We start from the raw sequence: 56,149 nt of genomic DNA, 5'->3' as shown, positions 1-56,149 counted from the left end.
GGCGCTACGACTACCTCTGGCAACGTCTCGGCAAGCACCTGTCCTGGGTGGCCGCGCAGCAGATCAGCATCCACTGGATCAGGCACACCACACTGACCTGGGTTGAACGCCATTGCGGCTATGCTGTCGCCCGAGGATTCGCCGGCCACAACAGCGGCCGCACGATCGGCGTCACAGCCACCTACGTCAGAGCGGATCTCCAGGAGATCGCGCAAGCCCTCGCCGAACTCACCGGTGAACCACACCCACTCGCCGCTTCCACCGTGGCCCCGCCACAGCCACCGGCATGAGGACCGGCTGGACCCGGGTCATCCCACCCGCGCCCAGCCGCCACCGCCCACACGAGCGGACAGGCACCGCCTCGCGTTGACTATGCCCGGACTGATGCGAGCGGATGCGGCTCGCCCGTCAACGCCGACAACGCGTCCGCCAGCTCGTTCATGCTCGCCCGCACGTACCCTGCGGTCGCGCCGACGTCACCGCTGGTCGTCTCCGCATGCCCCGCGTAGCCCCGCGCCACCGCATAGCCGAAGTTGCGCTCCACCCAGGTGAGCGTCGTGTGCCGCAGCCAGTGGACGCTGATCTGCTGCGCGGCCACCCACGGCAGCCTGGCCCCGATCCGCACCCACAGATGGTCGTAGCGCCGATAGGTGATCGGCTGCCGATTGCGGTACCGCAACAACTGCCCGCTCTGTGCGGCACCCCGCTCGACGGCGTGCGCCTGCAGATGCCGCATCAGCGTCGGCGAGACCGGCTGCCATCGAAACGTACCGCCCTTCTCCCGCAACAAGATCAGACACTGCTCAGCGTCGAGATCCATCGGCCGCAACGCCAACGCGCCACCCCGCCGGCATGCCGTCTCCACGTGCAATCGGATCAACAGACCGTCCAGCGCCGGATCGTCACCACTGCTCGTCGCCACCTCGTTGATCTCCGCCAGCCGGCTGTCCGGCAACGCGCGCCGTGTCGTGGGCAGCCGTTTAGGCTTCGCGACCTTTAAAGCCGGGTTCTCCAACTCGCTCATGAACCCGTCCGCTGTCGCCCGCCGATACAGGCACCGCAACGCGGCAATCGTGTGCTCCTCCGCGCTACGCCCGCCCCGGCCGTTACGTCGTTGCACCCGGTTCGCCTTGATGTCGGCGATCAGGGTTCGGATGTCTGACGCACTGACCTGATCAATCCGGCGCTCACCCCAACGCTTGACGGCCCGATCCCAGTACGTCCCGTACGCGCGCAACAGTCCTGGTGAGATAGATGCGGCCACCACCGGCACGTAGTCGGCGAAGGTCGGAGCCTCGGGGCGCACCGGCGCGCCTGCCACCAGATCGTTGGGGGAGATACCCATCCGCTCCAGCAGCAGCCGGGCCGCCTGCACTCCGGCCTGATCGACGGTCGGCTCAGCCATCGCGGCCACCCCCGAGCGCGTCGGCGTGGACTTGGTCCACCACCGCGTCCAGGACCCCAGGCGGATGTACCACCAGCAGGCCACCTTGAGGATAGGCCGCCAGCAGGACCCGATCACCTGCGGCCAGCGCACACCACCGCCGAGCAGCAACCGGAAGATGCAGCAAACGATGCGTCGTGATCCGGAAAATGCCCCGGCCATCCGCGAACACCGCAATCAGGCCCCGACTCACACGGATGTCGAGCCGCTTACCAGGATCCCAGTCCAGCGCCGCCATGACCGACCGGTCGGCGATCCTGCCGCCTGGGTCGAGTGTGCATATGCCGTACACGGCGGAACCGGAACGTTTTTCGGCCAGGGCCATCAACGGCAGGGGAGGCCGCCCGGACATAGGCGCTGCCGGTGTCCACCGCAGCCGCTCTGACCGATCGGTGAGTATCACCGGCGGCACAACAGTGGGTAGAGAGAGGTCGGTCACGGCAACCACCGCCGACCTCGGATGACCGATTTTGACCATACCGAGGATGACCGATTTGTGTGGTCAAGCGCGCTTGACCACACGTACGTCGTTTGATGCACAAGTGCGACAAATGTGTGTCCGGAGGGGGACTTGAACCCCCACGCCCGATAAAGGGCACTAGCACCTCAAGCTAGCGCGTCTGCCATTCCGCCACCCGGACCTGCACTACAACCCTACCGGCGGAAACACCCGGTTTTCCACCGAGTATCGCCGGCCCGGCGGGCCGCACAGGAGAGAACTGTACACGGCCCGTGCCGGGGGTCGCAGGGAGGGTGGGGGTGGGGACATTCCGGGGCATACAGCCGCCCATTGGGCCTCGACCTGGCGTCTGTGGGTCGTACCGGGCAGCATGGCTGGCGTGTCTCAGCCCTCACCGCTCACTCCCGCTTGGCAGCGTGCGCAGGCCCTCGCCGACTCGGGGGATCTTGCGGGCGCGCGGGCCGTGCTCGAGCGTGCGGTGGAGCTGGGGAAAGTCAACCTCTCTGAGGATGATCCGGACGTTCTTCGCACTGCCTATCTGCTCGGCACAGTTTTGCAGAGGGCGGACGATCCGGTCGCTGCTCGGCGGGTGCTGGAAGAAGCCTATGCGGCGGGGCTCTGGCGGCTCGGGGATTCTGACGCGCTGATGTTGGAGATCTCGCACGACATCGGGGTGGTTGCCGAGGAGCTCGGCAACCGCCATGAGGCGCGCAAGGCTTTCGTCCGGGTGGCTGAGCTCGGGCCCGCCGCGCTGGGCGGTGGGCACTGGGCGGTCGCGCGGGCGCGGGCTTATCTCGGGCAAGATCCACAAGCTGGTGTACGAGGGTCGCAAACCGAGCCTCCGCTGTCGTCCGATCCCAGCGTCGCCCCGTGGCAGCCCCGGTTCACCTCGAGCGGCCCGGAAAACGTCCCACAGTCGGCGCCCAGCGAGGAGCCGACCACCGCATTCCGCCTCAACCCCGACCCGAACCCGAGTCAGGCCGCCCACGGCACGAACGACCCGACCACCACCTTCCCGGTGATCAACCCGACCGTTCCGGCACCCCGCGACCCACGCGAGCTCGGCCCCGGCGAACGCGACCCACGCGACCTCGGCCCCGGCGAACGCGGTGCCGCCGCGAGCCCCGCCGAACGCGGCACCGGCGCGGGCACCGCCGAACGCGGCACCGGCACAGGCCCCGGCGAAGGCGGCGCTATTGGCCGGGAGGTCGGTGAAGCGGGCGAGGGTGACTGGAGAGGCGGCGACGCGGGCCTCGGGCAGAGCGGCAACACAAACTCGGGTGCCTGGGAAAGCGACACCAGCGCAGGCCCCGGTGAAAGCGCCGACTACAGCGAAACGAGAGCGACCAACTGGGAAAGCAGCGGCACCGGCGGCCGGGCAGGCTTGAACAACGGCACGATTCAGCCGCCCGACGCCGAGAACGCGCAGATCTGGGTCGGTCCGCATGACCAGGCGCCGCACGACACTCGTGCGATCCGCCCGGTCGAGGAAACCACAGCGTTGGCGCCGTGGAATGAATCAGCCCCCTACCCGGTGCCGCAGCAACGCTACGAGGTTCAGCCGGCGATCATCTACCCTGACGCGCCGGGGCCGGGGTGGGGACACAACGGACCACCACCCCCGTACACAACGGAGCCGGTCGGCGCTTCACTCTCGTACCAAAAACGGGGTTTGGGGATCTTTGCGGCGATCGCCGCGGTTCTGGCTGCCGTGATCGCCGTGGCCGCGCTGGTTTTTGTTCTTGCCAACCGGTCGGGTGACGGCGGTGACAACGAGGATGTGCCAACTCTCGGCGGCTCGCCACCCACCGGAGTGGTCTTGAAGGACAGCGGCGCGCGCATCGTGGTCAGCTGGCAGGACCCGACTCAGGGCACCGTCTCGTTCCTCGTCGCGATGGGGCATCCGGGGGAGCAGCTCAAGCCGGTCACCACGCTCGGACCTGGGCAGACGTCCTATGAGATCAGTGCGCTCAACCCTACGCTGAACTACTGCTTCGCGGTGGTCGCGGTCTACCGGAACAACAAGTTCGCCACGTCGCAGCAGGCTTGTACCAACCGATGATGATCACGCTCGGCGATCAGAGTTATCCACAACCGTGACTTCCGGGTATCGGCGCGTATCCACCTCCCCCTATAGTGGCCTTCGTCCTTGCGGAGGGGGTCCTTCAAAGGGGGAGGATTGGGTTAGTGACCAGCGCAGATAGCGCCAGCACGGAGGGTGTGCGGGTGACCGCGCAGCGACGTCGGTGGCGCAGTCGCGGCTATCTCGTCACGATGGGGACCGTCCTCAGTCTCGCCGGTGGGCTCGGGTTGACCGTGCTCGGGCTGGGCTCGGCCGATCAGGCCGTGGCCAGCTTCGATGCGGCGTCCTGGGTGTGGTCTCGGTCCAAGGGCGAGGTCGCGCGCATCAACGGGGTGACTGCCAAGGTGGACACTCGCGTCGATGTGCCCAACGCCCGCGGGCACGCGCTCGAGGTGTCGCAGACCGATCGGTTCGTGATTCTGCGGGATGTGAACACGGGCGCGATCGGCTCGATGGATCTGACCACTCTGCAGGAGTTCTGGAACTCTTCGTCCAGCCCTGGCCTGGGCGTGCGGGTCGCGCTCGACGAGGACTCCGCCTTCGTCGTGGACACCGTGCAGGGCCAGGTGCAGCAGCTCGATCCGCGCTCGCTCGGGCCGATCGGGTCGCCGCTGCGCTTCCCGCCGGGCATCACCGGCGGCGTCTTCGACGGCAAGGGCAAGCTGTGGATCGCGGCGCCCAGCGAAGGCACGATCACCGCGATCGCGCCTGCGGCGCTCCCGTCCGACTCGCCCGGGAGTGATTCGGCGGCAGGTCCTTCCATCGTACGGTCGGAAGCCGTTGCCGCCGCGAGCCATGACCTCACGTTGTCCACGCTGGACGACGGGGTCGCCGTGCTCGACCGCACCACCAACGCGCTGTTCACCGTGCGCGACCAGGCCGAGCCGGTGAAGCACACGCTCCCGCTGCCCGGCCCCGGTTCGCTGGCGCCGCGCACCGACGGGCAGTCCGTGCCGGTCACCGTGACCGACTCGCGGCACGTCTATGTGGTCGGTGAGCAGGGCGTCCGCGCCGACTTCACGGTTCCGGGCAGTGGCGATGAGCTGCAGCCGGCGGTGGCTTGGGAGGGCTACTTCTACGTGGCCGACTCCGAGACCGGCCGGGTGCACGTCTTCGACTCCACGGGTAAGGCGCAGAAGGACATCACGTTCCGGAAACCGGGCGGCTCGCTCGAGCTGGACGTGCGCGAGGGCTACCTGTTCATCAACGCACCGGGTTCGTCCACGGCCCGGGTCGTCGACGACAACCACGCGGTGCGCACCGTCGACAAGTACGCCGACGACGTGCTCGGTGGTGACCCGCCGCCGGTCAAGGCGGACGATCCGCCGCCCCCGCCGCCGAAACCGAAGAAGCCGGTGCAGTCCAAGCCGGGGGCGCCGCGCAACGTGCGGGCCGCGGCCGGCAACGCCGAGGCCAGGGTCACCTGGCAGGCGGCCGCCGACAACAACGCACCCATCACGCGCTACGTGGTGGAGGGTGCGGGCAAGGTCTTCCAGGTCGGTGCCGACCAGCGTTCGCTGACCGTCACCGAGCTGACCAACGGGGAGACATACCAGTTCGCGGTGCATGCCGTGAACAAGAAGGGCGACGGCCCGACGCGTACGAGTAACGCCGTCAAGCCGACCGCCGAAGTTCCGGACGCGCCGACCGCGGCCACCGCCGAGGCGAAGCCGGACGGCACCGTGGTGGTCAGCTGGCCGGCGGCCAACGGGCAGGGCCTGGAGATCAAGCGGTACACGGTGACCGCGATCTCCGAGGGCGGCAGCGCGCCGATCGGCGACGCCACCGGGACGTCCCTGACGATTCCGGCGGGCCAGCTGGAGTACGGCAAGCAGTACGCCTTCACCGTCGTGTCGATCAACGAGCGGGGTGCCGGGTCGAAGGCGTCGCCGGTCAGCGGCAGCGTCACGCCCTTCACCACCCCGGCCGAGCCGGACGGCGTCGAGGCGGCCACGGTGGCCGAGACGGCCGGCGCGGTCACGGTCGCCTGGCAGGCGCCGGCCGACAACGGGCGCCCCATCAGCAAGTACGTGGTGACGGCCGGCGGGAAGACGACCGACGTCACCGGCGGCACGGCCGTGACGCTGACCGGGTTCGGGGCCGGCGAGACCGTCTCCGTCGAGGTGCGGGCGGTCAACGAGGCCGGCGAGAGTCAGCCGGGCACCGCCACCGCCAAGACCGTCTCCGCGCCGAAGGTGACGATCACCGGGGTGGACCCGGGGGTCAACACCGCGAAGATCTCGTTCACGGTCGACCAGGGTGGCGGCAAGGCCAGCTGCTCGGTGGCCTCCACCGGTGGTGGCGGCTCGGCGTCCGGCAGTTGCAGCAGCCTGTCGGTCTCGAAGCTGACCGGCGGCACGGCCTACACGTTCACGATCACCGCGAAGAACGCCGCCGGCTCGGCCACCGCGACCAACAAATCCACGACCGACTACCGGTACGGCATCGCCACCTGCAACAACGGCGAGAACGGGGACACCGCTACGTATTGCGACAAGGACGTGACGGGTCGCAACGGCAACGAGATCTTCAGCGTCACCCAGCAGGACAACGACAAGCAGACCGGCTGGGCGAAACCGGGCACCCGCCTGCAGGCGTACTGCAAGAAGTCCGGCGAAGAGGTGTACGCGTACATCTACAACAGCGAGAAGAAGAGCACCTGGTGGGTGCAGGTCAACTACAGCGGCAAGAACTACATCCCGTGGGCGTGGCTCAACCTCGAGGGCGGGGACGAACTGGCCGACCTTCCGGCCTGCTGAGGTAACGAGACTCGTGTACAACGAACCGCTGCCACCGCAGCACATCCAGGGCTTCGCCCAGGTGGCCGAACAACTCGCCGACCGGATCGGGACGGCGGTGCTGGGCAAGCCCGAAGTAGTGCGGCTGGCGCTCACCGCCCTGTTCGCGCAGGGGCACGTCCTCCTCGAGGACGTGCCCGGCGTGGGCAAGACGACGCTGGCCCGCGCCCTCGCCGCCTCCGTCCAGGGGGTGTGGCGGCGCATCCAGTTCACCCCCGACCTGCTGCCCTCCGACGTGTCCGGGGTGACCATCTTCAACCAGGCCAGCCGCGGCTTCGAGTTCCACCCCGGCCCGGTCTTCGCCAACATCGTCATCGCCGACGAGATCAACCGCGCCTCGCCGAAGACCCAGTCGGCGCTGCTCGAGGTCATGGAGGAGCGACGGGTCACCGTGGACGGCGTGCCGCACCCGGTGCCCCAGCCGTTCCTGGTCGTCGCCACCCAGAACCCGGTCGAGATGGACGGCACCTACCGGTTGCCGGAAGCCCAGCTCGACCGTTTCCTGGTGAAACTCTCCGTCGGCTACCCCAGCGAGGAGGTCGAGATCGAGGTGCTGCGTGGCGCGGCACTGCGCTCACCCGACGCCCTCGAACCGATCACCGACACGGCCACCATCGGCGAGATGGTGAAAATGGCCATGCGCGTGCACATCGCCGACCCCCTTTACGCGTACGCCGTCCGGCTCGCCGCCGCGACCCGCAACCACCCACAGGTACGGGTCGGGGTCAGCCCCCGCGGCGTGATCGCGCTGACCCGGGCCGCCTGTGCCTTCGCGCTGATCAACGCGCGGGGCTACGTGCTGCCCGAAGACATGAAAGAGCTGATCGGCCCGGTCTTCGCGCACCGCGTGCTGCTGTCCGCCGACGCGCAACTGCGCGGCGTGACCGCGGCCGAGGTGCTCGACGACGCGATCCGCTCGGTCCCGGTCCCGCTGCCGGACAACCGCGTCACGGCCGGGGCGTGACCGGGGGAGAGGGCGTGGCCGGGGCGTCGCGCGAGGACGGCGACGTTACGTCGCCGCGCACGGCGGGAACTGCACAGACGTATCGCGCGGGGGAAGACGCGGGGGCGGTCGCCCAGACGCCGTCGCCGGCCGGCAGCGCTCCGCCGGCCGGCGACGGTCCCACCGGGCCCGCCCCACATGGCCCTCACGGCGCCAACCCGAGCGGCATCGGCTCTCGCGGCACCGATCCGAGCGGCATCGGCTCTCGCGGCGCCGATCCGAGCGGCGCCGGGCTGCGTGGCGCCGGGCTGCGTGGCGCCGGGCTGCGTGGCGCCGGGCCGCGTGGCGTTCGCCGGCTTGGCGGGTGGGGGCGCGGAAACGGTGGCGTTACCGCTCGCGGGATCGGGCTGGCTCTCGGTGGGGTCGTGCTGCTGGTCGCGGGGTTCCGGCTCGGCTATCCCGACCTCGCGCTGCTCGGGGCGGTCGCGCTGGTCGCGGTCGGGTGTGGGGTGGTTTTCGCGTTCTGGCGGCCGCGGCTCGGGGTCGAGCGGACCGCCGACCCGGACCGGGTCGCGCGGGGCGAACCGGCGCGGATGACGCTCACCGTGCGCAACACCAGCCGGCTGCGGGCGGCCAACCTCGTCGCGAGCGACCGGTGCGGTGGCCAGGCCGTGCCCGTTCCGCTGCTGCGCCTGCGGCCGGGCAAGGACACCACCGCCGACTATCCGGTGCCGACCAGCCGGCGCGGCATCGTGCCGATCGGGCCGTTGCGGGTCACCCGCGGAGATCCGCTCGGGCTGATCACGCTCGCCCGCACCTACGGCGGGGTGGCGTCGGTGTGGGTGCATCCGCGCATCCACCTGCTGCGGGCCGTGCCGGCCGGGATGGCGCGCAGCCTCGACGGGCGGATCGACAAGGTGCCGCACGGGACGATCACGTTCGACTCGCTGCGCGAATACGTGGTGGGGGACGAACTGCGGCGGGTGCACTGGCGCAGCTCGGCCAAGGTGGGCGAGCTGATGGTGCGGGAACAGCTCGATACCTCCGAACCGACCATCGTGGTGCTGCTCGACGACCGGGCCGCCGCCCACCCGCTGGGCCGCGACGGGATCGCCGAGTCGTTCGAGGCGGCCTGCGAGGCGGCGGCGTCGATCGTGGCCGCGGCCGTCCGCGAGGACCTGCCGGTCAGCCTGCACCTGGTCACCGCCGTGCCGACCGGCCCCTACCTGGACGTGCTCACCGAGGCCGTGCTGCGCCCGGGCGACCTGGACGCCACCCTGCGCCGGATGCGGGCCGGCCGTCTCGGCGACACCCTGGTCTTCCTCACCGGACCGGGCGGCCGCGGCGATCTGGGTGCGGTGAGTGCCCTGCGCGGCCCCTACCCGGTGGTGATGGCGGGCCTGTTCGGCGACCGCGACGCGGCCCCGGTCTCGGCCGGCGACGGCCTGATCGTCATCGAGGCCGACAACGGCGAGGAGTTCGCCGCCGCCTGGGACAGCGTGCGCGGATGGTGAAGCGGGCCGTGGTGGCGTGTGCGCTGGCCGGGATGATTGCGCTGGCCGGCGTCGTGCTGGGTGGGATCTTCGCCGACTCGCTGCTGGTGGTGCTGGTAGGTGGGGCGGCGGCCGGGTCGGTCGGGCTCGGGCTGGCGGCCCGGCGACTGCCGAACTGGGTGGTGGCGCCCCTGTCGGCAGGGCTGCTGGCGGCGTACACCCTCTTGGCCTTGTGGATCAGTGCGGGGCGCGCGGAGCTCAGCGCGCCGCTCGCTCAGATCGCGCGGGATTCGCTGGTCAACGGGATTCCGCGGCTGCTCACCGCGATGATTCCGGTGGAGCCGGCGCCGGACACCATCGTGGTGCCGGTCATCGCCGCCTGGCTCGCGGGGCTGGCCGGCAGCGAGATCGCCGTGCGGGCCGGGCGGGTGCTGCTGGGGATTCTGCCGGTGGCGGGGTTCTATGCGGGGGCGCTCTACGTGGTCGGGCCCAACGCCTCGGTGGCGGGGTGGACGACGCTCGCGTTCGCGGGGCTCGCGGTGGTGGCGCTCGCCGTCACCGCGCGGCCGAAGGGTGACGAGCTGGCAGGGGTGCCGGCGGCGACCCGGGTCAAGGTTCGCGGGCGGGCCGTGGCCGGAGCCGTGGCGGGGCTCGCGGCGGTGCTGGTGCTGGCCGTGGCGGTCGGGCCCTGGGTCGGCAGCCGGGTGGCGGCCACGCCGGTCGACCCCCGGCAGTACGTCGAACCGCCGCAGGTGGACACCCTCGACGAAAGCCCGCTCAACCGGATCTCGGGCTGGGCGCTCAGCCCGAAGCAGCGACTCCTTGAGGTAGGCGCGACCAGCGGCGGCGTGGGCGCGACGCCGGGCAGCGGGGTGACGGGTAGCGCCCCGCCCCGGGCCAGGACGGTTCGGCTGCGGCTGGCGGTGCTGCCCGACTACGACGGGATCACCTGGCGGGTCGGGGCCACCTACCGCAACGCGGGGCGGGTGCTGCCGACGCAACCGGCCATCCCGGACGCCACCGTTACCGCGGTGCACCAGGAGATCACGATCGACGAGCTGACCGGGCGGTTGCTGCCGGCGGTGCCGGCGCCCACCCGGATCACCGGGGCCCGGGTCGCGTACGACGCCGGCACCGGCACGCTGATCCGGTCCGAGCCGCTCACCGCGGGAACCAGGTACAGCGTGGACTCGCAGGTGCAGACCCCGGACTACAACCTGCTGCCGGCCGCAGACGTGCCCTCCGGCGACGCGGTCGCCCGCTACCTGGCGGTCGGGGACGGCGTGCCCGAGCAGATCACCCGGCTCGCCGAGGAACTGTCCGACGGCAACGGCGCCGCCTACGACCGGGCCGCGAGCATCGAGGCGTTCATCGCCGAGCACTATCGCAAGGTGGCCGACGCGCCGAGCGGTCACGCGTACCCGAATCTGGCCTTTTTCCTTTTCGGCCCCCGTGACCAGGGCGGCCAGGTCGGGACGTCGGAGCAGTTCGCGGCGTCGTTCGCGCTGCTCGCGCGGCTCACCGGGCTGCCCGCGCGGGTGGTGGTGGGCTTCAACGCGCCGGCCGCGGGTGGCCCGGTCACCGGGGCCGACGCGATCGCCTGGCCGGAGGTGCTGTTCGACGGGCTGGGCTGGGTGCCGTTCGACCCGATGCCCAAAAGCAGGAACCCGCGCCCGGTCGAGGAGGACTTCACCCCGAAGCCCAGCAAGCCGCCGAGCCCGCCGTCCGAGGCGCCGACCGTCAGCCCGTCGGCCGAGGTGTCCGCGCCGCCCGCGGCGCTCGCGGCCGGGCCGGGCGGCGGTCCGGGCGCGCTGGTGGTGGCCGGCGGAACGTCGGGGTCGCTGCTGCTGGTGCTCCTCGCGGCCGCCGCGTCAATCATCACGATGCGGCGCGGCCTGCGCCGCCGCCGGCTCACGGCCGGCCCGCCCGCCGCCCGGATCACCGGCGCCTGGCAGGAGCTGAGCGACGCCTTGCGCCTGGCCGGCCGCCCACTCCCACCGCACCTTTCCGCTTCCGAGGCCGGGGCGTACGCGGCCACACCCGACCCGCCGAAACCACCCCGTCTCCGCCGCGCCGCCCCGGGCACCCCGGACGTGGGAATGGCCGTGCTCACTCCGGACGACCGCCGGAACCGTGCCACCGAAGCGCAGACGCCCGCCGACGTCGCGCCGCCACACGCTGCCGCGACCGGAGCCGCACCGCCGTCGCGCACCGCCGTGGCCGGGGCGGGCACGCCGCGTTCCGCCGGAGTCGGCATCCTGGCGCCGGGCCCCGCCGGCGGCGCCATGTCTGCCGGGCCGTCGCCGCAGGACCGAACGCTGCCGCCGCTCGACGAGCTCGTCGCCGGGATCAACACCGTCGGCTTCGCGCCCGGCGCCGCCGACGCCGGTCAGGCCGACCGGGCCGGCCGGCAGGTGGTCGCCTACGCCGACGCCCTGCGGGCACGCCGTTCCTGGTGGCGCCGGGCGTGGTGGAGCGTCCACCCGGGCCCGTTGCGCTGGCATCGGCAAACCTGACGAAGCGGCCGGCCGCCGTTGGCCCGCCGGTCCTGCGCCGGCCCGCCGGTCCTGCGCCGGTCCGCCGGTCCTGCGCCGGCCTCGACGCGGGGCGGCGGGCGGTGCCGGGCGTCAGCCGGCCGGTGTCTCGGCGGTGGCGACGAGCGTGGCGCGGCCCAGGATGTGGCTTGCCATGGTGAAGCCGAGCAGCGCCGGCGTGGCGTCCGCGGCGACGCCGAGGTCCTCGACGTCGAGGGCGTGCACGGTGATGAAGTACCGGTGCGGGCCGTGGCCGGCGGGCGGGGCGCCGCCGATGTAGCGGGCCGCGCGGGCGTCGCCGGGCAGCTGGACGGCGCCGGCCGGCAGTCCGGTGCCGGTGTCGTCGCCGGCACCCTCCGGCAGGGTGGCGATGTCGGCCGGAATGTTGGCGACCGCCCAGTGCCAGAAGCCGGAGCCGGTCGGGGCGTCGGGGTCGTACACGGTCACCGCGTAGCTCTTCGTTCCGGCCGGTGCGCCGCTCCAGGTGAGCTGCGGTGAGGCGTCCTGGCCGCCGGGCACGCCGAACAGGCCGGACATCTGGGGGGCCGGCAGTGGCTTGCCGTCGACCACGGTGGTGCTGGTCAGCGTGAAGCTCGGCACCTCGGGGAGACGCGCGTACGGGTTGTTGCCGTTCATGGTCACTTCCTTCGTCAGCGATTGCCTGATCGACTATGCCAGCAATAATCGATTATTTGGCGTACTGTGGCGGAGGTGACATCAAGGTCGGAGCACGTCTACTCCTCGCTGCGGGCGGCCGTGCTGCACGGCGAGTTCGCGCCGCGGCAGCCGCTGAAGCCGCAGGAGCTGGCCAATCGGCACGGCGTGAGCCTGGCCGTGGCCCGGGAAGCGCTGCTGCGCCTGGTCGGGGACGGGCTGGCCGAGCGGCTGCCCAACCGCGGCTTCGCCGTGCCCGCGACCGGCGACGACCGGTGGCAGCAGACCGCCGAGGCCCGGGCGGCGATCGAGCCGGTCATGCTGCGCCTGGCAATCGAGCGCGGCGACCTGGAGTGGGAGGCGCGGGTGCGGGCCGCCCACCATCGCCTGGCCGGCACCCCGCCGTTCGAGCGGGAGGGCGACCGCCATTACGGCGACGACTGGGCGGAGGCGCACCGCCGCTTCCATCGCGCCCTGCTCGAGGGCTGCGGCAACGATGTTCTGCTGGCCACGTTCGACCGGTTGTGGACCGGCAGCGAGCTGGCCCGCCGCTGGTCCGCGCTCAGCAACCCGGGCCGGGATGCGGTGGCCGAGCACCGCGCCATCGAGGAGGCCGCCCTCGCCCGTGACGCCGACCGGGCCGCCGATCTGCTGTGCCGGCACGTGAGCCGCACCGCCGCGGATCTCACCCGTTCGTGACTGTCTGAATAGGGACTCGGCCCTCGACCCGCCGTTTGATCACTGAGAGTATCGAAGCTCTCACTCGGGGGCGCGCGTGGTCACGATTCTGCTGGTCCGGCACGCGGACATCGACCTTCCGCCGGCGACGACCGATCCGCCGCTGAACGACGCCGGGCGCCGCCGCGCCGAGGCGCTCGCGCACGTCGTCGGCCCGGCCGGGGTGACCACCGTGTTCACCTCGCCGCTGGCGCGCACCAAGCAGACCGTGCAACCGCTCGGGCTCACCGCGGGGGAGATGCCGGGCCTGGCCGTCGTGGCCGGCCAGGCCCGCGCCGGGGAGTACGGCCCGGTCGTGCTGATCGCCGGCCACAGCAACACTGTCCCCGCGGTGATCGCCGCGCTGGGCGTGCCGCAACCACCGGTCATCCCCGAGACCGAGTTCGACAACCTCTTCGTCGTCACCCTCACCGAGCCGGCCGGCGCGAGTCTGCTGGCGCTCAAATACGGGAGAAACCCATGATCAGTTGCATCACTCCGCCCTTCATCCTGGACCGGCTTCTGGACAGCGACAACGAGGCCATCCGGCAGGCGGCCCTGGCCACCCTGCTCACCACCGCCCGGCTGCGCGGCCAGCGGGAGGTGCGCGGGCTGATCTCCGGTGCCCTGGCCACGGCGGCCGACGGCCGCCGCAGCATCTTCGACTGCGAGAACGGCACGTTCCTGCCGTTCGCCACGTTCGTGCGGGCCGAGGACGACGAGCCGGTCGCCGACCGGTCGGCCAACCAGGCCTTCGACGGTCTCGGCGTGACCCGCTCCTTCTACCGCGACGTCTTCGGCCGCAACTCCATCGACGGTCGCGGCATGCGCCTGCAGGGGTTCGTGCACCGCGGCCGGCGCTACAACAACGCGTTCTGGGATGGCCAGCAGATGGTCTTCGGCGACGGTGACGGCGAGGTCTTCGCCGACTTCACCGGCTCGCTCGACGTGATCGCCCACGAGCTCGGGCATGGCGTCACCGAGCACACCGCGAAGCTGGAGTACCGGTTCCAGCCGGGCGCGCTCAACGAGTCGCTGTCCGACGTGGCCGGTTCGATGGTGAAGCAGTGGCATCTCGGCCAGACCGCCGATCAGGCCGACTGGCTGATCGGGGCGGACATCTTCACGCCGAGCATCGACGCCGACGCGCTGCGGTCGATGAAGGCGCCGGGCAAGGCGTTCAACAACAAGCTGTTCGGCCAGGACCCGCAGCCCGACCACATGGAGCGGTACGTCGAGCTGCCGGACACCGACGAGGGTGACAACGGCGGCGTGCACGTCAACTCGGGCATCCCGAACAAGGCGTTCTACCTGGTGGCTACCATCATCGGCGGCAATTCGTGGGAGGCTCCGGGGGTGATCTGGTACGAGTCGATGCGGGCGTCCGCCGAGACCACCGACTTCCAGGCCTTCGCCGACACGACCTTCAGCAAGGCCGGCGAGCTGTACGGGGCGGGCAGCTCCCAGCAGCAGGCGGTGCAGACGGCGTGGGACGAGGTCGGCATCCGGGTGGGCGTCTCGCCGACCCTCGGGCGCCGCTGATGCGGGTGTCCCTGGCCACCCACGGCGGGCTGGCCGCCCCGATCACGTCGCGGCGGCCACCCCGCATCCTGGACACCGAGCGGATGCCGCCGGCCGCGGCCGGGCAGCTGCGGCGCCTGGTGGCGGCCGTGCTCGCGGAGGGCGGCGGCACGCGCCGGTCCGGGCGGGGCGGGGACGCGATGACCTACACCATCACGGTCGACGACGATGGGCGGTCGGCCACCATCACCGGCTCCGACACGACCATGTCGGCGGCCTTCGGTGCCCTGCTCAGCCTCATCGAGAGACAGACGGGTTAGCCCGAACGGGCAGTCCACTGTGAACAAATGGTTAACAGGCGAGCGGATCTTCATCCGTCGATGGCGGTGCTCCGTAAAGGGGAGGGTGGGTAGGGGCCCACATACACCTTCATCAGGGGGAACAACTACATGCTCAGCACACGCCGCTCCCGTGTCCGCGCTCTCGGCGGGGTCGCCATGGCCGCCGTCGTCGCCGGTATCGGTGCCGTCAGCTTCAACGCGTCGGCCGCCACCACCACCGCCGCGCCGGCGGCACCGGCACCGTTCGGGCCGGAAGCCCGGGCCGTCAAGATCCCGCTCATCGCGGAGGCGATCAAGCCGCCGCCCGGCTCCCGGCCGATCGGTGCCTACCTGGTCGTCAACGGCACCCAGAACTACACCTGCGTCGTCGCCGACGGCGCCACCACCGGCGCGTTCACCGGCAAGTCGGTGCCGGAGGCCCAACTGCTCGGCACCGGCGGCCGCCTCCACCACTTCGCCGGCCCGAGCTGGCAGTCGACGCGGGACCAGTCGCTGGTCACCGCCGGGTCGCCGATCACCTCGGCGCGCGAAGGCACGATCCCGGAGCTGCGGCTGACCGTGCTCACCCACTCCGGCAAGGGCATCCTCGACAAGGCCGACTACATCAACCGCCTCCTCACCTCCGGCGGCGTCGCCCCGACCACGCCGTGCGTCAAGGACGAGGTCAAGAAGGTTCCCTACGGCGCCGTCTACGTCTTCTGGGACGCGCCGGCCGCCTGATCCCGGCTCGCTGCCGTGCGCTCCGGCGCACGGCAGCGCCGCGCTCAGGCGTGGACGGGGATCCGGTCGAGGGTGGCTTCGGCCAGGCCGATCGGTTGCGCGGTCACCCGGCTCCGGCTGTTCTGCGGAAAGCCGTGCCGCCCGCACGGACGTCGAACGTCAGACCCGGGCCCGGATGCGCATCGCGCGGCTAGCCGGTGACCTTCTGCACCAGGCTGATGATCTCCTTGGTTACCGCGGGCGGGTTGCCGGCGCTGGGGCAGGCCGCGTACTTGATCATCTGGTAGTCCACGATCAGCAGGTACGTGAACGTGTCGTTGCAGGTGATCCGGGTCGGCCACGGGCGGGCGCCCTCGGTCTTGAGCTGCGGGTTGTCGGCCAGCTTGGTGAGCTTGGCCAGGTCGGCGGGGCTGAGCTTGCCGGTGCGGTCCGCACCCTTGGTCGAGCCGCGCGACCAGGTGCCGTCCGGCTTGATCGTGGTGGTCTCGGTGATGCCCGCGATGCCGCCCGACTTGACCAGCTGGATGCCCGAGAAATCAGCGGAGCCGCTGCCGGTCGCGGACGGTCCGGTCGTGGTGCTCGGCCGGTCACTCGCGCCCGGCCGGCCGGGTGCCGACGGGGTGGTGGTGGACGGCGCCGACGTCACCGCCGGAGCGGACGGGACGGACGAGGCCGACGAGGTCGCGGGCGTGGCGGTGGGCGGGTCCTCCGTGCAACCCGCCAGCGCCACCATCAGAACAGCCGCACCCGCGCTCAGGCGAACGAACGTATTGATCACCATCACCCCCGTCGACGGCCGAACTTATGCGGCGGGGATCGATGCTGTCAACGCGGCCGATCAGCCGATCGAGCTGTCCGGTGCGCCGTTGAGCTCCTGCAGCTGCTGGTTGACGTGGTTGTTGAGCGCCGTCTGGTAGCTCAGTGCGAGCTGACCGAGCCGGTCGATCTCGTCGAGCATGGCGTCCCGCTTGACCCCGATGCTGCTGAGCGCCTCGGAGTGGTTGCGCCGCGCGTCGCTCTCGATCGTGGCCGCGTTGAGCTGGGCCTCGCTGGTGACCTGCTCGGCCTTGGTGCGGGCGCCGGTGATCAGCTGCTCCGACTCGGCCTGGGCGTCGCGCATGTGGTCGTCGGCCGTGCGCTGGGCCATCATGAGCACGCGCGCGTTGCGGTCGTCGTCGGCCGGCGCGGCCGGGACGATCGCCGAGTTGCGGCTGCGCTCCAGTTCGGCCTGCACGTTGCGGGCGTTCTGCTCGGCCCGGGCGCGTGCCTCCTGCAGCTGGTCCAGCTGCCTGACCAGCTGGTTCAGCTCGGCGTTGAGCTGCATGTTGGACGACGTCGAGGAAGGGCCGGCGCCGCCGCCGTCCCGCTGGAGCTGGTCCTGCAGGACGTTGTTCTCCTCGAGAAGCCGGATGAGCTCCTGCTCCACCTCGTCGAGGAAGGCGTCGACCTCCTCCTCGTCATACCCACGCTTGCCCATGGGCGGCTTCTTGAACGCCATGTTGTGGATGTCTGCTGGCGTGAGCGGCATCATGGTCCTCGGTTCGGCGGTGGCGGAGGGGTGCGGCCAGAAATCCTACGCGACCCCGCTGAGAGGTCCACGTGGGCGTGATCACGTGTCTCGCGAATACGCAGAAATACGCTCGAAAGCGTCAGTCAGTTGGGCCGACCACGCGTGAACCACCCGGGCACGCCGGCGGGAGTCGTCGGTGAGCACGTCGGCCAGGGCCAGGCCGCGGGCGAGGTCGAGGGTGGCCTGGATCAGGGCGCGGATCTCCGGGTCGGCGTCGTCGACCCCGAGCAGGCGGACGGCCCGCTCGTGCACCCCGCGCGCGAAGTGACGTTCCAGCGGCAGCACGGCGGCCCGCAGCTCCGGGTCGGCGGCCGCGGCCGTCCAGACCTGCAGGGCGGCCCGGAACAGCTCGCCGCCGATCGTCTCGACCAGCCCGGCCACGACCGTGTGCACCCGCTCGGGCCCGGTCCCGGTCGGCTCGGGCAGCGCGTCGAGCAGGGCGGCCCGCTCGTCGAACATGAACTCGAGCGCGCCCAGGATCAACGCTTCCCGGGTGCGGTAATGATGCTGCACGGCGCCGCGGCTGATCCCGGCCTCGGCCGCGATGAAACCGACCGTGGACACCTCCCAGCCGTGCGTGGCGAGGCAGCGGATGGTGGTTTCCAGCAGGCGCCGCCGGGTCGCCCGGCTACGCCCCTGCTTGGGCGAGGAGTCACTCCTGGCCGGCGACCCGGCCTGCGCTTCCGCGTTGTCCGGCTCCGCGTTGCCCGGCTCCGCGTTGCCCGGCTGCGCGGTGCGGGGAGCGGCGGGTGTGTCAGTCATCGGCCACCACGGCCAGCGGGGTGCCCTGGGTGACCTGCCGGCCCACCGCGACCGGCAGGTCGGTGACCGTGCCGGCGGCGGGTGCCCGCACGGCGTGCTCCATCTTCATCGCCTCCAACCAGACCAGGGGCTGGCCGGCGGTCACGGTGTCGCCGACCTCGACCGCGACCCGGACCACCGTGCCGGGCATCGGCGCGACCAGGGCGCCGGCCGGCATCCGGTCGGCCGGGTCGGCGAAGCGCGGCAGTTTCCGCAGCTCGATCGACCCGGCCGCGCCGTCGACCACGACCCGGTCGCCGAAGCGCCCGACCGAGAAGGTGCGCCAGACCCCGTCCAGGTCCAGGATGACCTCGTCGGCGGTCGCCTCGACCAGGGCCACGGCCGGCATGCCGTCGACGGTCAGGCCGTCGCGACCGAATCGGTATTTAACCGTTATTTCTCGATCACCGACGGCATAGGTACGGCTCCGGAAGCCGACCGGAATGTTCCGGAAGCCACTCGTCAAACCGGGCAGCAGCGCCCCGCGCTCGGCAACCGCGTCAGCGACGGCCGCGACCAGCGCGCCGACCGCCGCACCGGTCGCGCCGGCGCTGCCGCTTTCCAGCAACTCGGAGATGTCGGAGTAGAAGCTGGTGTCGGCGGTGCCGGCCAGGAACGTGGGGTGCAGCAGGCTGGCGACCAGCAGGTCGCGGTTGGTGGTCACCCCGTGCACGCGGGCGCGCCGCAGGGCGCCGGCCAGCTGCCGCGCCGCCGACTCACGATCCTTCGCGTACGCGATGACCTTGGCGAGCATCGCGTCGTAGTGGATGCCGACCGCACTGCCGTCGGTGACGCCCGAGTCGACCCGGATGCCGCCGCCCACCGGAATGTCGAACCGCCGCTCGGCGTCCGGCACGTCGAAGCGCACCACCGTGCCGGTCTGCGGCCGCCAGTCCGCGGCCGGGTCCTCGGCGTACAGCCGGGCCTCGATCGCATATCCGGTCATGCCCGGTTCCGGTCCGGTCAGCGGCCGGCCGTTCGCCACGTCGATCTGCAGGCCGACCACGTCGACCCCGGTCACGCACTCGGTGACCGGGTGCTCGACCTGCAGGCGGGTGTTCATCTCCAGGAACCAGAACTCGCCGGAGGAGTCGGCCAGGAACTCGACCGTCCCGGCACCCCGGTACCCGACCGCGGCCGCCGCGGCCCGCCCCGCTGCCAGCAGTCGTTTCCGCAGGTCTCCGCCGAGCCGTTCGACCAGCGGTGACGGCGCCTCCTCGATGACCTTCTGGTGGCGGCGCTGCAGCGAGCACTCCCGTTCGCCGAGCGCCCAGATCCGGCCGTGCTGGTCGGCCATCACCTGCACCTCGACGTGATGCCCGGCTTCGAGGTAGCGCTCGCAGAACACGGTCGGATCGCCGAACGCGGCGGCCGCCTCCCGGGCCGCCGACGCGATCGCCTCCGGAAGGTCGGCGAGCGACCGTACGATTCGCATCCCCCGCCCGCCGCCGCCGGCCGACGCCTTGACCAGCACCGGCAGGTCTTTCTCGCCGAGGGTGGCGACGTCGAGCCGGTCGAGCACGGGGACGCCGGCCACGGCCATCCGGCGCTTCGACTCGATTTTGGAGCCCATCACCTCGATCGCCTCGGGGGAGGGGCCGATCCAGATCAGACTCGCATCGCGTACGGCCTGAGCGAAGCCGGCATTCTCGGAGAGGAACCCGTACCCGGGGTGAATGGCGTCCGCGCCGGCCCGGCGGGCCGCGGCGATGATCAGATCGCCGCGCAGATAGGTATCGCCGGGCGCCGAGCCGGGCAGGCGGACGGCGCTGTCCGCCTCGCGGACATGCGGCGAACCGGCGTCGGCGTCGGAGAAGACCGCCACCGTGGCCAGGCCTCGGCGGCGGCAGGTGGCGAAGACCCGGCGGGCGATCTCGCCGCGGTTGGCGACCAGCACACTCGTGATCATGCGGCTCACATCCGGAAGACGCCGAAGGCGTCGGTGCCCTCGACCGGCGCGGAATGGATGGCGGACAGGGCGACACCGAGCACGTCGCGGGTATCGCGGGGGTCGATGATGCCGTCGTCGTAGACCATCCCCGACAGCACCAGCGGCATCGACTCGGCGGTGATCTGCTGTTCGATCATCGTGCGCACCACCTGGGCACCGTCCTCGTCGAAGGGTTTGCCGCGGGCCAGGGCCGAGGCTTTCGAGACCAGGTAGGTGACGTCGGCGAGCTGCTGGGCGCCCATCACGGCGGAGCGGGCGCTGGGCCAGGAGAACACGAACCGGGGTTCGTAGGCCCGCCCGCACATGCCGTAGTGGCCGGCACCGTACGAGTTGCCGATCAGCACCGAGATGTGCGGCACCGTCGAGTTCGACACCGCGTTGATCATCATGGCGCCGTGCTTGATGATGCCGCCCTGTTCGTATTCCCGGCCCACCATGTAGCCGGTCGTGTTGTGCAGGAACAGCAGCGGCGTGTGCGACCGGTTGGCGAGCTGGATGAACTGGGCGGCCTTCTGCGCCTCCGCACTGAACAGCACGCCCTGCGCGTTGGCGAGGATCCCCACCGGATAGCCGTGCAGCCGCGCCCAGCCGGTCACCAACGACGTACCGTAAAGGGGTTTGACCTCGTCGAAGTCACTGTCGTCGACGATCCGGGCGATCACCTCCCGCGGGTCGAACGGCGACCTCAGCCCGGGCGGCACGATCGACAGCAGGTCCTCGGCCGGGAAACGCGGTTTTAGAACCGGCGCCGGCGAAGGACCTTTCTTGCGCCAGTTGAGCCGGGCCACGATCCGCCGCCCGATCCGGATGGCGTCCTGCTCGTCGGCCGCGTAATGGTCGGCCAGCCCCGACACCCGCGCGTGCATCTCGGCCCCGCCGAGCGACTCGTCGTCGGACTCCTCGCCGGTGGCCGCCTTGACCAGCGGCGGCCCCGCCAGGAACACCTTGGACCGCTTCTCGATCATCACGACGTGGTCGCTCATCCCGGGCAGGTAGGCCCCGCCGGCCGTCGAGTTCCCGAAGACCAGCGCGATCGTCGGAATGCCCTTCGCGGACAGCCGGGTGAGGTCCCGGAAGACCGCCCCGCCCGGGATGAACACGTCCTTCTGGGTGGGCAGATCGGCCCCGCCCGACTCGACCAGCGCGATCAGCGGAAGCCGGTTGGCCAGCGCGATCTCGTGCATCCGCAGCGTCTTGCGCAGCGACCACGGATTGCTGGACCCGCCCTTCACCGTCGGATCGTTCGCCACCAGCAGGCACTCGACCCCGCTGACCACCCCGATCCCGGCCACCACACTGCCGCCGACGGCGAACTGCGACCCGTACCCGGCGAGCGCGGCCAACTCGAGGAACGGGGAGTCGAGGTCGAGCAGCAGCTCGATGCGTTCCCGGGCGGTCATCTTGCCGCGCGCCTGATGCCGGGCGACGGCCTGCTCGCCACCGCCCGCGACGGCTTTGGCGGTCTCCGCGGCGATCTCCTCGAGCGCCGCGAGCATGGACTCACGCGCGGCCGCCACGTCCGGTCCGGCCGGGTCGAGCGTGGATCGCAGGACACTCATCGTTCCTCCAAGAGCGATACTGGAATGTCCACCAGCCGCGACCGCAGCCACTCGCCGAGCCCCTTGGCCTGCGGATCGAACCGGGCGTTGTCGGCCACCCCGGCACCGAGGAGCCCCTCGACGACGATGTTGACCGCCAGAAGGTTGGGCAGCCGGGTGATGTGGATCGCCCGCCCCGCGGTCTCCGGCAGCAACGTGCGAACAACGTCTTCATTCAAAAGACCGACGAGCCATGTGTACGCCTCCGGACGGCGCACCCAGACCCCGACATTGGCGTCCCCGCCCTTGTCCCCGGACCGCGCCCCGGCGATGGTGCCGAGCGGCAGCCGCCTCGTGTTCCCCGCGGTTTCGCCGGCGGCGGGCGGGCCGGGCAGCGGTTCGAGCGGCTGCCGCACGCGCGGCGGCTCGATCCGTTCCACCGTGCCGTCGTCGTGCACCACCTCGTGCGGGGCGACGCCCTGCAGGACGTACCCGGCGGTGAAGACACCGTAGGGGTGGGCCCGGCCCGGGGGAGTGGTGGCGAAGAAACCGGGGTAGGACGCCAGTGCCACCTCGACGGCGGCGTTGGCGAAGGCGCGACCGGCCTTCTTCTCGTCCGCGTCCCGGGCGACGACCGTGAGCAGCGCGGATGCCTGCTGCTGGGTCGGGGCGTCCGGCGCGTCGACCCGGGCCAGGGTCCAGGTCAGCTCAGCCGGGTGGACCGGCAGCCCGGCCTCGAACTGGCGGCGGAACAGATCGGCCTTCGCCTCGATGTCCGGGCCGGTCAGCACCACGGTCATCTCGTTGCGGAAACCGCCGATCGAGGTCAGGCACACCTTCAGGTCGGGTGGGGGAGCCTCACCGCGCACACCGGAGATCGACACCCGGTCCGGGCCGTCCTGGCGCAGGGACACCGTGTCGAGGCGGGTGGTGACGTCCGGTCCGGCGTAGCGGGCGTCCTGTACCTCGTACACCAATTGAGCCGTCACCGTGCCGACCGAGACCGTGCCCCCGGTGTCCGGGTGTTTGGTGATGATCGACGAGCCGTCCGCGAAGATCTCGGCGAGCGGGAAACCGGGGTGCAGGAGATCGTCGATCTCCGTGAAGAACGGGTAGTTCCCGCCGGTCGCCTGGGTGCCGCACTCCAGCACGTGCCCGGCCACGGTGGCCCCGGCCAGCCGGTCGAAGTCGGTGCGCTGCCATCCGAAGTGGGCGATGGCCGGACCGATCACCAGCGACGCGTCGGTGACCCGTCCGGTGACCACGATGTCGGCCCCGGCTTCCAGGGCCCGCGCGATCCCGAAGGCACCGAGGTAGGCGTGTGCCCCCAGCGGCCGCCCGCTCCCCGCCCCGGCCGCGCTCGGGTCGGCCGCGCCCGGCGCGCCGAGGCCGAGTTCGGCCGCGCGGGCGGTGAGGTCGTCGCCGCGGACCAGGGCGATCCTGGCCGGTAGGCCCAGGGCGCGGATCGCGGCGACCAGGCCCTCCGGGTTGACGCCGCCGGCGTTGGTGACGATCCGGACCCGGCGGTCCAGGGCCAGGGCCAGGCAGTCGCGGAGCTGGGTGAGGAAGGTGCGGGCGTAACCGGCGGCCGGGTCGGCGGCCCGGTCGCGGGCGAGGATGAGCATGGTCAGCTCGGCCAGGTAGTCGCCGGTCAGCACGTCCAGGTCGCCGCCCTCCAGCATCTCGCGCATCGCCGAGAGGCGATCCCCGTAGAAGCCGGAGCAGTTGCCGATGCGGATCACCCGCCGAGGCTCGCACAGCTCAGAAAAACAAGCAAGCGTGCTTGTTTTCTCGCGGTTCGGCTGGTTACCGTTCGGTGATGCGGCTCAACGAGGACCATGCAGCGTTCCGGGACAGCGTCCGCCGGTTCGTCGACACCGAGGTCAACCCGCACGTCGACGGGTGGGAGGAGGCCGGCCGGGCGCCGCTGCACGACCTGTTCCCCAAGGCCGCGGCGCTGGGCCTGCTCGGGCTGGAATACGACGAGGCCTACGGCGGCGAGGGCGCCGACCACAGCTTCCAGCTGGTCGCCGCCGAGGAGTACGGGCGGATGCACGCCGGCGGCGTCGGCATGGCGATGGGCGTGCAGGCCATGATGGCCACCCCTTCGCTGCACGACTTCGGCACGCCCGAGCTGAAGGAGCAATACCTGCGCCCGGCCATCGCCGGCACCGCGGTCACCGCGATCGCGGTCACCGAGCCGGACACCGGCTCCGACGTTTCCCGGCTGCGCACCCGAGCGGTCCGCGACGGCGACGACTGGGTGATCAGCGGCCGCAAGGTCTACATCACCAACGGCGCCCAGGCCGACTGGCTGTGCCTGCTCGCCCGCACGTCCGACGAGGGCGGCTACCGCGGCATGTCGCAGATCGTCGTGCCCACCGACCGCCCTGGCTTCAGCGTCGTGCGCACCTTCGACAAGCTGGGCAACCGCTGCTCCGACACGGCCGAGCTGGCCCTCGACGAGGTGCGGGTGCCGGTCGCCAACACGATCGGCGAGATCGGCCGGGGCTTCCAGCAGCAGATGCGCCAGTTCGTCACCGAGCGCGTCTTCGCGGCCTACACGACGGCCGGCCAGTGCCAGTACGCCCTGGACCGCACCCGGGCGTTCGTGCACGACCGCTCGGTGTTCGGCCGCCCCCTGGCCGACCGGCAGTACGTGGCGTTCCGCCTGACCGAGCTCCAGGCCGAAGTGGACCTGCTGCGCAGCCACAACCTGCAGACCGCCGAGGCCCTGATGGCCGGCGATGACGTGACCCGGATGGCCACGGTCGCCAAGCTGAAGGCGGGCCGCCTGATCCGCGAGGTCGCCGACTGGTGCCTGCAGTTCCACGGCGGCATGGGCTACCTCGAGGAGACCTGGACGGCCCGCATGCTCCGCGACGTCCGCCTGACATCGATCGGGGCCGGCGCCGACGAGGTGATGCTCCAGGTCCTGGCCCGCCTGGACGGCCTCCCGGCCTGAGCGCGGGGGCCGGGCGCGTCGTTGCTCACAACTCCCGCCGGTCGAGGATGACGACGGCGCCGGCCAGCAGCGCGACCGTGGAGGCCAGCGTCACTCCCACCGCGGGAAGGTAGTCGGTGACATCGACCGCGGCCCCGGTCAGCAACCGAGCCGGCATCGCCGTACCGATGAACGGTGCCTGCCGCGCGACCCCGGCGACCAGAACCACCAGGACGGACAGGCTCGCGGTGACGATCTGTCCGGCGGCGCGCGCTCCGATCAGCGTCACGACCGCACCGACCCAGACCAGGTACAGGCAGCCCAAGGCCGTACCCGCGAGCAGGTCGCCGGGGTCCGGGGCACCGATCAGGACGGTGGTCTCGTACCAGGCCCCGGCCATGCCGAGCAGGTACACCAGCACGGTTGCGGCGGCGGCGACCGCGAACCGGGGAAGCAGCAGCGTCGCCGAGGCGGGCAGCCGGCCGTACCGGGTGCCCCGGGCCAGCGACCAGTGGTAGAGGCCGGCGGCGCGACTGCTGTACGGGCTGAGCGGGCCGGCGATGGCCACGATCAGCACGACCATGCCGAGTTGGCTCACCTGGGCGACGTAGGCGGCGATGCCGTCGGCCGCGGTGGGGCTCGGCAGGCCGGCCGCCAGGGCCCGAGTCTCCGGGGAGTGTTCGAGCAGCCAGGCGAGATTGGCCGCCATGATCGGCAGGCACAACCCCAGCAGGACAAACAAACCGACCAAACCGATCAACCGATGGGTACGAATCCAGCGGACCAGTTCGAGCCGCAGCAGACTGGTCGGGTTCATGCGGCTACCAACTCTCCGGTGAGGGCGCCGGTCAGCGCGAGGAACGCTCGTTCGAGGTCGCCGGTCCGGCCGGGGCCGGCCTGCGGGTCGAAGGCGGTGAGGCCGCTGGTCGGCCCCTGGTACACCAGCCGGCCGTGGTGCATGACGCCGACGGTCCACGCGGCCTGCTGGATCTGGGTCAGGTCATGACTGGAGATCAGTACCGCGGTCCGTTCGGCCACCCGTTTGAGCAGTGCGACGAGCTGCGCCCGGCCGGCCGGGTCAAGTGCCGCCGTCGGCTCGTCCATGATGATCAGCTCGGGATAGCCGATCAGGGCGACGGCCAGCCCGAGCCGCTGGGTCATCCCCCGGGAGAAGCCGCCGACCCGGCGATCGGCCGCGCCGGCCAATCCGACCTCGGCGAGGATCGCGGCGGTCGCCTCGGCCGGCCGGTCCGGCGCGGTCAGCCGGCGGGCCAGGTCGACGACCTCCCGGGCGGTCAGCCACGGCTCGAACTCCGGAACGTCCGGGCAGATCGCGAGCCGCGCCGCCGGGAACGCCCGCTCGACCCGGCCGGCGTCGGGTCGGCGCACCCCGGCGATCAGAGCGAGCAGGGTGGTCTTGCCCGACCCGTTCGGGCCGACGAGACCGTAGATGCCCCGGCGAGGTACCACCAGGCCGACGCCGAGCACCCCGGTGCCGTCCGGGTACCGGCGGACCAGATCGGTGGTACGCAGGACCGGATCGACGACGTCGAAGCTGGTGTCTCCGGCGGTGCCGGGCGCCGACGGCCCCTCGTCGAGGGTGCGGGTCCCCCGGCCCAGAAAGAGGTAGGCCAGCAGCCCCCAAGGGAACGAGGCCAGCGCGACGGCGGTCCACACGGCCCGGGGCAGATATCGTGGCGCCGGTCCCCGCCAGATATCCACCAGGCCGGCCACGATGCAGGCCGCGACGAGCAGCAGGGCCGGCGCGATCACGGCCGCCAACTTGGGAGACAGGTCGTTTTCCAGCATGATCTCGACCGTACGGAGCAAGCGTGCCACCCACGACCGGCTCCACTCCCCGGTCGATGGTGTAGCTGGCTACACCTTGATCGATCGAGGCCTGCTGGCGAACACTCGACCGCAACGGGTGGGAACGGGGGTCGACGAGGTGCTGACGAGCCTGCACCGAGCATGCCTCGGCAGCCGGCAGTTGCTGTCCGGCGGCCCGACCGCGCTGCTCGCACTCGTGGCGTTCGTGCTGACCGCCGCCGCGCTGGCCTCCAGCCCGCCGCTCGGGGCGCTGTTGCTCCCGGTCGCGGCCACCGCGAACCGCAAGGTCGCGACGCGGGAACGGCGCCGGGTCGGCCGCCTGCTCGGTACGCCGGTGGAGTACCGGTACGCGCCCCTGCTCGACGCGGCGACGCCGGCGGGTCACGGGTACGCCCGGCGCTGGTTGACGATCATCGTCCGTACCCTTGCCGCCCGTTCGACCTACCAGGACGCCGCCTGGACCGCCGTACACGGTCTGCTCGGCACGGCCCTCATCGCGCTGGTCCCGGCGCTCTGGGCCGCGGCGATCGCCGCGGTCGCGGCCGTGCCGTTCTGGCTGTTCGTGCCGGGCACCAGCGCAGCCTGGCTACTGCCGACGGCGCTGGCCCCGGTAACCCTGCTCGTCCTGCGGTCGCTGCCGACGTTCGCCCATGCGCAGGCCCGCCTGTCGGCGCGAATGCTGGCCGAGCCGGCCCAGGCGCGCATGTCGGCCCGGCTGGTGGAGCTGGCCGAGACCAGGGCCGGCGCACTCGCCGCGCACAGCGCGGAGCTGCGCCGCATCGAACGTGACCTGCACGACGGCGCGCAGGCGCGGCTGGTCTCGATCGCCCTGCGGCTGGCCCTGGCCGAGCGGCGGATGACCTCGGACCCGGTGCTCGCCGCCGACCTGGTCGGCCAGGCCCGGGAGGGGGCCGAGGCGGCCATGGGCGAGCTGCGCGACCTGATCCGCGGGCTGTACCCGCCGATCCTGGCCGACCGAGGTCTGGTCACCGCGGTCGAGGCCCTCGCCGCGCGCAGTCCCGTGCCGGTAACCGTCACCGTGGACGCGCGGACCGCCGAGCGACCACCGGCGGCGGTGGAGGCCGCCGCGTACTTCGGGGTGTCCGAGGCATTGGCCAACGTCGCCAAGCATTCCGGCGCCGGGCAGGCGACCCTCGGCCTCGTCCTGGACGACGACCGGTTGGTGATCGTGGTGACCGACGACGGCACCGGCGGCGCCGACGAGTCCCGCGGCACCGGTCTGAGCGGCATCCGCCACCGGGTCGCCGCCTTCGACGGAAGCCTGGCCCTGTCCAGCCCGGCGGGCGGCCCGACGGTGCTCACCATCCGGCTGCCCTGCACCGCCGAGGCCGATCCACTGTGAACCGGAGGCGGCCGTGCGGGTCGTGATCGTAGAGGACAACGTGCTTCTCGCCGAGGGACTACGGCTGATGCTCGAGCTGGAGGGGGCGACGGTCGTGGCGGTGCTGCACACCGCCGAGGAATTTCTGACCACCATCGGCGAGCACGCTCCGGACGTCACCATCACCGACGTACGGCTGCCGCCCGCCTTCAGCGACGAGGGCGTCCGGGCCGCCGCCGAGGCCCGTCGACGCTGGCCCGGCCTGCCGGTGCTGGTGCTGTCCCAGTACGTCGAGCACGTCTACTCCGCCGAACTGCTGTCCCAGGGTGCCGGCGGGGTCGGCTACCTGCTCAAGGACCGGGTGTCCCGAGTGGACGAATTCCTCGACGCCCTGCGCCGGGTGGCGTCCGGCGGCACCGCGATCGACCCGGAGGTGATCGCCGAGCTGTTCCGCCGTCAGCGGCAGAACAGTCCGCTGGAGCGGCTGACCGCCCGGGAGCGGGAGGTGTTGTCGCTGATGGCGCAGGGGCACTCGAACACCACGATCGCCGGACTGCTGACCCTGACCGAGCGGTCGGTGAGCAAGCACATCGGCAACATCTTCACCAAGTTCGACCTGCCCCCGGACGACAGCGCACACCGCCGGGTACGCGCCGTCCTGACGTTCCTGAACTCGTGACCCACCGGCCGGCATCGAACAGCATGCCCGGATCAGCCCGTCGGACCGTCGGCAGCCAGGGCGCGCGATCGAGCCTCGGTACCCAGGAACTCGCCTATCCGGATCACCAGGCGGCTCACCTCGTAGGCCACCATGCCCATGTCGATGTCGCGCTGGCAGAGCACAGCCAGCCGCGCGTTCTGCCCGGCGGACACCAGGAACAGGGTGTTCCCGTCGTATTCGATGACGACCTGCTGCACGGCCCCGGACCCGAAGCGGCGGCCGGCCCCGGCGGCAAGGCTGTACATCGAGGAGGCACCGGCCGAAAGGATCTCCGCCAGGTCCTGCGACATGAACGACGACTTCTGGATGATCAGCCCGTCGGTGGAGAACAGGACGGTCGACACCACATGAGGCACCTCAACGAGATCGTCCAGCATCCAGGGCAGGTTGGTCGGGGGCATCGGGGTGGTCATGGGCTCCTCCTCCAGCGGGACGTCCCCATTCCACCCGAGGATTGCGCCCGAATCATCCCCCAATTCTCCTTTGAGGGGGATTCCCCTAACGCCCTAACACGCAGCCCCAAACCGCCCGTCCGGCAATGGGGACGCGCCCCGATTCCCCCGAGGCCGCTGATCGCCACCAGCGCCTACGCGGGCCAGACCATCGACGACTGGTTCATCGCGTACCACCGCTTCGCCGTCCCGGGCGGCGGCACCCACCGGGAGACCGCGATCGACGGCCTGCGGTTCACCGCGGCCGGCCTGATCGTTCCGGTCCGGCCGAGGCTCTGAGGCCGGGTGCTGGCCGGGGCGGCGGCGGCCGCGTTCGTCCTGGCGGTGCTGTCGGCGGTGGCCGGCTTCGGTGGTGGCGTGCTGCTGCTGCCGGTGTTCATCGCGCTGTTCGGGCTGCGGGTGGCGGTGCCGGTGCTCGCGCTGACCCAGGTGTCGAGCAACGCGTTCCGGGTGTGGCTCAACCGGCGTGATCTGCGCTGGCGCCTGGTCGGCTGGTTCGCGGCCGGCGCCGTGCCGTTCGCCGTCGCCGGTGGACTGTTGCTGGCGCACGCTCCGCTCGGCGAGCTCCAGCGCCTGCTGGGGGTGTTCCTGATCGGTGTGGTCATCTGGCGGCGGCGCAATCCGCAACCCCGCAAGCCGGCCGACCGAAGTTTCGCGGTGGTGGGAGCCGCCTCCGGCCTGGCGTCCGCGTTGCTGGGCTCGGCCGGGCCGCTGACCGCGCCCTTCTTTCTCGCGTACGGGCTGACCCGCGCGGCCTACATCGGCACGGAGGCGGCCGGCGCCCTCACCATGCACCTGTCGAAGATCGCCGCCTACGGTGCCGGTGACCTGATCACCCGGCCGGTCCTGCTCTACGGCGCGACGCTGACCCCGGCCACGCTGGCCGGGGTCTGGGTCGGTAAGAAGATCGTCGGGCGGATCAGTGACCGGGTGTTCGTGATCCTGGTGGAGATCGGCCTGATCGCCGCAGGAGTGCTGTTGCTCGCCGGCTGAACGAGCCTCAGCGGCCGAGCCCGGTGAGCCGGCTGAGTGCGGCGAAGCCGTCGTCGGTGCCGGGCCAATGCTTGCGGACGGCTTCGAGGCCGGCGCGGCGGACGGTCGATCGGAGTACGGCGGTGACGATGATCGCGTCGTCGGCGTACCCGAGAACCGGGATGAAGTCGGGGATCAGGTCGATGGGAAAGGCCAGATAGGCAAGCAGCAGGCCGAGCCGGATCCGGACACCGCGCGGCAGTTCCGGGTCGCGGGCGAGGCGATGCAGCAGCCGGATCAGGTCGGGCAGCAGCCGCAGCGCTTCTTTCAGCTGGGCGGGGCCGGGCCGGGCGGCCAGCAATGCGATCAGCAGCGCCGTCCAGATCAGCAGGATCGCGACGCCGGCGCCGATCAGGGTCTGCCACCACCACGCCATGTCTCAGCCTCCCAAATAGGCCGAGGTGCACCGGGGCAATCCCGGTGCACCTCGGCGAACGGCGATGTCAGGACCCGAAGTTGTAGTTTCCGGTGCCGGGGACCTTCGACGGGAGGCTTCGGCGGGACTGCTCGCCGCGGACGGCCACCTTGATCATGTCGTAGATCGTGCCCAGCGCGACCACCACGATCACCGAGACCGTGAACCAGTGCTTCACGTCGCCGCCGCCCAGGTCGGCGAAGTTGTGGAACTCGGGGTTGAAGAAGCGATCGGTGGCCAGCAGCCAGATCAGCGGCACCGCGAAGAGCAGCTGCTGCACGGCGTTGACCACGGTGACCGTGCGGTCGTAGGAACGGCGGCGGAAGAGCCAGATCTGGTAGCCGGCCCCGATGACCAGGGCGACGATCATGTACGGCCACCAGAACGACCAGTTCGCCGGGTTGAGCACGGGCACCTCGTTGAGGCCGAAGTGCTGCCAGATCAGGGCCGCGGTCAGCAGGATCGGCCAGACGACGCCGGCCGCCACCTCGGTCTTCGGGACGCTGCTCGGTTCGTACCTCGGCAGGTCCTTCAGGGTCCAGTTGAGTTTCAGGCCGGTGCGGCCGGGGCCGGCGCCGGTGCGTTCGAGCACCACGAACACGGCGGTCGTCCAGAACGCCATCTGGATGCCCACGTTCAGGATGGCGGTCACCGCACCGCCGATCACCTTGCCGATATCCGGGTCTTCGATCAGCTGGACGACCACGCCGATGATCACCACGATCGGCAGCACGGCGGCCAGCATCAGGGTCAGCAGGCGCCGCCACGCCGGGTAGAACTCCGGTCCGATCAGGACGTTGGTTCGCCCCGAGTACTGGTCGGCGAGCCTCTCCGGGTCGCCCAGCTCGGTCAGCGTGCCCTCGACCGCGGTCTCCCGCTCCTCGCCGGCCTCGACCCGGGCGTCGACCGCGTCCTCGATGCTGGCGCGCAGCTCCCGGTCGATGTCGCCGCGCTGCTGCTCCGGGATGTGGCGCAGGGCGGTGTAGACGTAGCGGTCGATCAGGCTGGTCATTCTTCGCTCCCCGATTTGACTGAAAGGTCGCCGATGGCGGTGTCGATGCGGGACCACTCGTCGCGCAGGGTGCCGGCGAGTGCGTCGCCCTGTTCGGTGGTCCGGTAGAACTTGCGCGGGCGGGCCTCGTCGGTGTTCCACTCGCTGGTCAGCAGCCCCTGCGCCTCGAGCCGGCGCAGCAGCGGATAGAGCGTGTTGGCCTCGACCTCGAAGCCGGCCTGGCTCAGCGTCTCGAGCAGCGAATAGCCGTAGCCCGGGGTGCGCAGAGTGATGAGGCTGGCGACGACGACGGTGCCGCGCCGCAGCTCCTGCAGGTGCCCCGATAGCGTCGCGTCCATTGTCATGCTCAACACCATAGTGTGTGTCACACACTATGGCAACAGGAAACACCAATGTGCCGTCGATGTTCGTCGCTAAAGTCCGGCCGCGATGCGCTTGTCGTACCGCTTGACCTGCTTGAATCCCTCGCCGGAGAGCGTCTCCAGGCGGCTGCGCCAGAACGCCCAGCGCGGGACGCCGAACCCGACGCCGGCCTGCATGGCCAGTTCGCCGAGGCGGGCCGCGTAGGTGCGGCCGTGGATCGTGGCGCCGGCCAGCTGCTCGCCGGCGTGCCGGAACCACTCGATCGCGGCGTCCAGGTTCTCGGCCGGGCCGTCGAAGGTCTCCAGCCCGGCGCTGATCGTCCACCGGCCCAGGAGCCGGGCGTCATGCGTTCTCGCGGCGGTCAACCGGGCGGCGAACGAGTTCAGCGCGGTCCACTCGGTGGTGCTGCGGCCGCATCGGTCACCGTCCGCCCGGCCGCGCAGAGGATCGCCTCGGGGTCGTCCGCGTCGACCAGGGGAGCGACGAAGGCATCGACGTCGGCGGCGGCCACGGCGGTCGCCTCCTCGTACGTCATCTGATCCTCGCCCTTACCTTCCGCTTACCTGCCGGGCCTAGCTTCGCAAGCATGACCGACCGCCGCGTGATCTCCCATGTGCTGCGCCGGCTGACTCCCGGGCCCACCGCGACCGAGATCGACGCCGGGGTGTCGGCGGGGCTGGAAGCCACCGTCGACCGCGTGCTCGCCCCGGTGCCGCCGCCCGCGCTGCCCGCCCTAGGCGCGGACCCGCTGACCTCGGCCCGCACCAAGGAGGAGAGGCAGGAGGCCCGCCGTCAGGTGGCCGAGCAGGTCGCGGACGCCACCTGGTGGTGGATCGGCCGGTTGGCCGGCACCGGCTCCTCGGCGGCCGAGAAGCTGACGTTCTTCTGGCACGGGCACTGGGCGACCAGCGTGCAGAAGGTCCGGTCGGCCGGGCTGATGCTCTCCCAGCAGCAGATCTTCCGCCGCTACGGGACCGGGGCCACCGGGCCGCTGGTGCGGGCCATGCTGCGCGACCCGGCGCTGATCATCTGGCTGGACGGGCAGCGCAACACCCGCAAGGCGCCGAACGAGAACCTGGCCCGCGAGGTCATGGAGCTGTTCACGCTCGGGGTCGGGCACTACACCGAGGACGACGTCAAGGCGGCCGCCAAGGTGCTGACCGGGTGGCAGGTCGACCGGGCCGCCGGAACCGCCCGGCTGGTCGCCGCCCGGCACGACCCCGCCGCCGTCACGCTGCTCGGGACAACCGGGGTGTTCGGGGTGGACGAGTTCGCCGACATGCTGGTGCGGCATCCGGCCCACGTGCCGTTCCTGGCGTCGCGCGTCCGGGCGCGTTACGGCTCGGCGCCGGACCTGGAGACCGCCGGTAACAACGTCACCGCCATGCTGCGGGCGCTGGCCCTGGACGCCAGTTTTCCCGCCGACGCCGGGAATCTGGGGAAACAGCCGATCGAATGGGTCGTCGGGGCCGTGCGGCAGCTCGACGTTCCGCTCGACAAGGCGCGCAAGCCGGCGCTGGCCGCGCTGCGGGCGCTCGGGCAGGTGCCGTTCCGGCCGCCGTCCGTCGGCGGCTGGCCCGCCGGCGAGGCCTGGCTCACGACCGCGGCCGCCCAGGCCCGGCTGCGGTCCGGGCAGGCGCTGGCCGCGCTCGCGCCGGCCGCCGTGCAGTCGCTTTCCGAGACGAAAGGGGAGCGGCTCGACGCCCTGGCCCGGCTCCTCGCCGTCGACGCGTGGACCGACCGCACCGCCGCGGTGCTGAAACCGGTCGCCGCGAAACCGCAGCAGCTGCTCGCCCTCGCCCTCGCCACCCCCGAATACACCGTCCACTGAACGGAGGCATCGTCATGGACGTCATCACCCGGCGCCGGTTCCTGGCCGCCAGCGGGGTCGCCGTCGCCGGCGGGGTCGCGGCCTACTCGCTGCGCGACATCCTCGCCACCGCCGGCGATCGCGATCCGGCCGCGCGCACCCTGGTCCTGGTCACCCTCTACGGCGGCAACGACGGAATCAACACCGTCATCCCGTACGCCGATCCGGCCTACGCCGCCGCCCGCCCCGCCCTCGCCTACGACGCCGGTCAGGTCCTCCGCCTCGACGACGCCTTCGGCCTCAACCCGGCCATGACCGGCCTGCACCAGCTCTACCAGGACGGAAAGCTGGCCGTGGTGCGCGGCGTCGGCTACCCGAAGCCGGACCGCAGCCACTTCCGGTCGATGGACATCTGGCAGACCGGGCGGCCCGACCGCCCCGAGAACACCGGCTGGCTCGGCCGCTGGCTGGACGCGGCCGGCGGTGACCCGCGCCTCGCGGTCTCGTTCGAGCCGGTGCTGCCGCCGCTGCTGGCCGGGGCGAGATCGGCCGGTGCCACCGTGCCGGGCGGGTCGGTGCGGCTGCCGAAGAACGTCACGACCGCGCAGCTCACCGCGCTCGGGGCGGCGGCGCCCGGGGAAACCGCCACCCGGGCCCGGGCCGCCGCCTGCTTCGGTGACCTGACCCGCATCCAGGACCTCATGTACGACGTGACGGAACAGGACGACGACCAGGACACCGCCACCGGAACCGGCGGCGCCAGCCAATCCCTCGACAGTCAGCTCGCGCTGGTCGCCAAGTGCGTCGAGGCGGGTGCCGCCACCCGGGTCTACTCGGTGTCGCTGGGCGGGTTCGACCTGCACGCCGATGAGAAGCAGGCGCAGGAGTCGCAGCTGGCCAAGCTGGACAAGCCGCTCGCCGCGTTCGCCGGCCGGATGGCCGCCCATGAGGTGGTCGTCGCCGTCTATTCCGAGTTCGGGCGCCGGGTGCGGGCCAACGCCTCGGACGGCACCGACCACGGCACCGCGTCGAACGTGCTGCTGCTCGGCGCGGGCATCAAGGGCGGACTGTACGGCGAGCCGCCCAGCCTCACCGACCTCGACCAGGGCGACCTCAAATACACGACCGACTTCCGGGACGTGTACGCGACGCTGCTCGCCGACGTTCTCGGCAGCGACCCCGCCCGGACGCTGGACGGCTGGACCGGCCGGTCCGAGGAGGTGTGGGCCTAGGTCACCACCACAGGCGCAGGGCCAGCCGTTGCGACGGCACGGCGGGGTCGTCGGCGTCGACCACCGCGATCAGACCCAGCCCGTCCGTCGCCGTCTCGCTGATCGCGAGCCCTTCCACCTTGTACGGGCCGGGCAGCGCACACATCGCCACGACGCCGTCGTCGTCCAGCAGCGCCAGCGCCGCACCGGCCACCGGCCCGTCGTCGACCGCGTTCGGCGTGTCCTCGGCGGCGGCGCTGACCAGCACCCGGCCGTCGGGCAGCGGCACGGCGTCGGTGACGCCGAGGGCGACGCCGCCGATCCGGCCCAGGTCGTACCGGCGCACCTCACCGACCTCGACGACGCCGGCCCGGCCGGTCCGCACCGCGGCGATCAGCGCCGCCGCGTCGACGTCCACGCCGGCCGTGGGCGCGCCGGCCGCCGGGTTGCCGCGCTGGAACCAGCGCAACCGGTCACCGAGCAGGAAGGCGCCCTCCAGGTTCAGCGCCTCGACGGCGATCCCGAGCGCGGCGGCGACGTCGTGATAGACCGGCGTCAGATCGGCCACGGTGAAACCGGTCGCGGACACCAGCGACGCGCGCATGCGGGCCGCGGTGGAGCCGGAGCCGAGCAGCAGCACACCCTCCGGCACGGCGCAGGCCGCCTCGAAGTCGGGCTTCAGATGCTTGGTCCCGGCGGCCTCGCTGAACACCTCGAGCCCGTCCACCGGGTCGGCGACCCGCACGGCCGTCACTCCGGCGCCGCGCCACCACGCCGCCTGCGTCGCGTCGTCCTGCGCGATCAGCCAGCCGTCGCCGAATGCGGCGATCGCCGAGGCGGCCCGCACCGGCGAACCGTCGTCGAAGACCAGCGACGCCACCTCGGTCACCGCAACCCGCATGCCTGCATCCAACCAGGCCGGCCCGGTGCCGGTGGGTCAGGGCGCGGCTTTGGCGCCGCCGCCGTCGTTGATCAGCAACTCCGGGTGCCGGCCCAGGTAGGCGGGGAGCTTGTCGGCGGCGGTCGCCGCGAACAGCTCCTTCGTCGCGTCGTTGATGCCCTCGGCCTGGCCGCCGTTGACCGACGCGAAGGTGCCGCCGTTCGTCTTGATCGGGATCAGGTCGGCGGCGGCCAGGCTCTTGAGGCCGAAGAGGAAGTCGGTGACCTTCACGCCGTGGGTGTCCATCTTCAGCGACGAACCGGCCGCGGCCAGCACGTCGGCCACCTTGGCCGGGTTGGTGAGGATGCCGCCGCTGGTCGCCTTCTTCGCCATCGCCCGCAGGAGCTGCTGCTGGTGCCGCTGACGGTCGTAGTCGCCGTTGGTCGAGTGGCGGATGCGGGAGAACTCGAGCGCCTCCCACGGGGCCATGGTGCGGCAGCCCTTCTTGAACCACAGGGCGTTCTTCGGCGCGTTCTCCGGGTTGGCGCCCACCGCGTACTTCACCTTGCCGTCGACCACGATGTAGTGGCTCGACCAGGCGTCCTTGTCGACGCACATGTAGACGCCGCCCAGGGCCTCGAGGATGCCCTTGAAGCCGTCGAAGTCGATGACCACGACGCCGTCGAAGCTGATGCCGGTCAGCTCCTTGACGGCCTTGGTCGCCAGCTTCGCGCCACCGGTCCAGCCGCGGCCGTTCATCGACCCGTACGCGTAGGCGGAGTTGATCTTCTCGGTCGCCCCGCCGAAGTTCATCGACTTGTCGGCCGGGATGTGCGCCATCGTGTCCCGGGGGATCGAGATCATGTACGCCTGGTCGTGCGTGGCGTTGATGTGCAGGATCAGCATCGTGTCGGAGCGGGACTGCTCGCCCTTCTCCTCCCAGCCCTGCCGGGTGTCGAGGCCGAGCATCAGCAGGTTCATCGCGCCGTCGGGCAGCTTGCCGGACTCCACGCTGCCGGTGGAGTCGTCCAGAACGCTGGAGGTGGTCTGGATGTTATTGGTCAGCTGGCCCAGGAAGTACCGCGAGGCGACCAGGCCGCTGACGCTGAGCACGGCCAGGACGACACCGAAGGTCAGCAGGGCCTTGGCCCACGCCGGTGCCTTGGACTTCGTGGCCTTCTTCGGCTTCGCGGCGGTCTGTCCCGGCATCCGTCGACTCCTCCTGACACGCGCGTGTTCCAAGCCTCGAATCGCGAGACCGCCCGCGCCGGGCCCAACACCGCACGAATTAGATATATCTTCGCGTTCCGCTAGTCAATCGGCCGCAAGGGTTTATAACTGGCAGTAATTTAACGGCGACTTCATGTCCATCATTGACTCCGTTCTATTGGGCGGGCCAAGATTTCCGAGCCATTACCGCAATGCGGAAAACGCGACGAAGGGCCCCCATCCCCCATGCGCCGTGACCATCCCCGCCGGATCGGCATCGCCGCCGGCATCGCCGCACTCCTGATTGTGATCCCCGCCACCCCCGCCTTCGCCGACCCGCCGCACGGCCTGCCGCAGAACGCCAACGGCTACGAACAGTCCTTCTCGCCGGCCTACGACTACGACACCGACGGCTGCTACGCGGTGCCGGCGATCGGGCCGGACGGCACGCTCAACGGCGGCCTCAAGACCACCGGTGCCGTCAACGGCAGCTGCCGCGACCAGTCCGATCTGGACAATTCCCAGACGTACTCCCGCTCGAAGTGCAACAACGGCTGGTGCGCCATCGTCTACGCCAGTTATTTCGAAAAGGATCAAGCGGTGGCCGGCAGCGGTCTCGGCGGCCACCGGCACGACTGGGAACACGTCATCTCGTGGGTCGAACAGTCTGCCAACCAGGTGCAATATGTGACCACCACGCAACACTCCAGCCAGGTCACCTACGCCCGTTCCGCGGTGCGATTCGAGGGCACCCACCCGAAGGTCGTCTTCCACAAGGACGGCGCGTCGACGCACTTCTTCCGGCTCGCCAACAGCAACGACGAGCCGCCGGAGAACCACTACCACGACTGGCGCTACCCGCCGCTGGTCGGCTGGGACGGTTACCCGACGATCGCGCTGCGCGACAGGCTCATGACGGCCGACTTCGGCTCGGCCACCCAGAAGATCAGCGACGGCCGTTTCGAGTCGTTGCTCAACGCCGGCAAGCCGGCCGGAATCCCCTTCGACCCGTACGCGTAGTCAGCGGCCGCACCGCTCCGGGGGCGACCCGCCCTCGGAGCTGTACGGTGGCCGCGATGAGAGGTCTAACGGTGGTGCCCGACCAGTCCGCGACGGGCCTGCTTCGAGCGGTACATCGCGTCGTCGGCCTCGCGTAGCATCCGTTCGGTCTCGGCCGGGGTGCCGGTCGAGGTGCCCACGCTCGCACCGACCGTGACCTCGGCGCCGGTCACCGCGATCGGGTCCGCCACGACTCGGCTGATCATCTCGGCGAGCGCCGCCGCCCGCGCGGGTGCGGCGTCCGGCAGCACCACGGCGAACTCGTCGCCGCCCAGCCGGGCGACGGTCCCGGAGTCGCCGACCAGCGCGGTGAGCCGGTCGGCGACGGTGATCAGCACCTGGTCGCCGGCGTGGTGGCCGTGCACGTCGTTGACCTGCTTGAACCCGTCCAGGTCGATGACCAGGAAGCTGATCGGCAGGTCGGCGTCGGCGGTCAGCACCCGCTGCTGGAGCAGGAAGCGGTTGGCGAGGCCGGTGAGCACGTCGTGGGTGGCCTGGTGGCGCAGTTCGTCCTGCAGCCGGCGGGCGTCGGTGACGTCCCGGCCGTTCCAGACCAGGCCCCGGATGTTCGGGTTGGCCAGCAGGTCGGTGCCGATCAGGTGGGTCCAGTGGTAGGTGCCGTCGGTGTGCAGCATCCGCAACTCGGCGCTGGCGGTGCCCGACGCCGTGGTCATCTCGGCCAGCAGCCGCGCCGCCACGGCCACGTCCTCCGGGTGCAGGCGCCCGCCCAGGTCGAGCCCGGTCTCGTCGCCCTCCTTCAGGCCGAGCAGCCGCACCGCGGACGGGCTCGCGTACAGCACCCGCTGGTTGCCGTCGGTGACGATGGTGGTATCGGAGGCGTGCTGGGCCAGCGCGTTCGACCACTCGTCGCGGCGGCTGATCTCGGCGAGCAGGCGTTCGTTGTCGTGGAAGGCGGCCTGCTGCCGGACCAGCACCAGGCCGGTGCTGAGCAGCACGCCGACGGCGACGCCCCAGATCTTCAGATCGGCGTGCACGGCGGGCAGGGCGAGGACGAGCAGCAGCTGGGTGCCGGCCACCGCCGCGTACGGCAGGCGGCTGAACCGTTTCTGCCGGGCCGCGACCGGCACCTCGATGTTGCGCCGGTTGAAGATCTCCTGCAGGCGCAGGCTGATCGGGATGAGCAGGCACGGCAGCAGCTGGGCCAGGTACATGATCCGCGGGTCGGAGCGGTCCATCAGCAGCGCCGCGAGCGGGGCCGCGACCGCGGTGCCGGTCACGCCGAGCGCGCCGATCGCCCCGGGCAGCTGCTGGAACGGGGCGTTGCGGCTGAACAGCAGCTTGATCAGGGCGAACGTGACGAGCAGCATCACCGCCGAGGTCGCGGCGGCGGCCAGCCGGTCATCGGTGCGGCCGTCGGTGAGCTGGCCGGCCAGCAGGAAGTACCAGAGGAAGACCGCGACCGCGGTGAGCACGGTCGCCGCGTCCAGCCACAGGCGCAGGCGCAGCCGGCCGACCCCGCCGATCGGGTGCGCCAGCATGGTGATCACCACGATCACCATGCCGCCCACCACGAACGCGGTCTGCACGGTGCTGACCTCGCCGGCCGGATGGCCGTGCAGCACCAGGGCGGTCTGGTAGGAGTCGGCGATCGCGCTGCTGCCCATCGCGGCGGCCACCGCCGTCCAGAACCGGCGGGCGTAGCGGTCGACCCCGGGCAGCCGGACCAGCCGCCCGGCGAGGTAGACGTTCAGCAGGTCGAAGGCGGCCTGCAGCACCCACAACGCCTGGTCGATGCCGGGCGCGAACAGGAACCACGGCACGAGCAGGACACCGAGGGCGATCAATGCGCACAGAACAGGGTCGAGTCGCGTCCGCACGCCCCGATCCACCCGCATCCGACCAGTACAGGCGACCCGGGTTGCAGGACGGGTGCAAACCCAGTCCCGTCTCGGAGCGGCGGGGACGCTCAGGCGCTGTCCGCCCCGCGGGCCGGAACGTCAGTAGGGTCGGGTCATGGACGGTGCCCGCCCTTCTGGCAGCCGGTGCCCGACTGGGGGCCGGTGGTCCGCCGGCTGCCGGACGTGACGGTCGCGTCGACCCTGACCCTGCACGTGGGGGAGCGGGAGGTCGAGCTCATGCACCCGGGCCCCGCGCACACCACCGGCGACCTGATCGCCTGGCTGCCCGCGGAACGGGTCCTCTTCTCCGGCGACCTGGTCTTCGCGGGCCTCACCCCGCTGGTGTTCATGGGTTCGGTGACCGGCGCGCTGCGGGCGATCGACTGGCTGGCCGGCCTGGAACCGGCCGTGGTCGTTCCCGGCCACGGCCCGGTGCTGACCGGCGACGACATCGGCCGCGTGTTCGACGAGCACCGTCGCTACTACCGGCTGGTCCAGCGGATCGCGGACGAGGGCCGCGGCCTTTCGCCGCTGGACGCGGCCCGGCAGGCGGAGCTGGGAGAGTTCGCCGGCTGGGCGGACGCCGAACGCCTGGTGCTCAACCTGCACCGGGCGTACGCCGACCGGGCGGGCACCGACATCGACCTGATCGCCGCCTTCACCGACGCCACCACCTGGCTGGGTGGCCCGATGTCCACCTCGGTATGAGTCCTACCCGCCGGCCCGGCGCTGTTCGTGGGCGGCGGCCAGGATGAGGTACGCCGCGGCCGTCCAGGTGTAGGCGCGGTCGCGGAGGCCGGCGCCGGACTCGGCGTCGAAGTTCTCCGCGAAGCCGGACCGTTCGCACAGGGCCCGGAACCGGGCGCTGACGTCGTCGGCCATCGCGGCGTGGCCGGCCCGGCGCAGGCCGTCCTCGATCAGCACGGTGCTGGGCGCCCAGATCGGCCCCCGCCAGTAGCCGTCGGCGAGGTAGTGCGGCGAGCCGACCGGCTCGGTGGCCAGCCCGTGCGCGGTCAGGTGGGCCTTCAGGGCGGCGGCGAGCCGGTCGCTGATCTCGGCGGGCAGGCCGGCGCCGAGGGCGATCGGCATCAGGTCGAGCAGGCTGGTGCCGGCCCGGCCGACGCCGGTGGCGGCGGTGCGGGCGACGAAGCGGTTGCCGTCCCACAGTTGGTCGACCAGGGCGTCCAGGACCGTGCCGGCGGTGCCGGTCCACCGGGTGGCCGCGGCCGGATCGCCGAGCTCCTCGGCCAGGCCGGCGAGTTCCCGCAGCTGCATGACCAGGAAGACGGCGAGGTCGGCGGTCTCCAGGGTCCGGTCGCCGTCGAAGGTGGTGGAGTTGTCCCAGCCACTGTCGTTGCCGTGCTGGTAGTGCGGCAGGGCGTGGCCGGGCACCCGGCGCCGGTCGAGCCAGAACTCCGTCCAGCCGGACAACCGCCGGTAGGCCTCGGCGAGCTGGTCGCGGTCCAGCGGCCGGGCGAGCCGCTCGCGCAGGCGGGCGAAGGCCCAGCCGTGGATCGGCGGCTTGACGAAGTTGTAGAGCACCTCGGAGTGGGTGACCGAGTCGGGCAGGGCACCGGCCGGGTCCTGGTGGTCGAACGGCAGCAGGAACTGGTGCCAGGCCAGGCCGGGATCGCCTCCGGCCAGGGCGATCGCGTTGAAGCAGTGGTCCCAGCTCCACACCTTGTCCATCCAGTGCTTCGACATCAGCACCGCCGGCCGGGTGACGAAGCCGCCGGGCGCCACGGTCGCCGACCACAGCACGTAGCAGGCGAGCTCGGTGGCCGGGGTGTCCGGCGTACGCCACGGTGCCACCGCTTCGGTGAAATCCCGGAAGGCCGCCGCGGCGGCGCCGGCGACCTCATCGAACGAGGCGCTTGCGGTGTACGGCGGACGGGCCGTCTCGTACTCCTCGATGGCGATCTCCCAGCCGGCGCCGGCCGGCAGGTCCAGATGCCGGTCGCCGGTGCCGAGCAGTTCGAGGCCCGCCGCCCCGGCGAGGTCGCCGCCCAGCACGGTGACCCGGTAGCGGCGCCCGGTCTCGTAGGAGCTGAACACGTGGGCACCGTCGACCGGGTCGCGGTAGAGGTAGGTGCCGCTGAACGGGGTGAGCGTCGCCGCGGCCGCCGCGATCCGCAGGCCCGGTCCGGCGCCGCGGACCCGGAGCGTGCCGGCGTCCTGGTAGACGGCCTCGATCTCGCCGGAGTCGTGCCGCCAGCGCAGCCGGGCGGGGGTGGCGGCGATCGTCGTCCCGGGCGCGGCCGCGAAGCGCAGGACCGGGTGCATCCCGGTCTGGTGGGAGACCAGGTGCAGGTCGTCGGCGTAGGTCTTCTCCGCGATGACCGGAGAGACGCCGAACCAGGACCCGTGGTAGCTGAACGGGATGTCCTGGAGGGAGAAGGTCGCCATGGCTGGCCTTTCGGTCGTGGACGGCGCCGGCCCCTCGATTCGATCACGGCCGGCCCCGCAGCGGCCCTCCTGGCGCGACGAACATGGGCCGTCGCCTTGCCGGGCCGCTGTGGTGCTGGACCGCTGTCCTGCCGGGTCTTGCCAGGGTCAGGCGAGCGCGGGGGAGGCGGGCTGGGTCGTGGCCTCGGGCTGCTCGACGGCCTGGGCGGCGCGGCGGCGGGACGGGCGCATCGCGCTCGCCGCGCACAGCAGCAGGCCGAGGGCCAGCCAGCTCAGCAGGACGGTCAGCGGGCGGGTGGCGCCGGCGCCGTCGAAGAACGCCGCCGAGCGGAGCAGGTTGAACGCCGCGCCCGGTGGCAGCAGCTGGCCCAGCTCGCCGGACCAGCCCGGCAGCATCTCGGGGGCGCTCGTGGCGCCGCTCAGCGGGTTGCCGAGCAGGAAGATCACGGCGGCGCCCAGGCCGAAGCCGGCGAAGCCCAGCAGGGACTCCAGGCCCAGCAGGGTCAGTGAGGTGGCGGCCAGGGACAGGGCCATCACGCCGGCGTTCAACGCGTAGGTGCCGTCGATCGAGCCCAGCCCGAACTGCAGGATCGCGGCCATCGCCGAACCGCCGATGACGGCGTAGGCCACCGCGCCGGTCACCCGGCGGAGGGTGCCGCGGATGCGCAGGGTCAGGAACACCGCCGCGATCATGCCGCCGATGACCAGGGGGAGGGCTCCGGCGGCCAGGCCGGCGCCGCGCGGGTCGTCGGCGGGGAGCGGGGCCAGGTCGCGGACCACCACGGCGGCCTCGGTGCCGGGCGACGCCTGGGACAGCGCGGTGGCGATGCCCTGCAGGGTCTGCGCGACCACCGGGCTTCCGGCGGAGGCGATCAGCACCTGGGGTTTGCCGGTGGAGAGGTCGATCGCGCCGTATACCTCGCGGTTGTTGATCGCCGCTTCGGCGGCGGCGGTGTCGGCGACCGGGGTGATGTCGAAGCCGCCGGGGAGGCGCTGCTCGAGGGCGGCGGTGACCTGGGCGGTGGCGGCGGCGGGGCCGGCCACGGCGATCGGGACGTCGTGCACCGCGGAGCGCGCGGCGGGCCAGGCGAACGCCGTGACCAGGACGCTGATGACGATGGACAGGAGGGCGACGACTCCCGCGACGTGGGTCCACGGCGAGGGCGACGCCTTGGCGGCGGTGGCCGATGACATGACGGCTCCTCAAAGAGAACGATCGTTCGTTTTAGAACGATAGGCGCGGCGGCGGGACGCTGTCAAGAACGAACGTTCGCTTTAGAAGTATTGGACTAGCCTCCTAGGACGGCGGGCGAGGCGCGACGGCGGCGACGTGCAACCGGGCGGCGGGCAACGCGGGCGGCGGGCAACGCGGGCGGCGGGCAACGCGGGCGGCGGGCAATGCCGGCGGCGGGCAATGCCGGCGGCGCGGGCAATGCGGGCGGCGGCAGCGACGGGCGCGCTGGTTACCCGTGGGCCAGGGCGTGGTGGAGGAAGGCTCTGATCGTCTTGAGGGTGGGGCGGGTGCCCGGGCGGGAAGCGCCGGCCGTGTGCCGAACGATCGCGGCGGGCTGGGACGGGGAGACGATGCGTTTGTCGTGGCCGGCGCCGGGGACCAGGTAATACGTGGCCGGCACGCCCGCCGCGCTCAGCGCCGCGAACAGGCGGTCGCTCTGGTCGATCGGGACCAGGCCGTCCTGCTCGCCCTGGGCGATCAAAAAGGGCGGGGACTGCGGGGAGACGTACGTTATGGGGTTGGCGGTTTTGACCAGGTCCGGCTTGTTCTTGATGGGGGTGCCCAGCAGCGCGGACTCGGGGGAGCGCGGGTCGGCGTGGCACTCGGTCAGGCCGAACGCCCGGTTGAAACTGTCGCACGCGCCGGGGCGCATGTGGGCGTCCATCCGCAGGAAGTCGGTGGGGCCGTAGAGGTCGACCACCGCCTGCACGTCGCTGGGCGGGCCGGTCACGCCGACGTTGCCGTCCAGGGCCTTGTCGTGGCCGGTCACGCCGGCCATCACGGCCGTCCAGCCGCCGGAGGAATCGCCCATCACGGCGATCCGGCGCGGGTCCATGCCGTACGTCGTGGCGTGCGCCCGCAGCCAGCGGATCGCCGCCTTGACGTCGTAGAGCTGGGCCGGGAACTTCGCCTGCGAGCTCGAGCGGGTGGAGACGCCGGCGACGACGTAGTCGGCTCGGGTGAAGAAGGGGGCGAGCTGGGCGGCGTACGCCTTGCCGTTGTCGCCCTGCCAGCCGCTGCCGCCCATGGCGATCAGGACCGGCCTCCGCTTGGGACCGGGTTGCCTCGGGATGTAGAGGTCGAGCAGGTGGCCCTGGCTGTCGGCGGGGGACGCGGGGGCGTAGGCGAGGTTGGCGTGCAGGTCGTAGCCGGGGCCGGAGACCGCGTCGGCGGTGGGTTCGGCGGCGAACATCACGGCGGCCATGGTGAGTACCAATCCGAGAATGCGGCGCCGTTTCACGTCTTGATGGTCGCTTACGAATGCGAATCCGATGAATGCCGCAAACAGGGGATACCGCCACGGACGAGTGGCGGCATCCCCCGTCCGATCGGCTATCCGAGGGCGAAGCTCGGGTGCGGCGGCTGGTTGTAGGCGGTGTTCTGCCAGGCCACCGCCTCCCGGTACATCCGGTCCTGCATCAGCGACACGTGCGAGATGCTGGTCGCATCCGTGGTCGAGTAGATCCGCAGGGCCTTGTTGTCGGTGGTCGGCCAGATGACTTCCTCGCGCCAGTCGCCGAGGATGTCGGCCTGCAGCGACGGGGTCGCCTTGGTGCCGTTGTTGGAGTGCACGCCGCTGGCCGTGAGCAGGCGGGTGTCGGCGCTGGTGCCGTACTTGTCGATGTGGGTGGCGTCGAGCAGCTCGCGCTGGGCGTCGCCGTCCCACCAGATCACGAAGTTGGCGCTGGACGGTTTGCGGCCGATGTTCTGGCCGGAGGTGTTGAACAGGCCGGAGACGCCGGACGACCACGACTCGGCGCCGGGGCTGCCGGCGTAGATGTCGTCCGAGACGCCGCGGCCGTTGTCGCAGCCGCAGGATGCGTTGGACCAGATGATCGCGCCGGTGCGGGCGTCGGCCATCCAGGCGGCCAGCTTCGAGGTGTCCTCGTCGACCTTGAAGATCTCCAGGCCGGCTCGGCTCGGGATCAGGTTGCCGACGTGGTAGGCGTCGCCGTGACCCTGGCCGTTGACCCACAGGCCGGAGCCGTTGTCGTCGATGGCCATCGCCCCGTACAGAATCTCGTCCTTTCCGTCGGAATCGACGTCGGCGATGGAGAGCTGGTGGTTGCCCTGGCCGGTCCACTTCGACCCGTTGGTGGAGGAGTTGCTGTCGAAGCTCCACTTGCGGGTGAGGGTGCCGTTGCGGAAGTCCCAGGCCGCGATGGTGCTCCGGGTGTAGTAGCCCCGCGCGGTGATCAGGGACGGGTAGGACCCGTTGATGTACGCGGTGCCGGCCAGGAACCGGTCGACCCGGTTGCCGTAGGAGTCACCCCACGCGCTCACCGTGCCGCGCGCGACCACGTAGTCGACGGTGGCGGCCGCCTTGCCGGTCTGGCCGTTGAACACGGTCAGGTACTCGGGGCCGGACAGGATGTAGCCGGAGGAGTTGCGGTAGTCGGCGCTGGAGCTGCCGATCACCACGCCGGTGCCGTCCTTCGTGCCGTCGGCGGTCTTCATGGCGACCTCGGCCTTGCCGTCGCCGTCGTAGTCGTACACCTGGAACTGGGTGTAGTGCGCGCCGGCCCGGATGTTCCGGCCGAGGTCGATGCGCCAGAGCCGGGTGCCGTTGAGCTTGTACGCGTCGATGAACACGTTGCCGGTGTAGCCGGACTGCGAGTTGTCCTTGGCGTTGGTCGGATCCCACTTGAGGACGATCTCGTAGGAGCCGTCGCCGTCCAGGTCACCGACGGAGGCGTCGTTGGCGACGTACGTGTAGGCGACGCCGTCCGGGGTGGTGCCGCCGGCCGGGATCTGGATCGGCACGTCCTGGGAGGCGGCCGCCAGGCTGGTCACGGGGGCTTCCGCGGCGAGAGTCGACGCGCCGGTCGGCCGGACGGTGTAGGCGGCGCCGGTTCTCGCCCCGGCGTCGGTGAAGTTCGTCCGGCTCGTGGTGGTGATCCTGGTGCCGTCCCGGAAGACGTCGAACGTGACTCCGGCCGGATCGGACTTGAGCAACCGCCAGGACAGGAAGTTGCCGCTGCCGGCCCGGAGGCTGATCAGGCCGCGGTCGAGGTTCTCGGTGGTGCTGGTCGCGTCGGCGGCCGTGGGCGCGGCGGCCGGCTCGGTGGACGCCCTCGCCACGGCGGCGGTGGAGCCGACGAGGACGAGGGCGGCGACGGCGGTCAGGGTCTTGGCACGTTTCATCGGGGTGTCTCTCCTACTCGGTGGAGGGTAGGCAAGCGCTTTCCTCGGGAAGCTAGTCCTCAAATTGAGGCTTGTCTATGTCTCTGCGCCTTTTGGTGGGCGCGGACCGTCCCGATCTGATAGGCCTACGGGATGAGAGCTTTGGTGGTCCGCGGGGGATGGGAAGGGCACCGGCCGGTCGAGGCCACGTCACTCTTCCTGCCGTTCCTGAAAGCGAGCGGTTTCGAGGTGCGCATCGAGGAGTCGACGGCGGTCTACGCCGATCCCTCGGTCATGTCGGCGACCGACCTGATCGTGCAGTGCATCTCCATGTCGACCATCGAGCGAGACGAGATCGCCGGGCTGCGGGCGGCGGTCGCGGCCGGCACCGGGTTCACCGGCTGGCACGGGGGCATCGCCGACTCGTTCCGCGCCTCGTCCGACTACCTGCAGCTGGTCGGTGGTCAGTTCGCGACCCACCCCAGCGTTTCGCCCGCCGACCGAACAGGGGACGAAACGGACAATTTTCTCCGTTACTCGGTTACCATGACCTCGCTGGGCCGCGAACACCCGATCACGGCCGGCATCGACGACTTCGAGCTGACCACCGAGCAGTACTGGGTGTTGCACGACGACCTCATCGACGTGCTCGCCACCACCACCCATCCGGTCCAACCGTGGCATCCGTGGCACCGCCCGATCGTCTCCCCGGCCATCTGGACCAGGCAGTGGGGTGACGGCCGGATCGTCGTCACCACCCCCGGGCACAGCCTCGACGTCCTCGAGAACCCGAACGTGCGGACCGTCGTCGAGAGGGGCATGCTGTGGGCCGCCCGCACCGCATCGGCGTCGTAGGCACCGGTTACATCTCCGCGGCGTACCTTTCGACGCTGGCCGATCATCCCGGCGTGACCGTCGCCGCGGTCGCCGACATCGACGCGGCCCGGGCCGCGTCGGTCGCCGCCGGCATCGCCGGCTGCCGCGCCCTGCCGGTCGACGAACTGCTGCAGGACCCGCAGATCGACACGATCCTCAACCTGACGGTGCCCGCGGCCCACGCTTCGGTCGCGCTGGCCGCCATCGCCAACCACAAGCAGGTGTACGGCGAGAAGCCGCTCGCCGCCGACCTGCCCGCCGCGCGTTCCCTGCTCCTCCAGGCCTCGGCCTTCGAGGTGAGCATCGGCTGCGCACCCGACACGGTGCTCGGCACCGGCGTCCAGACCGCCCGCGCCGCCGTCGACGCCGGGATGATCGGCCGTCCGCTGTCGGCGGTGGCGGTGATGGCCACGCCCGGTCACGAGCGCTGGCACCCGAACCCCGACTTCTACTACCTGCCCGGCGGCGGCCCGCTGCTGGACATGGGCCCCTACTACGTGTCCGCCCTGGTCCACCTGCTCGGGCCGATCGTCGCGGTGACCGGCGCCGCCTCCCGCCTGCGCGACACTCGGGTGATCGGTTCCGGGCCGCGGGCCGGCTCGTCGATCCCGGTCGAGGTCGACAGCCACGTGACCGGCGTCCTGCACCACGCCGGCGGGGCCCTGTCCACCATCACCACCAGCTTCGACGCCGTCCGCACGACGGCCGCCCCGATCGAGGTGCACGGCGAGACCGGCAGCCTCGCGGTCCCCGACCCCAACCGCTTCGACGGCGACGTACGCCTCTTCGAAGCCGGCGCCGACGACTGGCGCACCCTCGACCCGCTGGCCGGCTACGTCGACGCGGCCCGCGGCATCGGCCTGCTCGACATGGTGCTGACCGGCACGCCCCGAGCCTCCGGCGAGTTGGCCCTGCACGTGCTCGACGCGATGACGTCGCTGCTGCGCTCGGCGTCCGAGGGGCGCCGCCTCGACCTGACCACCACCATCGCCGAGCGGCCGGCGGCGGTGCCGCTGACCCCGGCGGCGCTGTGGCGGGAGACCGCGTAGCTCACCCCTGGCGCCGAGCGGCGCTCCCGCTCAGCAGTTCGGCGGTGGCGGCCCACAGGCGCCGCTCGCGCTCGCGGTCATGGGCCACCGGCCGGACCTGCTGCACCCGGTCGCGCACCACGAACGCGCCGTCGCGCAGGTGAGCCCACCGGTCGTCGAGCGCCACCGAGGCCAGGATCGGGCCGGACCGCTCCGGGGTGGCCACCCCCGGCAGCCGGCCCAGGCCACGGCCCATCGCCTGGGCGAACTCCGGGGCGCCCCGGCTGAGCGCGGTGCCGGGCATCCAGCCCGGCTCGTACACCGCGACGTTGATCCCGGCGCCGGCGTGCCGCTGCAGTTCGTGGGCGTAGTAGAGGATCGCCAGCTTCGCGTTCGAGTAGGCGACGCCGCCGGACTTGAAGCCCGGGTTCGCCGCGCCGGTCGCCGGCCGGGCGATATCCACCGGGTCACGCCACTGCGCCTCGGGCACGCTCAGCAGCCGCCGCCAGAAGTTGGCGTGGTAGGTGTTCGAGCCGAGCAGCACGATCCGGCCGCGCGAGCCGAACGAGCCGAGCAGATCCCCGATGAGCTGGGCGTGCGCGAGGTAGTTGACGGCGAACGTCAGCTCGAAGCCGTCGGCCGACGCGGTGCGGGTGTCGGTCGACATGGCCCCGGCGTTGGCGATCAGCGCACCCAGCGGCCGCACCGCCCCGGTGTCCAGCAGATCCCGCACGGTGACCGCGGCGGCCCGCACGTCGGCTAGCCGGGACAGGTCGGCGCCGATCTCGTGCACCGTCGCACCGCGTGCGCGGGCCTCGGCGGCCACCTCCGCCAGCGCTTTCCCGGCCCGGCCCACCAGCAGCAGGTCGGGGCGGTCGGCGGGCGGGCGGCCCGCCATGGCGAGGGTGGCGGCGCGGCCGAGGCCCCGGGTCGGTCCGGTGATCAGAACGGTATTTGTCATGTTCCGATCGTGGCGGGCCGGTCGCCGGTCAGGCAGTCGCCCGGTTTTCGTAGGACTGCCAGGGCCAGGCTAGGCGCGGTCGACCGCGAACATGTAGCAGCCGTACAGCACGTTGCGGCTGTGCACGGTGGCCACGTCCGGGCGGCCCAGCAGTTGCCCGATGCCGGCCTCGGCGCCGGACCCCTCGACCAGGATCGCGTCGGCGATCCGCCCGGCCAGGTCGTAGGCGCGCAGCACCTGCCGGCGATCGCGGAACCCGGCCGGGTAGTCGCCGGGCTCCCGGTAGCCGTCGCACGGGCCGGCGTGCACGAAGACCGGGCCGATCTCGCGGTAGGCACCGGCCGTCCCGGCCGGCCGGTAGGCGACCAGGGCCAGCCGCTCACCGGCCTCGGCGTCGCGCAGGCAGCACCGCAGCGGCGCGCCGGCCTCGTCGGCGGTGAACGGTTCGAAGTGGTCTCCGGCGTCGTCGACACGGTCGCGGCGGGCGGTTTCCAGCCAGGCGGGCGGGATTGGCGAGACAACAAAACTCATGCCCTCGATCCTCGCGCCCGCGCCACCCGAAGTCTGGCGGGAATCGGCCGCCGCGCTCTACCCGGCCAGGTCGGCGATCTCGTCGGCGCAACCCCAGGACAGCGTCATACCGGCGCCGCCATGCCCGTACGCGTGAATGATCTTTCCGCACGCCTCGACCCGCGGCCCACCGTGGCGGGACGGCCGCAGGCCGATCCGCTCGCCGAGGACCTTCGCGCCGGCCAGCTCCGGCACCAGCGCGACGCAGCGTTCGACGATGGCCGCCGCCTCCGCCGGATCCGGCGCGAAATCGCCCCGCCCCACCTCGAACGTGCCGCCCAGCACCACGTCGCGCGACCGCGGATGCACGTAGGTGCCACCCGCCGAATCCCGCACCGCGCCGCTGATGCCCGGGTTCTCGACCAGCACGATGTGCCCGCGCGCCGGATGCACCGCCGGATCGCCGGCCAGCTCGCGGGCGGCCAGCCCGGTCGCGTTCACGACCACGTCCGCCTCGGCGTCGGCCAGGGTGCGCACCCGCCGCCGCTCGAATCGGCCGCCGGCCTCCTCGACCCGGCCGGCCAGCCAGCCGAGATAGACGTCCATCTCGGCGAGCGGAGCCAGGAAGTGCAGTTCCTGCGCGTACGGGTGGGAGCCGTCGCGCAGCTGAACGCCGTCGACCGCCCCCGCCCACCAGGGCAGTTCCCGGATCGGCTCGCGGAGCAGGTTGCGGGTCGGCCGCAGCAGCAGCCCCGGCACGCCGGCCTCGAGCTGGCGCCGGAACTCCCGGTAGGTGGCCGCCGCCCACGTCGCGACCTGCGGGTTCTCGTCGATGCGGGTCGGGTACCAGGCCGCGGCCGCCACCGCCGACACGGTGTCCAGCGGATCGTCGGCCGACCACACGGTCACGGTGTGCCCGCGTTCCAGCAGGCGGATGGCCGCGGTCAGGCCGATCACGCCGCCGCCCACCACAATCACGTCCGTCATGCCCCCGATCCTGCGGGTGCCGTCGGCGGCCGGGCCAATTGCTGTTCCCGGCGTAGCGATAAGCGGCGCTTATGATGGGCCGATGGAGCGGCTCGCCGGCATCGACCTGGACCGGCTGCGGTCGTTCCAGGTGCTCGCGGCCGAACTGCACTTCACCCGGGCCGCCGCCCGGCTGCACCTCACCCAGCCCGCCCTCAGCCAGCAGATCCGAGCCCTGGAACGACAACTCGGCACCCCACTGGTCGAGCGGCACGCCCGCGGCTGCACGCTCACCCCGGTCGGCGCCCGGGTGGCCGCCGAGACCGGCCGCCTGCTCGCCGAGGCCGACGCCGCGGCCGCCCGCATCGCCGCCGCCGCGCAGGGCACGCTGCGCCTCGCCTACACCCGCTCGGCCCGCGGCGGCCGGGTCGACGCCCTGGTGGCCCGGTTCCGGGCGGCGTACCCCCAGGTGGAGGTGCTGCCGTCGACCGGCTGGACCGCCCCCAACGTCGAGGGCCTGCTGTCCGGCGCCATCGACGCCGCCTTCGTCCGCCCGCCCCTGGACGAGCCGGCCCTGACCTGCCTGCACGTGGACAGCGAGGAGCTGCTGCTCGCCGTACCGGCGGACCACCCGCTCGCCGCCCGGCGCCGCATCCCGCGCCCGGCCGTGGCCGGCCTGCCGGCCGTGATGTGGCCACGGGAGAACGGCCCCGGCATGTTCGACCGCACCATCGCCCAGGTGTGGCCGGCCGGCGGGTTCACCCTGTCCCGCCACGAACCCGACGACGAGCAACTGCTGCGCGCGGTCGCCGAGGGCACCCTGATAGCGGCGGTCCCGGCCGGCCGAGCCCGCTCCCTGAAACTCCCCGGGGTCCGCCTGCGCCGCTTCACCGACCCGATCCCCACCGTCGACATAGCCCTGGCCTACCCCACGGTGAGCACCAACCCGGCGGTGCATCGCCTGGCCGCCCTTCTCCGCGACAGCGGGTGACTACCGGCGGGCGAAGACGAAACCACCCTCGACGTCCGGAGCCGGGTGGTGGGCCATCTCGGCCTCGACGGTGAAGCCGGCCGCTTCCAGCCAGGCCGCTACCCGGGCGGGCGAGCGGCGGTGGACGTAGACGTTCATCTCGTGGCCGCCGTAGCCCTCGGTCTTGAGCTTGCTGCCCTCGCCGGCGTGGAAGCCGGCCAGGAGCACCCCGCCCGGCCGCAGGACCCGGCGGAACTCGGCGAGAACCGTGGGCACGTCGTCATCCGGGACGTGGATCAGCGAGAACCAGGCGAGCAACCCGGCCAGGCAACCGTCGGTCAGGTCGAGAGCCGTCATCGACCCGACCTCGAACCGCAAGCCCGGATGGTCGCGCCGCGCCACCTCGATCATCGCGGGCGAGAGGTCGACGCCGAACACGTCCAGGCCGATGCCGTGCAGGTAACCGGTGAGCCGGCCCGGCCCGCAGCCCACATCGGCGACCGGCCCGTTCCCCGTGCCGCGCACCCACTCGGCGAAGAGCCCGAGGATCCCGCGCTGGAACGGCTCGCCGGCCAGCGAGTCACGCAGCAGATCGGCGTAACTGACCGCCACGGTGTCGTACGAGGTCCGCGTTTCGTCAAGCCAATCGGGGACGCGCATGCCGCGCAGGGTAGCCGCCCCTCGGCCTACGGGCGCAGTTCGGAGGTGATCGACACGCGCAGGTAGGCGTCCACCCAGGCGTTCGCCGCCTCGTCGCCGGGGTCGGGACCGAGCCGGACGGCCAAGGATCGGACGGCGTCGGCGGCGCGGTGCAGGCCGGTGCGGCCGAGGTGGTCGGCGGCGGTGCGCAGCCGGGCGGGCATCGTCGGCGGGGTGTGCCGGAGGCCGCGGTGGGCCACCTCGGACAGCAGGTTCAACGCCTCATCCAGGGCGTGGCCGAGCGGGTCGGTCGCCGCGTCGGCCGGTCGTGGCGGACCCGTGCCGTGCCCGGCCGGGGTCAGGTCGGGCACGAGCACCCCGTCGCCCACCGCGAAACCGATCGGGTCGATGATCACGCCCCCGCCGCCCCGGCGAACGCTGCCCGCGACATACCGGACCTCCCCGCTCAGCGCCTCGGCCACCGCGTCCAGCCGCCCGGGCGCGCAGGCCGCGTGGGTCGCGGTGATCGTCGCCGTCGTGCCCCGAGCGTCGGTGACCTCGGCGTCCAGCCGTTGCGCCCCCGGCGCGTAGCTGACCGACAGCACCTCGGCGACCGGCACCACCCGCACCAGCTCGGCCTCCACCCGCGCGCGGATCGGCCGGGGCGGCAGGGCGTCCAGCTCGGCGGCGAGGACGGCCAGGTCCGTCGAGATCAGGCTGGGCGGCAGGTGCTGCCAGGACCCGCGGGACGCCATCGCCTCGGTCCGGCTCAGCCGCCGGGCACCCAGCCGCACGGTGCGGCTGGCGCTGCGCGACGCCGACTCGGTGACCACCGCCCCCGACGCGAGCGCGCGGACGGTCACCCCGGCGACGCGGCGTTCGCCCAGACGTGGTCCGGCTTCCTCCGTCTCGTACGCCCGGCGCAGCACCAGGACGGTCGCACTGTCGCCATGGGCCAGGAAGACATCGACCACGCGTTCCTCGCCGACCACCGACACCCGGGCGCCGAGCCCGTCGAGCCGTGCCCTGCGCAGCGGAGTCTCCGACGCCTCATCGGTGCCCAGCACCCGCGACACCAGGCCGGCCCCGCCGCCACCGACGGCGCGCTGCCGGGCGAAGAGTTCGGCCACGTGGTCGGCCAGGGCGTCCGGGCGGTAGCGCGCGCTGCGCTCCCGATAGGCGCCGAGCTGACCGACGAGGTCGTCCACGGCCAGCAGCGGCCACCGCATCCGCCCGGCTTCCAGCTCCCGGCGCACGGAGGCGACCTCGGCGCCGATGCCCGCTCCCAGGTGGACGGCACCCTCGCGGAGCACCAGCCCGGCGAAGGCGACGGCCCGGTCCAGGCCCGGCCGGGCGGCAACCGTGCTCCCGCCGCCGACCTGCACCTGAACGTCGTGCTGCTCGGGTGCCCGCTCGTCGGCGACCCGGAACGCCCATACCGCCAGTGCGATGACGTCGTCCCGGACGCCCGCCACCGCGTCGGTCCGGGCGAAGCCCAGATCGCGCGGCACCAGGAACCGCACCGTGGTGGTGGGCAACTCGACGGTCGGCACCGGGTCGCCGGGCCGTCCGCGATGCACCCGGGCGACATAGCCCGCCCGCTCGACCCGCCGGGCCGCGGCGACCCCGCGTTCCCCGATCCGCTCGGCCAGCTGCGCGTCGCTGAACTCGCCGGGCGACCACCCGGCCCCCGGGTTACCTTCGGCCGCGCTCGGGTCACCTGCGGCGGCGGGCGCCCCGATCTCCGGTTCCGTCGCGGCTTCCGGCTTCGGCGATCCGGTGGCCGCGGTAGCCGGGCCGGCTGTGGACGCGGTGTTGTGCCGCTGGTGGTAGGCCAGGACCAGGGCGATCACGTGCCGGCAGGCGCCGGGGGCCGCGCAGCTGCACTTCCCGGCCTCCAGTCCGCCGGTGGGCAGGGACGTCGTGGTGCCGTCGGTGGCGGTGGCGTGCACGGTGCCGTCCGGGTCCTCGGACAGGGCGGGTGGCTCCCGGTCCACCTCGCGGATGGCGCGCTTGACCAGGCCGCGGTTGGTCAGCTCGGCCAGCGTCTCGGACGTCAGGGCCAGCAGGTCGGCTCTCATCGGCTGACCTGCCCGGCCACGGCACCGGCGTGCGGGACCGCGCTCATCGCGTCACCTGCTCGGCCACGAACTCGGCCAGCTGGCCCGGGGTCATCGCGCCCACCGCGGCGCCCACGTCGGCCAGGCGCTGGCCCAGCGCTCGGTCGTAGACCGGGTTGGCCTGTTCGTCCAGGGCGGCCAGGCACAGCACCTTGGTGCCCTGCTCGACCAGCTCGCGGACCGCTCGGACCAGCGCCGACTCCGAGCCGCCCTCGTAGAAGTCGCTGATCACCGCGACGATCGCACGGCGCGGCTGTTCGATCAGGCCGGCGCCGTAGCGGACCGCCAGGCCGATGTCGGTGCCGCCGCCCAGCTGGACCTTCATCAGCAACTCCACCGGGTCGTCGACATCCCGGGTCAGGTCGACCACGGACGTGTCGAAGGCGACCAGATGGGTGCGCACCCCGGGCAGGCCCCACAGGCAGGCCGCGGTCACCGCCGAGTGGATGACCGAGTCGACCATCGAGCCGGACTGGTCGACCAGCAGGATCAGCTGCCACTGCTCGACGTGTTTGCGGCTGCGGGAGAAGAAGTGCGGCGTCTCGATGTAGAGGCGCCGCTCGTCGGGGCGATAGTGGCCCAGGTTGCCGCGCAGGGTGCGCTTCACGTCGAAGTCGCGGGCCTGTTTCCAGCGGCTCGGCTTACGCGCCCGGGTGCCGGTGAACGCGGCCCGCACCTCGGTGGCCATCCGTGCCATCAGGTCGCGGACCACCGCCTCGACGATGCGCCGGGCCAGGCGCAGCACCTCCGGGTTCATCAGGTGCTTGGTCTGCAGGACGGCGCGCAGCAGGGCCGGGTTCGGCTCGACCGTTCGCAGCACCTCCGGGTCGGTGACGATGTCGGTGATCTCGTACCGTTCGATGGCGTCACGCTGCAACCGCTCGACCGTCTCCTTCGGGAAGAGCTGGTTGATGTCGTCGAGCCAGTCGACCGTGGTCATCGCCGAGGGGCCGTCCCCGCCGGACCGCCCGCCGCCGCGCCGCACGTCCCGCCGGTCGTGCTCACCGTCGCGGCCGTACAGCCAGTCGAGGGCGGCATCCCGCCGCGCCGCCTCCGGGTCGAGTTCCCCGGCGGCCGAGGCCGGTTCCCCGAGCACGAGCCGCCACCGCTGCAGTTCCGGGTCCGTCACGCGATCAGCCCTTCCCGCCGCAGCGCGGCGTCCACCAGGTCGTCCAGCAGCATCCCGGCCGCCACCACCGCCGGGTCGAGTCCGCCGCGCAGCAGCTGCCGCCCGCTCCCGCCCAGCCCGCGCCGGGCCAGCACCCGCCCGGCGATGGTCTCCCGCTCCCGGGGCGGAAAATACTCGAACGCCTGCCGCAGGGCGGGCAGCGCGATTAGGAAATCCTCCGCGGACAGTCCCGACATCAGCTCGTCGAGCAACCCCACCACCTCGCCGTGCTGCAGCACCTCCTCCCGCGCGAGCGCGAACAGCCCGGCCAGCCAGTCCCCGGCGGACCGAGGGACGAACGCCCCGCGAACCGCCCGCACCGGATCGAGTCCCTCGGCGAAGGCGGAGACATCCGCGCCGGCGGGCGGAGGTGAGGTCGCGTCGGTGGGATGCGTGGCCAGGGCCCAGCGAAAGCCGAAGGCGGCGCCGCGCAGGTCGGGC

General features: G+C 72.0%; 53 protein-coding genes and 1 tRNA gene (1 of these 54 cut by a window edge). 22 read left to right on the top strand and 32 right to left on the bottom strand.

The genetic code is table 11. The annotated features are described in order from the left end of the window. Positions 1–290, top strand: the final stretch of a protein-coding gene (locus tag Ato02nite_RS24855; RefSeq protein ID WP_213009022.1) for a site-specific integrase. The gene continues 775 nt to the left of window position 1, outside the view; the window shows 290 of its 1,065 coding nt (coding positions 776–1,065); its start codon lies off the left edge, out of view; its stop codon occupies positions 288–290. 80 nt (positions 291–370) lie between these two features. Here Ato02nite_RS24855 and Ato02nite_RS24850 read toward each other — a convergent pair whose 3' ends face one another. The 3 genes from Ato02nite_RS24850 to Ato02nite_RS24840 all read right to left on the bottom strand — a co-directional run bounded on the left by Ato02nite_RS24850 (position 371) and on the right by Ato02nite_RS24840 (position 2,085). After that, positions 371–1,405: a tyrosine-type recombinase/integrase gene (locus tag Ato02nite_RS24850; protein WP_213009021.1), complete on the bottom strand. Its 1,035-nt coding sequence runs from the start codon at positions 1,403–1,405 to the stop codon at positions 371–373. Continuing rightward, positions 1,398–1,769 (bottom strand): AbrB/MazE/SpoVT family DNA-binding domain-containing protein, encoded by a 372-nt coding sequence (locus Ato02nite_RS24845; RefSeq protein WP_246607385.1) that lies wholly within the window; start codon positions 1,767–1,769, stop codon positions 1,398–1,400. Before Ato02nite_RS24845 ends, Ato02nite_RS24850 begins: the two co-directional genes overlap by 8 nt. Before the next feature lie 231 nt (positions 1,770–2,000). Further along, positions 2,001–2,085 (bottom strand) — tRNA-Leu (locus Ato02nite_RS24840). 189 nt (positions 2,086–2,274) lie between these two features. Here Ato02nite_RS24840 and Ato02nite_RS24835 point away from each other — a divergent pair. The 5 genes from Ato02nite_RS24835 (at position 2,275) to Ato02nite_RS24815 (ending at position 11,737) form a co-directional block, all read left to right on the top strand. Continuing rightward, positions 2,275–3,966, top strand: a complete 1,692-nt coding sequence (locus tag Ato02nite_RS24835) for a tetratricopeptide repeat protein (protein WP_246607384.1) — start codon at positions 2,275–2,277, stop codon at positions 3,964–3,966. 212 nt (positions 3,967–4,178) lie between these two features. After that, a complete protein-coding gene (locus Ato02nite_RS24830; RefSeq protein ID WP_213009044.1) occupies positions 4,179–6,746 on the top strand; it encodes a fibronectin type III domain-containing protein in 2,568 nt (855 codons plus the stop codon). A gap of 13 nt (positions 6,747–6,759) precedes the next feature. Then, positions 6,760–7,749, top strand: coding sequence for an AAA family ATPase (locus Ato02nite_RS24825; protein WP_213009019.1), 990 nt, complete (start codon positions 6,760–6,762; stop codon positions 7,747–7,749). A gap of 404 nt (positions 7,750–8,153) precedes the next feature. Then, entirely contained in the window at positions 8,154–9,242 is a 1,089-nt protein-coding gene (locus Ato02nite_RS24820) for a DUF58 domain-containing protein (protein WP_213009043.1), read from the top strand. Further along, a complete protein-coding gene (locus Ato02nite_RS24815) occupies positions 9,236–11,737 on the top strand; it encodes a transglutaminase TgpA family protein (protein ID WP_213009018.1) in 2,502 nt (833 codons plus the stop codon). Before Ato02nite_RS24820 ends, Ato02nite_RS24815 begins: the two co-directional genes overlap by 7 nt. A 111-nt stretch (positions 11,738–11,848) precedes the next feature. Here the strand turns inward: Ato02nite_RS24815 and Ato02nite_RS24810 are convergent, their stop codons facing one another. Continuing rightward, complete coding sequence (locus Ato02nite_RS24810) at positions 11,849–12,391, bottom strand: YbhB/YbcL family Raf kinase inhibitor-like protein (RefSeq protein WP_213009017.1); 543 nt, start codon at positions 12,389–12,391, stop codon at positions 11,849–11,851. Positions 12,392–12,466: 75 nt separating this feature from the next. Between Ato02nite_RS24810 and Ato02nite_RS24805 the strand changes: the two genes are divergently transcribed. The 5 genes from Ato02nite_RS24805 (at position 12,467) to Ato02nite_RS24785 (ending at position 15,708) form a co-directional block, all read left to right on the top strand. Continuing rightward, the gene (locus Ato02nite_RS24805; RefSeq protein WP_213009016.1) at positions 12,467–13,108 is read left to right on the top strand and encodes a GntR family transcriptional regulator; all 642 of its coding nucleotides are present in this window, start codon (positions 12,467–12,469) and stop codon (positions 13,106–13,108) included. Between the two features lie 76 nt (positions 13,109–13,184). Next, the gene (locus Ato02nite_RS24800; RefSeq protein WP_213009015.1) at positions 13,185–13,610 is read left to right on the top strand and encodes a phosphoglycerate mutase family protein; all 426 of its coding nucleotides are present in this window, start codon (positions 13,185–13,187) and stop codon (positions 13,608–13,610) included. After that, a complete protein-coding gene (locus tag Ato02nite_RS24795) occupies positions 13,607–14,668 on the top strand; it encodes a M4 family metallopeptidase (protein WP_213009014.1) in 1,062 nt (353 codons plus the stop codon). The genes Ato02nite_RS24800 and Ato02nite_RS24795 overlap by 4 nt, the downstream gene beginning before the upstream one ends. Then, entirely contained in the window at positions 14,668–14,967 is a 300-nt protein-coding gene (locus Ato02nite_RS24790; protein WP_213009013.1) for a protealysin inhibitor emfourin, read from the top strand. Before Ato02nite_RS24795 ends, Ato02nite_RS24790 begins: the two co-directional genes overlap by 1 nt. 129 nt (positions 14,968–15,096) lie before the next feature. Then, positions 15,097–15,708, top strand: a complete 612-nt coding sequence (locus Ato02nite_RS24785) for a DUF3455 domain-containing protein (RefSeq protein WP_213009012.1) — start codon at positions 15,097–15,099, stop codon at positions 15,706–15,708. Between the two features lie 190 nt (positions 15,709–15,898). On the opposite strand, the gene Ato02nite_RS24780 is transcribed toward Ato02nite_RS24785, so the two are convergent. From Ato02nite_RS24780 to Ato02nite_RS24755, 6 genes are all read right to left on the bottom strand, one after another. Continuing rightward, a complete protein-coding gene (locus Ato02nite_RS24780; protein ID WP_213009011.1) occupies positions 15,899–16,486 on the bottom strand; it encodes a hypothetical protein in 588 nt (195 codons plus the stop codon). A 60-nt stretch (positions 16,487–16,546) separates the two neighbouring features. Continuing rightward, positions 16,547–17,236, bottom strand: a complete 690-nt coding sequence (locus Ato02nite_RS24775; RefSeq protein WP_213009042.1) for a DivIVA domain-containing protein — start codon at positions 17,234–17,236, stop codon at positions 16,547–16,549. An 81-nt stretch (positions 17,237–17,317) separates the two neighbouring features. Then, positions 17,318–18,040, bottom strand: coding sequence for a TetR/AcrR family transcriptional regulator (locus tag Ato02nite_RS24770; RefSeq protein WP_213009010.1), 723 nt, complete (start codon positions 18,038–18,040; stop codon positions 17,318–17,320). Further along, entirely contained in the window at positions 18,033–19,988 is a 1,956-nt protein-coding gene (locus tag Ato02nite_RS24765) for an acetyl/propionyl/methylcrotonyl-CoA carboxylase subunit alpha (protein ID WP_213009009.1), read from the bottom strand. The genes Ato02nite_RS24770 and Ato02nite_RS24765 overlap by 8 nt, the downstream gene beginning before the upstream one ends. Positions 19,989–19,993: 5 nt before the next feature. Beyond that, on the bottom strand, positions 19,994–21,589 hold the full coding sequence (locus tag Ato02nite_RS24760) for an acyl-CoA carboxylase subunit beta (RefSeq protein ID WP_213009008.1): 1,596 nt from the start codon (positions 21,587–21,589) through the stop codon (positions 19,994–19,996). Further along, positions 21,586–23,310: an acyclic terpene utilization AtuA family protein gene (locus Ato02nite_RS24755; protein WP_213009007.1), complete on the bottom strand. Its 1,725-nt coding sequence runs from the start codon at positions 23,308–23,310 to the stop codon at positions 21,586–21,588. Before Ato02nite_RS24755 ends, Ato02nite_RS24760 begins: the two co-directional genes overlap by 4 nt. A 77-nt stretch (positions 23,311–23,387) precedes the next feature. On the opposite strand from Ato02nite_RS24755, the gene Ato02nite_RS24750 reads away from it, so the two are divergent. Further along, positions 23,388–24,533, top strand: coding sequence for an acyl-CoA dehydrogenase family protein (locus tag Ato02nite_RS24750; protein WP_213009006.1), 1,146 nt, complete (start codon positions 23,388–23,390; stop codon positions 24,531–24,533). A gap of 25 nt (positions 24,534–24,558) precedes the next feature. On the opposite strand, the gene Ato02nite_RS24745 is transcribed toward Ato02nite_RS24750, so the two are convergent. Both Ato02nite_RS24745 and Ato02nite_RS24740 read right to left on the bottom strand, forming a co-directional pair. Next, positions 24,559–25,329, bottom strand: coding sequence for a hypothetical protein (locus tag Ato02nite_RS24745; protein ID WP_213009005.1), 771 nt, complete (start codon positions 25,327–25,329; stop codon positions 24,559–24,561). Beyond that, positions 25,326–26,321: an ABC transporter ATP-binding protein gene (locus Ato02nite_RS24740; RefSeq protein WP_213009004.1), complete on the bottom strand. Its 996-nt coding sequence runs from the start codon at positions 26,319–26,321 to the stop codon at positions 25,326–25,328. Before Ato02nite_RS24740 ends, Ato02nite_RS24745 begins: the two co-directional genes overlap by 4 nt. A 118-nt stretch (positions 26,322–26,439) precedes the next feature. On the opposite strand from Ato02nite_RS24740, the gene Ato02nite_RS24735 reads away from it, so the two are divergent. Together Ato02nite_RS24735 and Ato02nite_RS24730 are read left to right on the top strand one after the other, a co-directional pair. Further along, positions 26,440–27,705 carry a sensor histidine kinase gene (locus Ato02nite_RS24735; protein WP_246607383.1) on the top strand — a complete coding sequence of 422 codons (1,266 nt, stop codon included), beginning with the start codon at positions 26,440–26,442 and terminating at the stop codon, positions 27,703–27,705. 13 nt (positions 27,706–27,718) lie between these two features. Further along, positions 27,719–28,363: a response regulator transcription factor gene (locus tag Ato02nite_RS24730; RefSeq protein WP_213009002.1), complete on the top strand. Its 645-nt coding sequence runs from the start codon at positions 27,719–27,721 to the stop codon at positions 28,361–28,363. A 32-nt stretch (positions 28,364–28,395) separates the two neighbouring features. Here the strand turns inward: Ato02nite_RS24730 and Ato02nite_RS24725 are convergent, their stop codons facing one another. Further along, positions 28,396–28,818, bottom strand: coding sequence for a roadblock/LC7 domain-containing protein (locus Ato02nite_RS24725; protein ID WP_213009001.1), 423 nt, complete (start codon positions 28,816–28,818; stop codon positions 28,396–28,398). A 324-nt stretch (positions 28,819–29,142) separates the two neighbouring features. On the opposite strand from Ato02nite_RS24725, the gene Ato02nite_RS24720 reads away from it, so the two are divergent. After that, positions 29,143–29,850 carry a sulfite exporter TauE/SafE family protein gene (locus Ato02nite_RS24720; RefSeq protein WP_213009000.1) on the top strand — a complete coding sequence of 236 codons (708 nt, stop codon included), beginning with the start codon at positions 29,143–29,145 and terminating at the stop codon, positions 29,848–29,850. Between the two features lie 7 nt (positions 29,851–29,857). On the opposite strand, the gene Ato02nite_RS24715 is transcribed toward Ato02nite_RS24720, so the two are convergent. The 5 genes from Ato02nite_RS24715 to Ato02nite_RS24695 form a co-directional block, all read right to left on the bottom strand. Further along, complete coding sequence (locus tag Ato02nite_RS24715) at positions 29,858–30,265, bottom strand: YkvA family protein (RefSeq protein ID WP_213008999.1); 408 nt, start codon at positions 30,263–30,265, stop codon at positions 29,858–29,860. A gap of 67 nt (positions 30,266–30,332) precedes the next feature. Then, the gene (locus Ato02nite_RS24710) at positions 30,333–31,316 is read right to left on the bottom strand and encodes a permease prefix domain 1-containing protein (protein WP_213008998.1); all 984 of its coding nucleotides are present in this window, start codon (positions 31,314–31,316) and stop codon (positions 30,333–30,335) included. After that, complete coding sequence (locus tag Ato02nite_RS24705) at positions 31,313–31,660, bottom strand: PadR family transcriptional regulator (protein WP_213008997.1); 348 nt, start codon at positions 31,658–31,660, stop codon at positions 31,313–31,315. The genes Ato02nite_RS24710 and Ato02nite_RS24705 overlap by 4 nt, the downstream gene beginning before the upstream one ends. Before the next feature lie 69 nt (positions 31,661–31,729). Further along, entirely contained in the window at positions 31,730–32,044 is a 315-nt protein-coding gene (locus tag Ato02nite_RS24700) for a DUF3632 domain-containing protein (RefSeq protein ID WP_213008996.1), read from the bottom strand. 17 nt (positions 32,045–32,061) lie between these two features. Next, on the bottom strand, positions 32,062–32,214 hold the full coding sequence (locus Ato02nite_RS24695; RefSeq protein ID WP_213008995.1) for a hypothetical protein: 153 nt from the start codon (positions 32,212–32,214) through the stop codon (positions 32,062–32,064). Between the two features lie 51 nt (positions 32,215–32,265). Here Ato02nite_RS24695 and Ato02nite_RS24690 point away from each other — a divergent pair, with 51 nt between their 5' ends. Both Ato02nite_RS24690 and Ato02nite_RS24685 read left to right on the top strand, forming a co-directional pair. After that, positions 32,266–33,510, top strand: a complete 1,245-nt coding sequence (locus Ato02nite_RS24690) for a DUF1800 domain-containing protein (RefSeq protein WP_213008994.1) — start codon at positions 32,266–32,268, stop codon at positions 33,508–33,510. A gap of 14 nt (positions 33,511–33,524) precedes the next feature. After that, the gene (locus Ato02nite_RS24685) at positions 33,525–34,721 is read left to right on the top strand and encodes a DUF1501 domain-containing protein (RefSeq protein WP_213008993.1); all 1,197 of its coding nucleotides are present in this window, start codon (positions 33,525–33,527) and stop codon (positions 34,719–34,721) included. A gap of 1 nt (position 34,722) precedes the next feature. Here Ato02nite_RS24685 and Ato02nite_RS24680 read toward each other — a convergent pair whose 3' ends face one another. Together Ato02nite_RS24680 and Ato02nite_RS24675 are read right to left on the bottom strand one after the other, a co-directional pair. Next, a complete protein-coding gene (locus Ato02nite_RS24680; RefSeq protein WP_213008992.1) occupies positions 34,723–35,601 on the bottom strand; it encodes a DUF6910 family protein in 879 nt (292 codons plus the stop codon). 36 nt (positions 35,602–35,637) lie between these two features. Then, positions 35,638–36,789 (bottom strand): LCP family protein, encoded by a 1,152-nt coding sequence (locus tag Ato02nite_RS24675; RefSeq protein ID WP_213008991.1) that lies wholly within the window; start codon positions 36,787–36,789, stop codon positions 35,638–35,640. Between the two features lie 246 nt (positions 36,790–37,035). Between Ato02nite_RS24675 and Ato02nite_RS24670 the strand changes: the two genes are divergently transcribed. Beyond that, positions 37,036–37,809 carry an NPP1 family protein gene (locus Ato02nite_RS24670; protein WP_213008990.1) on the top strand — a complete coding sequence of 258 codons (774 nt, stop codon included), beginning with the start codon at positions 37,036–37,038 and terminating at the stop codon, positions 37,807–37,809. Between the two features lie 65 nt (positions 37,810–37,874). On the opposite strand, the gene Ato02nite_RS24665 is transcribed toward Ato02nite_RS24670, so the two are convergent. Then, positions 37,875–39,686 (bottom strand): sensor domain-containing diguanylate cyclase, encoded by a 1,812-nt coding sequence (locus Ato02nite_RS24665; protein WP_246607381.1) that lies wholly within the window; start codon positions 39,684–39,686, stop codon positions 37,875–37,877. On the opposite strand from Ato02nite_RS24665, the gene Ato02nite_RS51830 reads away from it, so the two are divergent. Continuing rightward, on the top strand, positions 39,576–40,415 hold the full coding sequence (locus Ato02nite_RS51830; protein WP_369076925.1) for an MBL fold metallo-hydrolase: 840 nt from the start codon (positions 39,576–39,578) through the stop codon (positions 40,413–40,415). The two genes, Ato02nite_RS24665 and Ato02nite_RS51830, sit on opposite strands and share 111 nt — an antisense overlap. A 3-nt stretch (positions 40,416–40,418) precedes the next feature. Here the strand turns inward: Ato02nite_RS51830 and Ato02nite_RS24655 are convergent, their stop codons facing one another. From Ato02nite_RS24655 to Ato02nite_RS24640, 4 genes are all read right to left on the bottom strand, one after another. Continuing rightward, positions 40,419–42,113 carry an amylo-alpha-1,6-glucosidase gene (locus tag Ato02nite_RS24655; protein WP_213008987.1) on the bottom strand — a complete coding sequence of 565 codons (1,695 nt, stop codon included), beginning with the start codon at positions 42,111–42,113 and terminating at the stop codon, positions 40,419–40,421. 147 nt (positions 42,114–42,260) lie between these two features. After that, positions 42,261–43,307: a hypothetical protein gene (locus Ato02nite_RS52570; protein ID WP_213008986.1), complete on the bottom strand. Its 1,047-nt coding sequence runs from the start codon at positions 43,305–43,307 to the stop codon at positions 42,261–42,263. 269 nt (positions 43,308–43,576) lie between these two features. Further along, positions 43,577–44,587: an alpha/beta hydrolase gene (locus Ato02nite_RS24645; protein WP_213008985.1), complete on the bottom strand. Its 1,011-nt coding sequence runs from the start codon at positions 44,585–44,587 to the stop codon at positions 43,577–43,579. 92 nt (positions 44,588–44,679) lie between these two features. Continuing rightward, entirely contained in the window at positions 44,680–46,491 is a 1,812-nt protein-coding gene (locus tag Ato02nite_RS24640; RefSeq protein WP_213008984.1) for a rhamnogalacturonan lyase, read from the bottom strand. 132 nt (positions 46,492–46,623) lie between these two features. Between Ato02nite_RS24640 and Ato02nite_RS24635 the strand changes: the two genes are divergently transcribed. Together Ato02nite_RS24635 and Ato02nite_RS24630 are read left to right on the top strand one after the other, a co-directional pair. Continuing rightward, a complete protein-coding gene (locus tag Ato02nite_RS24635) occupies positions 46,624–47,325 on the top strand; it encodes a ThuA domain-containing protein (RefSeq protein WP_213008983.1) in 702 nt (233 codons plus the stop codon). Continuing rightward, positions 47,295–48,395, top strand: a complete 1,101-nt coding sequence (locus Ato02nite_RS24630; RefSeq protein WP_213008982.1) for a Gfo/Idh/MocA family protein — start codon at positions 47,295–47,297, stop codon at positions 48,393–48,395. Before Ato02nite_RS24635 ends, Ato02nite_RS24630 begins: the two co-directional genes overlap by 31 nt. A gap of 1 nt (position 48,396) precedes the next feature. On the opposite strand, the gene Ato02nite_RS24625 is transcribed toward Ato02nite_RS24630, so the two are convergent. From Ato02nite_RS24625 to Ato02nite_RS24615, 3 genes are all read right to left on the bottom strand, one after another. Further along, complete coding sequence (locus tag Ato02nite_RS24625; RefSeq protein ID WP_213008981.1) at positions 48,397–49,335, bottom strand: SDR family NAD(P)-dependent oxidoreductase; 939 nt, start codon at positions 49,333–49,335, stop codon at positions 48,397–48,399. Positions 49,336–49,404: 69 nt separating this feature from the next. Further along, positions 49,405–49,866: a DUF1203 domain-containing protein gene (locus Ato02nite_RS24620; protein ID WP_213008980.1), complete on the bottom strand. Its 462-nt coding sequence runs from the start codon at positions 49,864–49,866 to the stop codon at positions 49,405–49,407. 57 nt (positions 49,867–49,923) lie between these two features. Further along, positions 49,924–50,832 (bottom strand): FAD-dependent oxidoreductase, encoded by a 909-nt coding sequence (locus Ato02nite_RS24615; RefSeq protein ID WP_213008979.1) that lies wholly within the window; start codon positions 50,830–50,832, stop codon positions 49,924–49,926. Between the two features lie 82 nt (positions 50,833–50,914). Between Ato02nite_RS24615 and Ato02nite_RS24610 the strand changes: the two genes are divergently transcribed. Next, positions 50,915–51,802 (top strand): LysR family transcriptional regulator, encoded by an 888-nt coding sequence (locus Ato02nite_RS24610; RefSeq protein WP_246607379.1) that lies wholly within the window; start codon positions 50,915–50,917, stop codon positions 51,800–51,802. Here Ato02nite_RS24610 and Ato02nite_RS24605 read toward each other — a convergent pair whose 3' ends face one another. The 4 genes from Ato02nite_RS24605 to Ato02nite_RS24590 form a co-directional block, all read right to left on the bottom strand. Further along, entirely contained in the window at positions 51,803–52,441 is a 639-nt protein-coding gene (locus tag Ato02nite_RS24605) for a class I SAM-dependent DNA methyltransferase (protein WP_213008977.1), read from the bottom strand. 26 nt (positions 52,442–52,467) lie between these two features. After that, complete coding sequence (locus Ato02nite_RS24600; protein WP_213008976.1) at positions 52,468–54,501, bottom strand: YehQ family protein; 2,034 nt, start codon at positions 54,499–54,501, stop codon at positions 52,468–52,470. Between the two features lie 43 nt (positions 54,502–54,544). Beyond that, the gene (locus Ato02nite_RS24595) at positions 54,545–55,669 is read right to left on the bottom strand and encodes a VWA domain-containing protein (protein WP_213008975.1); all 1,125 of its coding nucleotides are present in this window, start codon (positions 55,667–55,669) and stop codon (positions 54,545–54,547) included. Further along, the coding region (locus Ato02nite_RS24590) for a DUF5682 family protein (RefSeq protein ID WP_246607378.1) at positions 55,666–56,149 on the bottom strand (484 nt) is incomplete at its 5' end. The genes Ato02nite_RS24595 and Ato02nite_RS24590, both read right to left, overlap by 4 nt.

Source organism: Paractinoplanes toevensis (assembly GCF_018332695.1).
Classification (GTDB): domain Bacteria; phylum Actinomycetota; class Actinomycetes; order Mycobacteriales; family Micromonosporaceae; genus Actinoplanes; species Actinoplanes toevensis.
Note: the sequence above shows the minus strand (reverse complement) of the source record. Positions and strands in the feature narration are given on the sequence as shown.

Coding starts and splice junctions, on each gene's coding strand:
- Ato02nite_RS24850 (WP_213009021.1), bottom strand. CDS start 1,405: ATGGCTGAGCCGACCGTCGATCAGGCCGGAGTGCAGGCGGCCCGGCTG.
- Ato02nite_RS24845 (WP_246607385.1), bottom strand. CDS start 1,769: ATGGCCCTGGCCGAAAAACGTTCCGGTTCCGCCGTGTACGGCATATGC.
- Ato02nite_RS24835 (WP_246607384.1), top strand. CDS start 2,275: ATGGCTGGCGTGTCTCAGCCCTCACCGCTCACTCCCGCTTGGCAGCGT.
- Ato02nite_RS24830 (WP_213009044.1), top strand. CDS start 4,179: ATGGGGACCGTCCTCAGTCTCGCCGGTGGGCTCGGGTTGACCGTGCTC.
- Ato02nite_RS24815 (WP_213009018.1), top strand. CDS start 9,236: ATGGTGAAGCGGGCCGTGGTGGCGTGTGCGCTGGCCGGGATGATTGCG.
- Ato02nite_RS24810 (WP_213009017.1), bottom strand. CDS start 12,391: ATGAACGGCAACAACCCGTACGCGCGTCTCCCCGAGGTGCCGAGCTTC.
- Ato02nite_RS24795 (WP_213009014.1), top strand. CDS start 13,607: ATGATCAGTTGCATCACTCCGCCCTTCATCCTGGACCGGCTTCTGGAC.
- Ato02nite_RS24790 (WP_213009013.1), top strand. CDS start 14,668: ATGCGGGTGTCCCTGGCCACCCACGGCGGGCTGGCCGCCCCGATCACG.
- Ato02nite_RS24785 (WP_213009012.1), top strand. CDS start 15,097: ATGCTCAGCACACGCCGCTCCCGTGTCCGCGCTCTCGGCGGGGTCGCC.
- Ato02nite_RS24775 (WP_213009042.1), bottom strand. CDS start 17,236: ATGCCGCTCACGCCAGCAGACATCCACAACATGGCGTTCAAGAAGCCG.
- Ato02nite_RS24770 (WP_213009010.1), bottom strand. CDS start 18,040: ATGACTGACACACCCGCCGCTCCCCGCACCGCGCAGCCGGGCAACGCG.
- Ato02nite_RS24765 (WP_213009009.1), bottom strand. CDS start 19,988: ATGATCACGAGTGTGCTGGTCGCCAACCGCGGCGAGATCGCCCGCCGG.
- Ato02nite_RS24760 (WP_213009008.1), bottom strand. CDS start 21,589: ATGAGTGTCCTGCGATCCACGCTCGACCCGGCCGGACCGGACGTGGCG.
- Ato02nite_RS24750 (WP_213009006.1), top strand. CDS start 23,388: ATGCGGCTCAACGAGGACCATGCAGCGTTCCGGGACAGCGTCCGCCGG.
- Ato02nite_RS24745 (WP_213009005.1), bottom strand. CDS start 25,329: ATGAACCCGACCAGTCTGCTGCGGCTCGAACTGGTCCGCTGGATTCGT.
- Ato02nite_RS24740 (WP_213009004.1), bottom strand. CDS start 26,321: ATGCTGGAAAACGACCTGTCTCCCAAGTTGGCGGCCGTGATCGCGCCG.
- Ato02nite_RS24725 (WP_213009001.1), bottom strand. CDS start 28,818: ATGACCACCCCGATGCCCCCGACCAACCTGCCCTGGATGCTGGACGAT.
- Ato02nite_RS24715 (WP_213008999.1), bottom strand. CDS start 30,265: ATGGCGTGGTGGTGGCAGACCCTGATCGGCGCCGGCGTCGCGATCCTG.
- Ato02nite_RS24710 (WP_213008998.1), bottom strand. CDS start 31,316: ATGACCAGCCTGATCGACCGCTACGTCTACACCGCCCTGCGCCACATC.
- Ato02nite_RS24705 (WP_213008997.1), bottom strand. CDS start 31,660: ATGACAATGGACGCGACGCTATCGGGGCACCTGCAGGAGCTGCGGCGC.
- Ato02nite_RS24695 (WP_213008995.1), bottom strand. CDS start 32,214: ATGACGTACGAGGAGGCGACCGCCGTGGCCGCCGCCGACGTCGATGCC.
- Ato02nite_RS24690 (WP_213008994.1), top strand. CDS start 32,266: ATGACCGACCGCCGCGTGATCTCCCATGTGCTGCGCCGGCTGACTCCC.
- Ato02nite_RS24685 (WP_213008993.1), top strand. CDS start 33,525: ATGGACGTCATCACCCGGCGCCGGTTCCTGGCCGCCAGCGGGGTCGCC.
- Ato02nite_RS24680 (WP_213008992.1), bottom strand. CDS start 35,601: ATGCGGGTTGCGGTGACCGAGGTGGCGTCGCTGGTCTTCGACGACGGT.
- Ato02nite_RS24675 (WP_213008991.1), bottom strand. CDS start 36,789: ATGCCGGGACAGACCGCCGCGAAGCCGAAGAAGGCCACGAAGTCCAAG.
- Ato02nite_RS24670 (WP_213008990.1), top strand. CDS start 37,036: ATGCGCCGTGACCATCCCCGCCGGATCGGCATCGCCGCCGGCATCGCC.
- Ato02nite_RS24655 (WP_213008987.1), bottom strand. CDS start 42,113: ATGGCGACCTTCTCCCTCCAGGACATCCCGTTCAGCTACCACGGGTCC.
- Ato02nite_RS52570 (WP_213008986.1), bottom strand. CDS start 43,307: ATGTCATCGGCCACCGCCGCCAAGGCGTCGCCCTCGCCGTGGACCCAC.
- Ato02nite_RS24640 (WP_213008984.1), bottom strand. CDS start 46,491: ATGAAACGTGCCAAGACCCTGACCGCCGTCGCCGCCCTCGTCCTCGTC.
- Ato02nite_RS24635 (WP_213008983.1), top strand. CDS start 46,624: ATGAGAGCTTTGGTGGTCCGCGGGGGATGGGAAGGGCACCGGCCGGTC.
- Ato02nite_RS24625 (WP_213008981.1), bottom strand. CDS start 49,335: ATGACAAATACCGTTCTGATCACCGGACCGACCCGGGGCCTCGGCCGC.
- Ato02nite_RS24620 (WP_213008980.1), bottom strand. CDS start 49,866: ATGAGTTTTGTTGTCTCGCCAATCCCGCCCGCCTGGCTGGAAACCGCC.
- Ato02nite_RS24615 (WP_213008979.1), bottom strand. CDS start 50,832: ATGACGGACGTGATTGTGGTGGGCGGCGGCGTGATCGGCCTGACCGCG.
- Ato02nite_RS24610 (WP_246607379.1), top strand. CDS start 50,915: ATGGAGCGGCTCGCCGGCATCGACCTGGACCGGCTGCGGTCGTTCCAG.
- Ato02nite_RS24605 (WP_213008977.1), bottom strand. CDS start 52,441: ATGCGCGTCCCCGATTGGCTTGACGAAACGCGGACCTCGTACGACACC.
- Ato02nite_RS24600 (WP_213008976.1), bottom strand. CDS start 54,501: ATGAGAGCCGACCTGCTGGCCCTGACGTCCGAGACGCTGGCCGAGCTG.